This window comes from Pseudomonas yamanorum (assembly GCF_013386765.1).
GTDB classification, from domain to species: domain Bacteria; phylum Pseudomonadota; class Gammaproteobacteria; order Pseudomonadales; family Pseudomonadaceae; genus Aquipseudomonas; species Aquipseudomonas yamanorum_A.
Genome location: NZ_JACARE010000014.1, coordinates 265,870 through 321,526, shown reverse-complemented (window position 1 = coordinate 321,526; position 55,657 = coordinate 265,870). Strand labels below are relative to the sequence as shown.

Genomic DNA, 55,657 nt, shown 5'->3' with positions numbered 1-55,657 from the left:
TGCACCCAGCCGATCCTGCCTTTGATTGCCTCGGACATGGGCGTAGACGTGACCACCGTCGACCTGGTGGCCGGTTCCGCCCTGCTGGGGTTTGCCACCGGCCTCGCCTTGCTGCTGCCGATGGGCGACCGTTTTGACCGGCGCAAACTGGTGCTGGGGCAGATCGCGCTGGCGTTCTGTTTCGCCCTGGCGGCGGCGTTTTCACCGGGCATCTGGGCGCTGATCGCGGCGTCTTTTGGCTTGGGGATTGTGAGTTGTGTGCCGCAGCAATTGGTGCCGTTCGCGGCGGTGATGTCGCAGCCTCATGAGCGTGGGCGCAACGTGGGGACGGTGGTCAGCGGGATCATGGTCGGCATTCTGCTCGGGCGCACGATTGCCGGCGTGGTCGGTGAGGCTTATGGCTGGCGGGCGGTGTACGCGATGGAAGCGGCCTTCATGATCCCGGTATGGATCGCCGCCGCCAGGTTGCTGCCACGGGGCGTGCCGAGCACCAACCTGTCCTACCCTCGCCTGCTGGCGTCGCTGTGGCCGCTGATGCGCGACAACAGCCCGATCCGCCAGTCGATGATGGTGCAGGCGTTGTTGTGGGCTTGCTTCAATGCGTTCTGGGTGAATCTGGCGGCGTTGCTGGCTCATGGGCCGTGGCAGCTGGGCAGCGCGTGGGCCGGCGGTTTCGGGATTATCGGTGCAGCGGGTGCGCTGGCGGCGTCCCTCGGGGGGCGGGCTTCCGACCGGTTGGGTTCACGCAAGGTGATTGGGGCGAGTATCGGGATTGTGACCTTGGCGTTCCTGCTGCTGGCGGGAGCGGAAAGCTCGATAATTCTGCTGGTGCTTGGGGTGATCGTGCTGGATATCGGCGTGCAGTCGGGGTTGGTATCCAACCAGACCCGGGCGTTTGCGGTGGACCCGAAAGCCCAGGGCCGCATCAACAGTTTGTACATGACGGCGACGTTTTTTGGCGGTGCGGTGGGGGCCACGGTCAGCGGCTGGTTGATGGCGCGGTTGGGCTGGATGGGGATTGTCGAGTTCGGGGTGATGCTGGGGGTAATTGCGGGGGTGATCCATTGGATCAGTACCGCAGGCCAGGCCGAATATCAAAAACAGTAGAGATCCTGTGGGAGCCGGGCTTGCCCGCGATAGCGGTGTGTCAGCAACCATTTCATAACCTGATACACCGCTATCGCAGGCAAGCCAGCTCCTACAGTTGATTGCATTTCACGCTCATGAAAAAGGCGACCCGAAGGTCGCCTTTTCTTATTGCGCGTATTGCTTGCTCAACCCCGGCGGTACGCCATGGACGTCGGTCTCTTCCCAAGGCCCGTTCGGGCTGATGGAGCGGCTCCAGCCGTTACTCCAACGGTAGTAGGTGCGCTGGCGGTAAAACGTATCGGCCTGTTCGTCCAGCACGTACACCTGCATCTTCCCGTCCCAGTGGCTGGCCGCACCCGGTGGCGGTGCGAAGGTTGGCGAAGAGCTCGGCACCGGCTTCGACGGTTTGATCACTGGCCCGGAAGGTTGGGTGCTCGGCTGAGTCGACGGCCCGGTGGGCGGGATGGTCGGCCCGGTAGGCGACGGTGGCCGATGGACCGCACAAGCACTCAGCCCCAGTACCAGGCTGAGCAGGGTGATACGCGCAATGGCGGTCATGGGCATTTCCTCGAATTAGTGGTCCGGACTGTCGATGGTCAGCTGCTGCAGCGCAGTGGTGCTGCTGGCCAAGGGTTGGCTGCGGCCGATCCACTCGCCAGCTGTTGGAACACCTGCCCGGGATATGCGCGCAACCAGTTGGACTTCGGGAAAGTTGGACAGTTTCAACTGCGGCATCATCGCGTCGCTGTCGCCCAGTTCGACGGTGATCGGCAGGTCGGCCACGGTCACGCGCTTGGCGGCCAGCGGTGCCGGCGGGCCTTTGACGGCGCGGGCGAAGATGAACACGCTGTCGGTCGGCAAGGCTTTGGCCTTCACGTTCGGGGCCAGGTCCACACGTACTTGCATCTGCTTGTGTGCCTTCACCGGCGCCACGCTGCCGCCGCTCTCTTTGAGCTTCTCGGCGGCGCGGTCGATCCCGCCTTGCAGCGCGGCCCGGGAGTTGTCGTCCGGTGGCAGTTGCGCCAGCAGGCGCTTCCAGTAGTCGATCGCTTCCTGGTAACGCTGGCCTTCAAAAGCGGCGATGCCCAGCAGGCCGAGGCTGGTGACTTCTTTCGGGTCGAGTTTCAGCGCTTCGTCGGTCAGGGCCTGGACCTTGGGCGACCATTGCTTGTTGTCGGCAAAGTACTGGGCCTGGGCCCACTGCCCGAGCAACTCCGGCTGGCGACCGGCCAGGGCCACGGTGCGCTCGAAGACTTTGGCCGCATCGGCCGAGCGGTCCTGGGCCATGTAGGCGCGACCGAGGAAGTACAGCCCTTCCGGCGAGTCCGGCTGGGCCGCAGCGGCGCGCTCCAGGCGGCGGGTCATGTCTTCCATGGACACCGGCGGCTGGGAGAATTCGCGGGTCAGTTCGACCTTGTCGCTGGCGCCATAGTGCAGGTACAGCGCCACGCCCAGCACCGGCACCAGAAAGGCCGCGAGCAACGGCAACGGTTTGCCGAGGCGCGATTCCCGGGGCTTTTCCACACCCTCGGTGTCGGCCAGCAACTCACGCGCCGCTTCAGCGCGACCGCTGTCCAGTTGGGCCGCATCCAGCACGCCTTCGGACTGCTGGGTTTGCAGTTCGGCCACGCGTTCTTGATACAGCGCCACGTTCAGCGCGGTGCGATCTTCTTCACGCTGGGCACGGCGGCCGCGTAACACCGGGATCAGCAGGAAACTCAAGGCAATCAGAAGCAGCAGACCCGCTGCGAGCCAGAAATCAATCATCAGTTTTTTTGTCCAGCAGTTGGTCGAGGCGTTGACGCTCATCGACAGAAAGCGAGTCCGAGCCATCGGCCGGGGCGACACGACGACGGCGCACGATCACCGCCATTACCACTAAGCCTGCGAGCAACAGCCCGGCGGGGCCGAACCACAGCAGCGCGGTCTTGCCGGTGAGCGCCGGCTTGTAGCGCACGAAGTCACCGTAGCGGTCGACCATGAAGTCGATGATCTGCTGATTGTCCTTGCCCTCGCCGAGCATGCGGAAAATCTCTTTGCGCAGGTCGGCAGCAATCGGCGCGTTGGAGTCGGCGATGTCCTGGTTCTGGCACTTGGGGCAGCGCAGTTCCTTGGTCAGCTCGCGAAAACGCTCGCGGTCACCGTCCTTGGCAAATTCGTAGGTGTCGATGGCGGCGTGGGCCACGCCGACCATGCTCAAGCCCAATACAGCGGCGGCTAACCAACGCTTCATGGCTTGGCCTCGTCCACCAGCGCCTGGTACTTGGCGGCCAGTTGCTCGCGCCACACCACTTCGTCGATCACGCCCACGTACTTGTCGCGGATCACACCCTTGGCGTCGATGAAGAAGGTTTCCGGGGCGCCATACACGCCGAGGTTCAGGCCAAGGTTGCCGTCTTCGTCACGGATATCCAGCTGGTAGGGGTTGTGGAATTCTGCCAGCCACTTCAAGGCGGCAGCGTTGTCGTCCTTGTAGTTGATGCCGTAGATCACCACGCCCTGCTCCGCCAGCTTGTTCAGCACCGGGTGCTCGACGCGGCAGGAAATGCACCAGGTGCCCCACACGTTGACCAACGCCGGTTTGCCCTGCAAATCCGCTTGAGTCAGGGTCTTGTCACCCTGAACGGTCGGCAGCGAGAACGCCGGGAACTGTTTGCCGATCATCGCCGACGGCAACTCGGCCGGGTCCAGGTACAGCCCGCGATACAGGAACACTGCCACCACCAGGAACGCCGCCAGCGGCAACACCATCAACCAACGCTTCATACTGGCGCTCCTTGCAGGCCGAGGGCTTCACGCACCCGGCTCTTGACCTTGACCCGGTAACGCCGGTCCGTCGCGGCCAGCAAACCACCGAAGCCGGTCAGCAGGCCGCCGAACCAGATCCAGCGCACAAACGGTTTGACGTGGACCCGCACGGCCCAGGCGCCATCGCCCAGCGGTTCACCCAGGGCGACGTAGAGGTCGCGGGTGAAACCGGCGTCGATCCCGGCTTCGGTCATCATCGAGCTTTGCACGGTGTACAGGCGTTTTTCCGGGTGCAGCACCGCGATCTCCTTGCCATTGCGCACCACGCGTACGGTGCCTTTGTCGGAGGTAAAGTTCGGCCCTTCGAAGTGCTTGGCGCCTTCGAAAATGAAGTGGTAACCGGCCAGGTCCATGGACTCGCCGGGGGCCAGGCGCAGGTCGCGCTCAGCGCTGTTCTGGCTGGATAACACCACGCCGAGGGCACACACGGCGATGCCGATATGCGCGACCTGCATGCCCCAGTAACTGCGGGTCATGGTCGGCAGGCCCTTGATCAGGCCTTTGTGGCGGGTCTTGTCGATCAGGTCGCGTACGCCGGCCAGCAATACCCAGGCGGCGAGCATGAAGGTGGCGAGCACGGCCCAGTTGAAGTCGCCGTAGGCAATCCCGGCGATCACCGCCAGCGCGGCGCTGCCCAGCAGTACCGGGGTGAGCATGCCCACCAGCCACTTCACCGGGGTGTCTTTCCAGCGCACCAGCACACCGACCGCCATCACCACCATCAACAACGCCATCAACGGGATGAACAGTGCGTTGAAGTACGGCGGGCCGACGGACAGTTTGGCGCCGCTCAGGGCATCCAGCACCAGCGGGTACAGGGTGCCGAGCAGGATCATCGAAGCCGCCACCACCAGCACCAGGTTATTGCCCAGCAGCAGGGTTTCCCGGGACCAGAGGTTGAAGCCCACATGGCTCTTGACCACGGGGGCGCGCAACGCAAACAACGTCAGCGAGCCGCCGACCACAAACAGCAGGAAGATCAGGATGAACACGCCGCGCTCCGGGTCGGAGGCAAACGCATGCACCGAGGTCAGCACGCCGGAACGCACCAGGAAGGTACCCAGCAGGCTCAGGGAAAACGCAGCGATGGCCAGCAACACGGTCCAGCTCTTGAACACGCCACGTTTTTCCGTGACCGCCAGCGAGTGAATCAGCGCCGTGCCCACCAGCCAGGGCATGAAGGAGGCGTTTTCCACCGGGTCCCAGAACCACCAGCCGCCCCAGCCGAGTTCGTAGTAGGCCCACCACGAGCCCAAGGTGATGCCGATACCGAGGAACGCCCAGGCGACGATGGTCCATGGCCGCGACCAGCGCGCCCAGGCAGCATCAAGACGCCCGCCGAGCAAGGCGGCGATGGCAAACGCGAAGGCTACCGAGAAACCGACGTACCCCATATAGAGCATCGGCGGGTGCACGATCAGGCCGATGTCTTGCAGCAGCGGGTTGAGGTCGTGGCCGTCTACCGGGATCTGCGGCAGGATACGGGTGAACGGGTTGGAGGTCATGATCAAAAACAGCAGGAAGCCGATGCTGATCATGCCCATCACCGCCAGCACCCGGGCCAGCATCACCTGCGGCAACTGGCGGGAGAAGATCGATACGGCAAAGGTCCAGCCGCCGAGGATCAATGCCCACAGCAGCAACGAACCTTCGTGGGCGCCCCACACGGCGCTGAACTTGTAGTACCAGGGCAAGGCGCTGTTGGAGTTGTTGGCGACATAGGCGACAGAAAAGTCGTCAGTCATGAAGGCGTAGGTCAGGCAACCGAAGGCGAACACCAGAAACGCGAACTGGCCCCACGCGGCCGGCTGGGCCAGGCTCATCCACAGGCGATCACCGCGCCAGGCGCCCAGCAACGGGACCACGGCCTGGACGATGGCAAAGCACAGGGCGAGGATCATCGCCAACTGGCCCAACTCGGGAATAAACAATGCGGACGTCATGACTTAGCCCTCCTTGGCGGGGGTCGGGGCGGATTGGCCGCTGTCTTTGAGGGCCTTGGTGACTTCCGGCGGCATGTATTTTTCATCGTGCTTGGCCAGCACTTCGTCGGCCACCACCACGCCGTCGGCGTTGAGCTTGCCGAGGGCGACGATGCCCTGCCCTTCGCGGAACAGGTCCGGAAGGATGCCGCGGTAGGTGATGGTCACGGATTTGTTGAAGTCGGTGACGATGAATTTCACGTCCAGGGAATCCCCGGAACGTTGCAGCGAGCCCTTCTCGACCATGCCACCGGCACGGATTCGTGTATCCAGCGGGGCTTCGCCGTTGGCGATCTGGGTCGGGGTGTAGAACAGGTTGATGTTCTCCCGCAGGGCGCTCAGGGCCAGGGTCACGGCAATGCCGACACCGGCCATGATGGCCAGGATGATCAACAGACGCTTTCTACGCAGCGGATTCACTTTTCGGTCTCCCGGCGCAAACGACGCGCCTCTTGTTGCAGGTAACGCTTGCGGGCCAGGATCGGCGCGGCGACGTTGAGGGCCAGCACCGCCAGGCAAATGCCATAGGCCGTCCAGACGTACAGGGCGTGATGGCCCATGGCGAGAAAATCACTGAAAGAGTTGAAGCTCATCCACGGGCTCCCAGGCTGTTTTGCACTTCGGCCTTGACCCAACTGGTGCGGGCTTCACGCTTGAGCACTTCGAGGCGCATGCGCATCAGCAGCACCGCGCCGAAGAAGCAGTAGAACCCCAGCACCATCAGCAGCAGAGGCGCCCACATTTCCACGGGCATGGCCGGCTTTTCGGTGAGGGTGAAGGTGGCGCCCTGGTGCAAGGTGTTCCACCACTCCACCGAGTATTTGATGATCGGGATGTTGATCACCCCGACAATCGCCAGCACCGCGCAGGCCTTGGCGGCGCTGTCGCGGTTGCTGATGGCGTTGCCCAGGGCAATCAGGCCGAAATACAGGAACAGCAGGATCAGCATCGAGGTGAGGCGCGCGTCCCACACCCACCACGAACCCCAGGTCGGCTTGCCCCAGATCGCGCCGGTGACCAGCGCCACGGCGGTCATCCAGGCACCGATGGGCGCGGCGCATTGCAGGGCCACGTCCGCCAGTTTCATCTTCCACACCAGGCCGACGATGCCGCACACCGCCAGCATCACGTAGCAGGACTGGGCCAGCATCGCCGCAGGAACGTGGATATAGATGATGCGAAAGCTGTTGCCTTGCTGATAGTCGGGCGGTGCGAAGGCCAGGCCCCAGACGAGGCCGATGCCGATCAGCAATACAGCGGCGATGCTCAACCACGGCAGCAGTTTGCCACTGATGCCGTAAAACCATTTGGGCGAGCCGAGCTTGTGAAACCAGGTCCAGTTCATGCTGTTTCCATCACGGTTGCTTCTCGTCATTGCGAGGAGCTTAGGGTCTTTACTGACTAAGACAACGCTTGGTCAGACCTCATTATTCGCCGACGCTGATCTTCAGGCCAGCCGCTATAGCAAAGGGTGTCAGGGTTACCGCCAGGGCGGCCAGGCTGCCAAGCCACAGGAGGTAACCGGTCGCCGGCATGCCCTGGAGCGCGGCTTGCAACGCGCCGCTGCCCAGGATCAACACCGGGATATACAAAGGCAAAATCAGCAACGCCAGCAACAGGCCGCCGCGCTTCAAACCAACCGTCAGCGCCGCACCCACGGCGCCCAGTAGACTGAGAACCGGCGTGCCAAGCAACAAGGAAAGGAGCAACACCGGCAGGCACTCGGTGGGCAACCCCAGCATCATCGCCAGCAGCGGCGCGAGCAATACCAGCGCCAGGCCGGAAAACGCCCAGTGTGCCAGTACCTTGGCCAATACCAGAAGTGGCAGGGGGTGCGACGAAAGGACCCACTGTTCGAGGGAACCGTCTTCAAAATCACTGCGAAACAGCCCGTCCAGCGAGAGCAGGACCGACAAAAGCGCCGCCACCCAGACCAGTCCCGGAGACAAGGTTTGCAACAGTTTAGTCTCGGGACCGACCGCCAACGGGAACAGCGCGATCACAATTGCAAAGAACACCAGCGGGTTGGCCAGTTCGGCCGGGCGGCGACAGAGTAACCGTGCTTCGCGGGCCACCAACAGGGCAAATACGCTCATACCGACCACCGGCCCAGATCAAGGTCGCGGTAACCGGCGGGCATGCGCGCCAGCGTGTGGTGGGTGGTGAGGACGACCATGCCGCCCTGCTCGCAATGCGCCGCCAGGTGTTCTTCCAGCTGGGCGACGCCTTGTTTGTCGAGGGCGGTGAAGGGTTCGTCGAGAATCCACAGCGGCGGGCCGTCCAGATACAACCGGGCCAGGGCCACGCGGCGCTGCTGGCCGGCGGACAGGGTGTGGCAGGGAACGTCTTCGAAACCTTTCAGGCCGACGGCGGCCAGGGCCTGCCAGATGGCGTCGCGGCTCGCGGGGTGATGCAGGGCGCTGAGCCAGCTGAGGTTTTCTTCGGCGGTGAGCACATCCTTGATCCCGGCGGCATGGCCGATCCAGATCAGGTTGCGCGCCAGTTCCGTGCGCTGCTCGTGCAGCGGTTTGCCGTTGAGCCGCACTTCGCCCGCCGTCGGCTGCATCAGGCCGGCCAGCAGGCGCAACAGGCTGGTCTTGCCGCTGCCGTTGGGGCCGCTGACCTGCACCATGTCGCCGCCCGCCAGACGCAGTTCGAGGTGTTCGAACAGCATCCGCAGGTCACGTTCACAGGCGAGCGCTACGGCTTCTAGAAGAGGGCTGGTCAAGAGATCGCGGGCCTTTACGGTTCAAGTCGGCGGTGGAACGGCCGTTAAAGAGGTGCACATTAACTGCTTTGGCGACCGATTTTAGAGAGCTGGATCAAATAGTTGTGATGTTTATACCGCTCTCTTTGAAGACGGGCGGCATTATACATGTGATGCCCTACTCTAAAGAGGGCAATTTCCCTTGAGACGACGCGCACGATGACCGGTGAGATCAATCTTCCGACCCTTCCCCCGACGCTGCCGGCCGGCCCCGCGCCCGCGCCGCCGGCGGGTGAACTGCTGAAACTGCTGGAGCCGCAGATCGGCCTGATTGACCCCGGGAAAACCGTGAACGCCGAAGTGCTGGCGCTTAAACAAGGTGGCGATGCGTTTCAGTTACTGCTCAAGCTGACCCTGGAAGGTGGCCGGCAAACCCTGGTGCAGGCCAGCAGCAGCCAGCCGCTGCCCCTGGGCACCCAGGTGGAGGTCAGCCAGACGCCGTCGGGCAATTTGTCCATCAGCCTGCAGCAGGCGCTGAGCTCCAGCGTTGCCGCACTGACGCGTATCGACACCAACCAATTGCCGGTGGGCACCCTGCTGCAAGGCAAGGTGCTGACCACCCAGGCGCTGCCCCAGGGCGCCAACCAGCCGCTGGTGTATCGCTCGCTGGTGTCGGTGCTCAACAGCGTCCTCAGCGGCGCGACCCTGACCGTCGAAAGCCCGCAGCCGCTGCGCATCGGCAGCCTGCTCAGCGCGGTGGTGCAAAGTGCGCAAACCTTGAGTTTTGTGCCGCTGAGCGGTCTCAAGGACCAACTGGCCGTGGCCCAGCAACTCTCCACCCAGCAAAGCCGCCAGGGCTCGCTGGACGTGGTGTTCACCGCCCTGCAAAGCCTGCCGGCGACCAGCAGCGACAGCACCTCGGTCGACCTGCGCGCCGCCGCCGCGCGTTTGCTGGCGGCCCTGCCCGACCTGGCCCAGGTGAGCAATCCCAAGGTACTGGCGCAAATCGTCCAGAACAGCGGGACCTTTCTCGAAGCCAAGTTACTGGCAGGACAAAACCCGCAGATACCGCCTCTGGACATGAAAGGCGCCCTGCTGCGCCTCGTCGCCGACCTGATGCCTGCCCTGCCCGCCAGCACCAACCTCAATGCGGTCCTGGCGGCCAACACCCTGGCGCAGATGCTCCCCAGCTTCGTGCGCAGCCCGTTGGGCACCCTCGGCCAGGTCGGCGCCCGCCAAGCCCCCGCAGGCTTCCCCCTGCCGGATCGGTTGATGCAACGCCTGGAAGGCGAGAGCGACCTGGAAAACCTGCTGCGCCTCGCCGCCGGGGCCATTTCCCGCCTGCAAAGCCATCAGCTGTCGAGCCTGGAACAAACCGGCACCACGGCCGACGGCAAGCTCCTGACCACCTGGCAGCTGGAAATCCCCATGCGTACCCTGCAAGACATCGTGCCATTGCAGGTCAAGTTCCAGCGTGAAGAACCGGCCCCCGACAAGGAGCAGCCGGAACGCAAGGACAGCAAGGACCCCAAGCAGATGCTCTGGCGCGTGGAAATGGCCCTCGACATGGAGCCACTGGGCCCGTTGCAGGTCCAGGCCCAACTGAGCCAGGGCAAACTGTCGAGCCAGCTGTGGGCCACCCGGCCCTACACCGCCAGCCTGATCGAAAGCCACCTGGGCAGCCTGCGGGAGCGCCTGGTGTCGTCGGGGCTCAACGTCGGCGACCTGGACTGCCACCTCGGCACGCCGCCACGGGGCCCGAAAACCGGGCTGGAACAACGTTGGGTGGATGAAACCGCATGAAAAACCCCAACCCGCCGCGCCAGGCCATTGCCCTCAAATACGATGGGCAACAAGCACCAACCCTCACCGCCAAGGGCGACGACGCCCTGGCGGAAGCCATCCTCAAGCTGGCCCGGGAAAATGAAGTACCGATTTATGAAAATGCCGAGCTGGTCAAATTACTGGCACGCATGGAATTGGGCGACAGCATCCCGGAAGAGTTGTACCGCACCATCGCCGAGATCATTGCGTTTGCCTGGACATTGAAGGGCAAGTTCCCGGTGGGATATGACCCGGATGCAGGGCCGGTGGAGCGGGATGTGACGGAACGCGGTGACGATTACTGAGCGAGCACCGGACTAATTTCCGCGGCGACATAGCCTGATGGGCTGCCGGGACTCCCCCCAGTAGGTAAAAATGAAACCCGCATTCCTATGAAAGGATCCGTTTTGGAAGGGTTGAGTACCGGATTCAAAAAATCGCGATAGGTGAAGTACAAGTGCCTACCTGAATAGCCTACATATCCGATAAAGCGATTAACTGGGATCCAATCGGTGTCAGGCACAAGATGTTCTATATTGCCAAACTGGCGATCAACATTAATCTCCATCACAAATCCCCTTTGTATATAACAGTGAATGAATAACTCAGCCTCTTACCCTCGCTACATGGGTCACCCTCATTAAACGCCCGTCGATAGTAAAAAAAAACTGTCAACTATTACAGTATTAGCCACCGTTAAAGCAACTCATACTAAGGGGTTATAGAACTGTATATGACGGACAGAGGTTACGATTACCAAACCGTAACAACGGTGCATTAACCTGTCGCCGACCCTTGACCCCGGAGCGCGGTAGTTGAAACGGACTTCAATCCTGATAGCCCTGAACCTTTGTGTGTTTCCCCTGACGGCAACAGCCAGCGACGAGGCTGCTGACTACCTCGCAGCCTGTCGCGAAGGCAGGAAGCTGTCCCTGGATGCACCACCCTCCTACAAGGCCGCCTATTGCCTCGGCATCACCATAGGTGTGTTCGACACCTTAAAATACATGGACGAATTCACCCCCCGAAACCGCCACCTCTGCATGCCGGAACGTCTGGAGCCGGGGAGCCTGGTCGATATCGTTCTGGCATACAGTGAGAAGTACCCTGCGGCAGGGCGATTTGGTACGGCTCGACTGGTGAGGGGCGCAATTGCCGAGCGCTATCCCTGCTTGAAAAAAGACAAGGACACCCTCTAGCAAACGCTACAGGGGGCGATGTATAGCAATTATATCTTTCAAGGTATAGATTATCCCGAACCCGATAGTTCAGGATAAACCCATGAGCCCTACCCGCCCGATTCTCAGTCGAAAGCTACTCGCCGAAGCCCTCGCCCGCGATTTGGCAGGCGAGTCATTTGCCGATTACAGCTCCGGCATGTTCCTAGCGGCCCCGCGCCGTACCGGCAAGAGTACTTTCCTGCGCAACGACCTCATCCCCGAATGCCGGGCGCGAGGCTGGCTGCCGGTGTACGTGGACCTTTGGATGAACCGCGAAATCGACCCCGCCGAACTGATTTCCGGCGCCATCGGCAAAGCCCTGGGCGAGTTCGAAAGCGCGGTGAGCAAAGCGGCCAAGAAAGCCGGTATCGAAAAGATCAGCTTGCTGCGCACCTTGAGCTGGGATTTCACCAAACCTCAACTGCCCGCCGGCACCACGCTCGCCCATGCCCTGGACGTGCTGCACCAAATCTCGGGGCAAATGATCGTGCTGATCGTGGACGAGGCCCAGCATGCCCTCAACAGCGAAAATGGCGTGAACGCCATGTTCGCGCTCAAGGCGGCACGGGACCATCTCAACGGCGGCAGCACGGCAGACGGCCTGCGACTGGTCTTCACCGGGTCCAGCCGGGACAAGCTGGCCAACCTGGTACTCAAGAGCAAACAACCGTTCTTCGGCGCCCATATCACGCCGTTTCCGCTGCTGAGCCGGGATTTTGTCGAGTTCGTGACGGACCTGTGGAACCAGCGCCTGGCCGCGACCAACCAGTTCAACCTTGAGGACATGGACTACGCATTCCAGCTCGTCGGCCGACGCCCGGAAATGCTCAACAAACTGTTGACCGAAGTCAGCGTGGGCCTTGGCGAAGCCAGCAACCTGGGCGAATTGCTGAGGACCGGGGCACTCAATCACCAGGCCGGAATCTGGAGCGACTACGAGAGCGCCTACAACGACCTGTCACCCTTGCAACAAGCAGTGCTGGAAGTGATGGGTGAACGAACCCTGGGCAAGCAAGCGTTCTCGCCTTTTGCGGAAAAAACCTTCCAGGATATAAACAGCAAATTGGAACTGGCCCAGGCTGAGCCGAACGCCAGCACGCCAAACGTTCAGAAAGCCCTGGAAGTGTTGCGGGAGAAGGAGTTGGTCTGGAAAGCCAACCGTGGCGAATACGCCCTGGAGGACTCGACCATGGCCGAATGGCTGAGCAACCGGCATCAGCTATAAGCTGCAAGCAACCCCGCTTGCAGCCCGTAACCTTCAGTTGCTCTTGTGCAACTTGCTCATCAACTGCGCCTCGGCCTGGGTCAACCCGCAGGACTGGGTCAGCTCATCTACCGTGGCGCCCATGCCCACCAGCTTCGCCGCCTGGGCGAACGACAGGCTCGACGGGTCGCGCTGCTCCAGTGCCGACAGTTTGTCCGGCAACGGCGCAAGCACCGCACGCAGCTCGTGCACTTCATCGCCCACACGCACAGCGCTCTGCTGGAAGTTGTCGACCCGCTTGGCCAGCTCCAGGATCCGCCGGTCGCGCACAGCGTCGCGCTCGACCTGTCGAGAGGCCAATTCCCGTTGCTGGCGCACATAGCGCAGCAGGAAGCCCAGGGTCCCGGCCCATAGGATGGCCAGGACGATCACCGCTACCTCAAGGAACAATCAGATATTCTCCAGATCCTGCCACTCTTCTTCACTCATCATCTTGTCCAGCTCAACCAGAATCAGCAGTTCGCCGTTCTTGTTGCAGACACCCTGGATGAACTTGGCCGATTCTTCGTTACCGACGTTCGGCGCGGTCTCGACCTCAGATTGGCGCAAGTAAACCACTTCCGCCACGCTGTCGACCATGATCCCGACCACTTGCTTGTCGGCTTCGATGATCACGATGCGGGTGTTGTCGTTGACTTCGGTCGGCACCAGGCCAAAACGCTGGCGGGTGTCGATCACGGTCACCACGTTGCCGCGCAGGTTGATGATGCCCAGCACGTAGCTTGGGGCACCCGGAACCGGGGCGATTTCGGTGTAGCGCAGGACTTCCTGCACGCGCATCACGTTGATGCCGTAGGACTCGTTATCCAGCTTGAAGGTGACCCATTGCAGGATTGGATCATCCACCAGACCTTGTGCGGACACTGACTTGTTCATACTCCAGACCCCTTCAAATACCGTTGGTTACGGTGTGTGTTCTTGGGCAGCGCCTGGGCGCTGCGCTTGTTATCAAGTGCGTTTGTTAAGCGGCATATCCTTCACCGCGCCACTGGCAATCAGCTCCGCCAGTTCGGCGACATCCAGCAGCGCGCACATGTGTTCGATCACAGTGCCCGCCAGCCATGGTCGCTGCCCGCGGTGGCTGCGCCATTTGATTTCGTTGGGGTCCAGGCGCAACGAGCGGCTGACTTGATGCACCGCCAGCCCCCATTCGTAGCCCTGGACCGAAATAACGTATTGCAGGCCCTGGCGGAAATCATCCCGGTAGCGGTCGGGCATCACCCAACGCGCAGTGTCCAGTACCTTCAGGTTGCCCTGCTGGCTCGGCAGGATCCCGAGGAACCATTTCGGCTGGCCGAACAACGGCGTCAACTCCTGGCCTTCCAGGGAGTAGATCGACCCCAGGCACACCAGCGGCACCGCCAGGGTCAGCCCGGCGACGTCGAACAGCAAACATTCGAACGGCTCGGCGGCCCACGCCGGGCGACCATCGCCCTGCACCGGCGGCGGGGTGATGCTCGGCGGCAGGTGAACCTCAACCACCGGCTCCACCACCACGGGCGCAATCACCGCCACAGCCTCAACAGGCACGGGCACGGGTACGGCAACCGGGACCGCTACGGGCACCACCAACGCATCACGGGCCTGTTCTTCCAGGACCGCCAATTGAAACTCGTCCAGAACCGCCGGCTCAGGCTCGATGACTTCATCGAGGATCAGGATCGGTTCCGGCATTTCCTCGGTGGCGTCCTGGAGCAAGGCGTCCAGATAGGACTCCAGCGCCAGTTGCGGCCGGGTCTTGAAATCAACGGGACGGTTCATCTGTATGCCCACGCGCAAGCCCCATCAACCCTGTACTCAGAGGTTATCGGCCTGTGGGTGTCCGGACTTGAATCGGGAGCCGGTTTTGCCAGGAAAACCGCGGCGTCTGCATCGCTGGCAAGCCAGGCTCCTACAGGGATGTTTAGGGTCATCACGCCACCTGCGCCACAAGTTGTTGGGACAACAGGTGCTTGAGCAACGCCCGATACGCCAGCACACCACGGCTCTTGCCATCGAATTGCGACGGCGTAAGCCCGGCCCGGCTCGCATCCCGCAGGCGCGTGTCCACCGGGATATAGCCTTGCCAGATGGTGTCCGGATAGGCATCACGCAATACGCGCAAGGTGCCGAGGGAGGCCTGGGTGCGGCGGTCAAACAGGGTCGGCACGATGCTGAACGGCAGCGCCTGTTTGCGCGAGCGGTTGATCATTGCCAGGGTGCTGACCATGCGCTCCAGGCCCTTGACGGCCAGGTGCTCGGTCTGCACCGGGATCACCAGCTGTTGGCTGGCGGCCAGGGCGTTGACCATCAGCACGCCCAGCAACGGCGGGCTGTCGATGATGGCGTAGTCGAAGTCCTGCCACAGCTGCGCCAGGGTCTTGGCGATTACCAGCCCCAGGCCGCTCTGCCCCGGCGACTGGCGCTCAAGGGTGGCCAGGGCGGTGCTGGACGGCAACAACGAGATTTTTTCATTGCTGGTAGGCAGCAACAGTTGGCCCGGCAAGTCGGTCGGCACGCTGCCCTTGTGCAGGAACAGGTCGTAGCAACTGTGCTCCAGGGCATCCGGGTCGTAGCCGAAATAGCTGGTCATGGAGCCGTGGGGGTCCAGGTCGACCACGACCACACGCTTGCCGGCCTCGGCCAGCAAGCCGGCCAAGGCGATGGACGTGGTGGTTTTACCGACACCACCCTTTTGATTGGCAACTGCCCAGACTCTCATTCGGATTGTTCCTCCCGGCAGGCACAGGCTCGACCGAGAAATTGCATGGGGTTATAGAGCCGGTGACGGAGAATTGACGGCACTCCCGCGAACCGGCGCCTTTACGGGCGCTGGTGCAGTTTGTGTGCCAGCCCGCTTCAAGGCGGCATCCGGTGTTGCATTGGCAGTGCCGGTACCGGTCAGGCTGCGGCGCACATCCAGGTTGCGCGACACCACCAGCACCACCCGACGGTTGCGCGCACGGCCTTCAGCGGTAGCGTTATTGGCCACCGGCTGGAACTCGCCGTAGCCCACCGACGCCAGGCGTCCGGGGTTCACGCCCTGCATCGCGAGCATGCGCACAATGCTCGCCGCGCGGGCCGAAGACAGCTCCCAGTTGGTCGGGTATTGCGCGGTGCTGATGGGCAGGTTATCGGTGAAGCCTTCCACGTGGACCGGGTTTTCAAACGGTTTGAGGATCGCCGCCACCTTGTCGATGATGGTGAATGCCTGGTCGCTGGGCATCGCATCGGCGCTGGCGAACAGCAGGCTGGAATTCAGCTCGATTTCCACCCACAACTCGTTGCCACGTACGGTCATCTGGTTGGAAGCGATCAAATCACCAAAGGCTGCGCTGATGTCATCGGCGATGCTTTTCAGCGGGTCGCTGGTGCCACCGATGCCGGCGGCGGTTTCATCGCTGTCGTTGACCAGCGGCTTGGCCGGGGTCACGGTCTTGGGGCGTTCTTCGCCGATGGGAATCGGCTTGAGCGCGCGGTCGGCGTCGCTGAACACGCCGATCAGCGCCTGGGAAATGACTTTGTACTTGCCTTCGTTGATCGAGGAAATGGAGTACATCACCACAAAAAACGCGAACAGCAGCGTAATGAAATCGGCGTAGGACACCAGCCAGCGTTCATGGTTGACGTGTTCTTCAGGCTCGCGGCGGCGACGGCTCATAGAACCTCCCCGAGTTTTTGGGTATAGGGCTCACCGTGGCGAGCGAGCTTGCTCGCGCTGGGGCGCGAAGCGGCCCCAACAAGCTCACCGCTGCTCTCCTGCCGAAACCGAGTAGCCCGTGTTGGGGCTGCTGCGCAACCCGACGCGAGCAAGCTCGCTCGCCACAAAAAGCCCGTTCGCCAGCGGGAAGCCGTATCGATATCCATCATCAATCCATGAAGCCCTGGAGCTTCAATTCGATGGAGCGCGGGTTTTCACCCTCGGCAATCGAGAGGATGCCTTCGAGCAACATCTCGCGATAACGCGACTGGCGCATGGCGATGGACTTGAGCTTGCTGGCCACCGGCAACAACACCAGGTTGGCACTGGCCACGCCGTAGATGGTGGCGACGAACGCCACGGCAATCCCGCTGCCCAGCTGCGACGGATCGGCCAGGTTGCCCATCACGTGGATCAAGCCCATCACCGCACCGATGATGCCGATGGTCGGCGCGTAGCCGCCCATGCTTTCAAAGACTTTGGCTGCGTTGATGTCGCGGCTTTCCTGGGTGTAGAAATCCACTTCCAGGATGCTGCGGATCGCTTCCGGCTCGGCACCGTCCACCAGCAATTGCAGGCCTTTACGCGCGTAGCTGTCGGGCTCGGCATCGGCCACGCCTTCCAGGCCCAGCAGGCCTTCCTTGCGCGCCGTGAGGCTCCAGTTGACCACGCGGTCGATGCCACCCGGCAGGTCGACCCGTGGCGGGAAGATGATCCAGATGAGGATCTGCATCGCGCGCTTGAACGAGCTCATGGGCGACTGCAGCAACGCCGCGCCCACGGTGCCGCCGATCACGATCAACGCCGCCGGGCCGTTGGCCAGGGCACCCAGGTGGCCGCCTTCGAGGTAGTTGCCGCCGATAATCGCGACAAACGCCATGATGATGCCAATCAGGCTCAAAACATCCATTAGAGGCAGGCCTCCACCAGGTGCTTGCCGATGTCGTCCAGGCTGTAGACGGCGTCGGCCAGGTCGGCCTTGACGATGGCCATCGGCATGCCATAGATCACGCAGCTGGCTTCATCCTGGGCCCAGATTGCGCTGCCGCCCTGCTTGAGCAGGCGCGCGCCTTCACGGCCGTCGGCGCCCATGCCGGTCAACACCACCGCCAGAACTTTGTCGCCGTAGGACTTGGCCGCCGAACCGAAGGTGATATCCACACACGGTTTGTAGTTCAGGCGTTCGTCACCCGGCAGGATTTTGATCGCGCCACGGCCGTCGACCATCATCTGCTTGCCGCCAGGGGCCAGCAGCGCCAGGCCCGGACGCAGGATGTCGCCATCCTCGGCCTCCTTGACGCTGATGCGGCACAGCTTGTCCAGGCGCTCGGCGAAAGCCTTGGTGAACGCAGCCGGCATGTGCTGAATCAACACGATCGGCGCCGGGAAGTTGGCCGGCAGTTGGGTCAACACCCGCTGCAAGGCAACCGGGCCGCCCGTGGACGTACCGATGGCCACCAGCTTGTAGGCTTTGCGCTTGGGTGCCGGCGAATGCGCGGTGGGCGCAGTTGCACGCACAGGAGCCACAGCCGGACGCGCAACCGGCGCAGGTGCCGGGCGCCCAAAGGTGCTCGGGGCTGACGGTGGTGGCGTAACGGGCGCTGGCGCCGGCGCACTGAACAGGCTGCGACGGTTGCTGCGGGAGATGCTGTGCACCTTCTCGCAGAGCATCTGCTTGACCTTCTCGGGGTTGCGCGAGATGTCTTCGAAATTCTTCGGCAGGAAGTCCACCGCGCCAGCGTCCAGCGCATCCAGGGTGACCCGGGCGCCTTCGTGGGTGAGCGAGGAGAACATCAACACCGGAGTCGGGCAGCGCTGCATGATGTGCCGCACCGCCGTGATGCCGTCCATCATCGGCATCTCGTAGTCCATGGTGATCACGTCCGGCTTGAGGGCCAGGGCCTGATCGATCGCCTCTTTGCCGTTGGTGGCCGTGCCGACCACCTGGATATTGGAATCCGATGAAAGAATTTCCGAGACGCGGCGGCGGAAGAAACCTGAATCGTCCACCACCAGGACCTTGACTACCATAAACACTCCGTTAGGCCGGGCGAGGGACAACCGCCCTGCCCGGGCCGAATCAAATACGCCGTGCGGCGTAACGCTTGAGCATGCTCGGAACATCGAGAATCAGCGCGATCCGACCGTCACCGGTAATGGTCGCACCCGACATGCCCGGGGTTCCCTGCAGCATTTTGCCCAAAGGCTTGATGACCACTTCTTCCTGGCCCACCAGTTGATCGACCACAAAGCCGATACGCTGGGTGCCCACGGAAAGAATCACCACATGGCCTTCGCGCTGCTCTTCATGCTTGGCCGAAGCCACCAGCCAACGCTTGAGGTAGAACAGTGGCAACGCCTTGTCGCGCACGATCACCACTTCCTGGCCGTCCACCACGTTGGTGCGCGACAGGTCGAGGTGGAAGATTTCGTTGACGTTGACCAGCGGGAAGGCAAAGGCCTGGTTGCCCAGCATCACCATCAGGGTCGGCATGATCGCCAGGGTCAACGGCACCTTGATGACGATCTTCGAGCCCTGGCCCTTGGTGGAGTAGATGTTGATCGAGCCGTTGAGCTGGCTGATCTTGGTCTTCACCACGTCCATGCCCACGCCACGGCCCGACACGTCGGAAATCTCGGTCTTGGTGGAGAAGCCCGGGGCGAAGATCAGGTTGTAGCACTCGGTGTCGGTGAGGCGGTCGGCGGCGTCCTTGTCCATCACGCCACGCTTGACCGCGATGTTGCGCAGTACCGCCGGGTCCATGCCTTTGCCGTCATCGGTGATCGACAGCAGGATATGGTCGCCTTCCTGTTCGGCCGCCAGGATCACTTTGCCCTGGCGACTCTTGCCCGAGGCTTCGCGTTCTTCAGGCGTTTCGACGCCGTGGTCGACGGCGTTGCGCACCAAGTGGACCAGCGGGTCGGCCAGGGCCTCGACAAGGTTTTTGTCGAGGTCGGTTTCTTCACCCACCAGTTCCAGGTTGATTTCTTTCTTGAGCTGGCGTGCCAGGTCGCGAACCAGGCGCGGGAAGCGGCCGAAGACTTTCTTGATCGGCTGCATCCGGGTCTTCATCACCGCGGTCTGCAGGTCGGCAGTGACCACGTCGAGGTTCGACACGGCCTTCTGCATGGCCTCGTCGGCGCTGTTCAGGCCCAGGCGCACCAGGCGGTTACGCACCAGCACCAGTTCGCCGACCATGTTCATGATGTCGTCCAGGCGTGCGGTATCAACCCGCACGGTGGTTTCGGCTTCACTGGCCGGTTGCTTGTCGGGAGCCGGGGCAGCGGCGGCACGCGCAGGAGCGGGAGCCGGGGCAGGTTTGGCAGCCACCGGCGCAGCAGCGGCCTTGGCGGCCACCGGAGCCGGCGTTGCCACCGCAGCGGCTGCACTGGCGGCCGGTGCAGCAGCGCCGGCGACTTCGGTGAACTTGCCCTTGCCGTGCAGCTCATCCAGCAAGGCTTCGAATTCGTGATCGGAGATCAGTCCATCGGCGGACGGTGCGGCGGCAACGGCAGCGGCAACCGGTGCGGCAGCGGTTGCAGTCGCGGCAACTTCCGGCAGCGCATCGGCGGCAAACGAGCCTTTGCCGTGCAACTGGTCCAGCAGCGCTTCAAATTCGTCGTCGGTGATTTCATTGCTGGCAGGCGCCGCGGCTTCCGTCGGCGCTGGCGCAGCGGCCACCGCGTCGGGGGCAAACTGGCCCTTGCCGTGCAACTGGTCGAGCAACGACTCGAACTCGGCGTCGGTAATGTCTTCAGTGGTCGGCACCATCGCCGGCGCACTGGCTGCGGGCGCTTCGGCTTCGGCCTTGACGGCGTTCAGCGAGTCCAGCAGTTGTTCAAATTCGCTGTCGGTCACGTCGCCCGCAGGCTCGGCGACCGGTTCAGCCACCGCTTCCACCACCGGCGCGTTGGCCGCAGGTTCCGCCAGGCGCGCCAGGGCGGCCAGCAGTTCCGGCGTGGCCGCAGTGATGGGTGCACGTTCGCGCACTTCACTGAACATGCCGTTGACCGCATCCAGCGCTTCCAGAATCACGTCCATCAGTTCCGAGTCGACGTGCCGCTCACCCTTGCGCAGGATGTCGAACACGTTCTCGGCGATGTGACAGCACTCCACCAGCTCGTGGAGCTGGAGGAAGCCGGCGCCCCCTTTTACAGTGTGAAAACCGCGAAAAATTGCATTGAGCAGGTTCGCATCATCCGGTCGGCTTTCCAGCTCGACCAGTTGTTCGGACAGTTGCTCTAAAATTTCGCCGGCCTCTACAAGGAAATCCTGAAGGATTTCTTCATCGGCGCCGAAGCTCATGGGTGTGCTCCTTAGAAGCCTAAACTGGACAGCAAATCGTCTACGTCGTCTTGCCCGGATACAACGTCTTCACGTTTATCGGCATGAATCTGCGGACCTTCACCCTTGGCGAGGTGTTTTTGTGGATCTTTTTCAGAAAGGATCGCTTCGCGGTCATGTTCGATGCCGGCAAACCGGTCAACCTGACCCGCCATCAACACCAGTTTGAGCAGGTTGCTTTCCACTTCGGTGACCAATTGGGTCACGCGCTTGATCACCTGACCGGTGAGGTCCTGGTAATCCTGGGCCAGCAGAATGTCATTGAGGTTGCTGGAAACCGTGCGGTTTTCCTGCTCGCTGCGGGACAAAAAGCCCTCGACCCGACGCGCCAGTTCACGAAACTCTTCAGCGCCCACTTCCCGACGCATGAACCGGCCCCAATCGTTGCTCAGGGCCTTGGCTTCACTGGCCATGCCGTTGACCAGAGGCGTGGCGTTTTCCACCAGGTCCATGGTGCGGTTGGCCGCCGCCTCAGTCAGCCTGACCACATAGGACAGGCGTTCGGTGGCATCAGTGATCTGCGAGATTTCTTCGGCCTGGGGCATGTGCGGGTCAATCTGGAAATTGACGATCGCACTGTGCAACTCACGGGTGAGCTTGCCCACTTCCTGGTACAGGCCGCGGTCACGGGTCTGGTTGAGCTCATGGATTAACTGCACCGCATCACCGAACTGGCCTTTTTCAAGGCTTTCGACGAGTTGATGAGCATGTTTTTTCAGGGTCGACTCGAAGTCGGCCTGCGATGATTCTTTATGCTCCATAGCTCCCCCGTGGCAGCATCAATGACCGATGCGTTCGAAGATTTTTTCGATCTTCTCTTTCAAGGCCAGTGCAGTGAATGGCTTGACCACGTAGCCGTTGACCCCGGCCTGGGCGGCTTCGATGATCTGTTCACGCTTGGCTTCAGCGGTCACCATCAGCACAGGCAGGCTGCGCAGTTTTTCATCAGCGCGCACGTGGCGCAGCAGATCGATACCGGTCATGCCCGGCATGTTCCAGTCCGTTACCAGAAAGTCGATGCTCCCGCTGTTGAGGATCGGAATCGCCGTAATGCCGTCATCCGCCTCGACCGTGTTAGTGAACCCAAGGTCACGCAACAGGTTTTTTATGATCCGCCGCATCGTTGAGAAGTCATCAACGATGAGGATTTTCATGTTCTTGTCCAATTCGACCTCCAAGCAGTCTTAAACGCGCCCAGCACCTGGGCGCGCCATATCAATCAACAGGCGTTACACAAAAAGGACTACCGGGGGCGCACCACGGGCCAAGCCCGTCCGGGCGCAAGGCCTGGACGGTATCGTTCGCAGTGTCCCCACACTGCCTGTCAGCGCGCTCGCCACTCTCCCAAACGCCCCCGCAAGCGGGCTGCGCACTGGCTGTGTAACTGGCTGACCCGCGATTCGCTGACTCCCAGGACCTCACCGATTTCCTTGAGGTTCAGCTCTTCGTCGTAGTACAGCGCCAACACCAGTCGCTCACGCTCCGGCAAATTGGCAATCGCGTCCGCCAGCGCAGTCTGGAAGCGTTCATCTTCCAGATCGCGTGACGGTTCGAGATGGGCACTCGCGCCGTCCTCGTGCAGCCCTTCATGTTCGCCGTCCTGTAAAAGGTCGTCGAAACTGAACAGGCGGCTGCCCAAGGTATCGTTCAAAATCCCGTAGTAATCGTCGAGACTCAATTGGAGTTCGGCCGCAACTTCGTGATCTTTAGCGTCGCGACCGGTTTTTGCTTCAATTGAGCGAATTGCGTCACTCACCATCCGCGTATTGCGGTGCACGGAACGCGGCGCCCAATCACCTTTACGCACTTCATCGAGCATGGCCCCACGGATACGGATACCCGCGTATGTCTCGAAACTTGCGCCCTTGCTCGCGTCGTACTTGGTCGACACTTCGAGCAAGCCGATCATCCCGGCCTGGATCAAGTCCTCGACCTGGACGCTGGCTGGCAGGCGTGCCAGCAAGTGATAGGCAATGCGCTTGACCAGAGGCGCGTAGCGCTCGATCAACTCGACCTGACTGTCACGTGCCGACTTCTTGTAAAGGTTGTAGCCGCTGGCTGTCATAGCACCGGTCCTGCGCTCGTCTGATGCACCAAACGCTCGACGAAAAACTCCAGATGCCCCCGGGGATTGGCGGGCAACGGCCAGGTATCGACCTTCTGGGCAATAGCCTTGAACGCCAATGCGCACTTCGAACGCGGGAACGCTTCATAGACCGCACGCTGCTTTTGCACGGCCTTGCGTACGCACTCGTCGTAGGGAACTGCGCCGACGTATTGTAAGGCGACATCGAGGAAGCGATCCGTGACCTTGGTCAACTTGGCAAACAGATTGCGCCCCTCTTGCGGGCTTTGGGCCATGTTGGCCAGTACGCGGAAGCGGTTCATGCCGTAGTCACGGTTGAGCAGTTTGATCAGGGCGTAGGCGTCGGTGATCGAGGTCGGTTCATCGCACACCACCAGCAGCACTTCCTGGGCTGCGCGCACGAAGCTGACCACGGACTCGCCGATCCCGGCGGCGGTGTCGATCACCAGCACGTCGAGGTTGTCGCCAATGTCGCTGAACGCCTGAATCAGGCCGGCGTGTTGCGCCGGGCTCAGGTGCACCATGCTCTGGGTGCCGCTGGCAGCCGGCACGATACGAATCCCGCCGGGGCCCTGCAACAGCACGTCGCGCAGCTCACAGCGGCCTTCGATCACATCGGCCAGGGTATGTTTGGGCGTCAGTCCCAGCAGAACGTCGACGTTCGCCAGACCCAGGTCAGCATCCAGCAGCATGACCCGACGGCCAAGCTCTGCCAGGGCCAGGGACAAATTCACTGACACGTTAGTTTTCCCGACGCCACCTTTGCCGCCGGTCACCGCGATCACCTGTACGGGATGCATGCTGCCCATTTTATTTCTTTACCTTGTCTTGCTTAGACGCAGGCTACATAAGTTGGCCGCGGGAACTGCTGGCAGACCATCGATGTAGATACTTTGCACTGTGTTCATGTTGACCTCAGCCAACTCGTTTGTTCGGGCTGTGGTAGAGGTCAGCGAACATGTCGGCCATCGCTTCCTCACTGGGTTCTTCCTGCATTTGCACGCTGACAGCCCGGCTGACCAACTGATGACGGCGCGGCAGATGCAAATCATCCGGGATCCGCGGCCCGTCGGTCAGGTAGGCGACCGGTAATTCATGGCTGATAGCCAAGCTCAATACTTCACCCAGGCTCGCCGTTTCATCCAGTTTAGTCAGGATGCAGCCCGCCAGCCCGCAGCGCTTGTAGCTGTGGTACGCGGCGGTCAATACCTGCTTCTGGCTGGTGGTGGCAAGTACCAAATAGTTTCTGGATTTGATCCCGCGCCCGGCGAGGCTTTCCAGCTGCATGCGCAGGGCCGGGTCGCTGGCTTGCAGGCCGGCGGTGTCGATCAGTACCACGCGCTTGCGCAGCAGCGGGTCGAGGGCATTGGCCAAGGACTGGCCCGGGTCGACATGGGTCACCGGCACATTGAGGATACGGCCCAGGGTCTTGAGCTGCTCCTGGGCGCCGATGCGGTAGCTGTCCATGCTCACCAGGGCGATATTCTGCGCGCCGTACTTGAGCACATAACGCGCCGCCAGCTTGGCCAGGGTGGTGGTCTTGCCCATGCCGGCAGGGCCGACCATGGCAATCACGCCGCCTTCTTCCAGGGGTTCGATTTCCGGGGTCACGATCATCCGCGCCAGGTGAGCCAGGAGCATGCGCCAGGCCTGCTTGGGGTCTTCAATCTGGGTGGTCAGTTGCAGCAGGTCGCGGGACAACGGGCCGGACAGGCCGATGCGTTGCAGGCGACGCCACAGGTTGGCCTGTTGCGGCTGGCTGCCCTGCAACTGGTTCCAGGCCAGGGAGCCCAACTGCACTTCCAGCAATTCACGCAGGCCGTTGAGCTCAAAACGCATCGAGTCGAACACACGCTGGTCCACCGTCGGCGCCGGGGCGGGCGCAGCAGGACGCGGCGGTTCAACGAAGGTCGGCTCTACCAGAGGCTCGGACGCCGTCAGCGGCAGGCCGGCAAACAGCTGGCGATTGGTGGTGGCATCGCTGTCGCCACGCATGCTCAGTTCAGCCTGGGCCGAGACAATGCGCGAAGCGGTCTTGCGCAGCTCGTCTTCCAGTTCCATGTTCGGCACACGCGGCGCCAGGGCCGAGGGCTTGTAATCCAGGGCAGCCGTCAGCTCGACGCCGCCGGCAATACGACGGTTACCGATAATCGCAGCGTCGGCGCCCAATTCATCACGTACCAGTTTCATGGCCTGACGCATATCGGCGGCGAAAAAACGCTTCACTTGCATATCCCACTACCTCAGCCGTTGGGCCCTACTGTCGCGACGATAGTCACTTGCTTATTGTCAGGAATTTCCTGGTAAGCCAATACATGCAAATTCGGAATAGCCAGGCGTCCAAACCGCGACAACATCGCCCGCACCGGCCCTGCTACCAGCAGGATCACCGGATGACCTTCCATTTCCTGGCGTTGGGCGGCGTCAATCAGTGAACGCTGCAGCTTCTCGGCCATGCTTGGCTCCAGCAACACGCCTTCATCAGCGCCCTGCCCTGCCTTCTGAATACTATTGAGCAATATTTGTTCCAACCTTGGTTCCAAGGTGATCACAGGCAGCTCGGAGTCAAGCCCTACAATGCTTTGGACGATTGCACGCGACAATCCGACGCGCACCGCGGCCACCAGCGCGGCAGTATCTTGACTCTTGGCGGCATTGTTGGCGATAGCCTCGGCAATGCTGCGAATATCCCGCACCGGCACCTGCTCGGCCAGCAGCGCCTGCAGCACCTTGAGCAGTTGCGAGGTGGACAACACCCCCGGTACCAGCTCTTCGGCCAGCTTTGGCGAGGCCTTGGCCAGCAATTGCAAGAGTTGCTGGACTTCTTCGTGGCCGATCAACTCGTGAGAGTGCTTGTACAGAATCTGGTTGAGGTGGGTGGCAACCACGGTGCTGGCGTCTACCACGGTGTAGCCCAGCGACTGCGCCTGGCTGCGCTGGCTGATTTCGATCCATACCGCGTCCAGGCCAAAAGCCGGATCTTTGGCGGTAATCCCGTTGAGGCTGCCGAATACCTGGCCAGGGTTGATCGCCAGTTCGCGGTCCGGGTAGATCTCGGCTTCGGCCAGGATCACCCCCATCAGGGTCAGGCGGTAGGCGCTCGGGGCCAAATCCAGGTTGTCGCGGATGTGCACGGTGGGCATCAGGAAGCCCAGGTCCTGGGACAGCTTCTTGCGCACGCCCTTGATCCGCGCCAGCAATTGACCGCCCTGGTTGCGATCCACCAGGGGAATCAGGCGGTAGCCGACTTCCAGGCCGATCATGTCGATCGGGGTCACGTCGTCCCAGCCCAACTCCTTGGTTTCCTGGGCCCGGGCCGGCGATGGCAGCAGTTCCTGCTGGCGCGCCACTTCCTGCTGGGCAATCACTTTGATGTTGTTTTGTTTTTTCCAGAACAGGTAGGCACCACCGGCGGCCATGGCGGCCATGCTCAGGAACGACACATGGGGCATGCCCGGCACGATACCCATGATCGCCATGATGCCCGCCGCCACGGCCAGCGCCTTGGGCGAGGCAAACATCTGCCGGCTGATCTGCTTGCCCATGTCTTCGGAGCCCGAAGCACGGGTCACCATGATCGCCGCAGCTGTAGATAACAACAGTGATGGCAATTGCGCCACTAAACCGTCACCGATGGTCAGCAGGGCGTAAACCTTGCCCGCATCGCCGAAGGTCATGCCGTGCTGGAAAATACCGACCGCCATGCCGCCGATCAGGTTGATAAACAGAATCAGCAGGCCGGCGATGGCGTCACCGCGCACGAATTTGCTGGCACCGTCCATGGAACCGTAGAACTCGGCTTCCTGGGCGACTTCAAGACGGCGGGTCTTGGCTTGGTTCTGGTCGATCAAGCCGGCGTTGAGGTCGGCGTCGATGGCCATCTGTTTGCCGGGCATCGCGTCGAGGGTGAAACGCGCGCTCACCTCGGAAATCCGCCCGGCGCCCTTGGTCACCACCACGAAGTTGATGATCATCAAGATGGCGAAAACTACGATACCGACCACGTAGTTACCGCCGATCACCACCTCACCGAAGGCCTGGATCACCTTGCCCGCGGCGGCGTGGCCATCCTGGCCGTGGAGCATCACCACCCGGGTGGAGGCCACGTTAAGCGCCAGCCGCAACAGGGTGGCAATCAGCAGAATCGTCGGGAACACCGCGAAATCCAGCGGTCGCAGGGCGTATACGCACACCAGCAGCACCACTACGGACAGGGCGATGTTGAAGGTGAAGAACACGTCCAGGAGGAACGGCGGCATCGGCAACATCATCATTGCCAGCATCACCAGCAACAACAACGGCACACCCAGATTGCCTCGCGAGAGGTCAGTCAGGGTGCCACGGGCCGTGCTGAGCATTTGAGAGCGATCCACCGGTATTCCTCGTGTCCTTGAAGCAAACTTTTGACGCCGGGAGGCGTCCTGGAGGCGCTATTGCAAGAAGCCTTCCAACTTTTGCTTGAGGAGGCAGATCGGTCCCACGGACAGCAAAGAGCTACCGCCATACACCCATCACCTGTGGCGAGGGAGCTTGCTCCCGTTGGGCTGCGCAGCAGCCCCAGAACGGCTTACGCGTTTTGCCTGAATAACCGCGATAGCTTTATTGGGGGCGCTTCGCACCCCAGCGGGAGCAAGCTCCCTCGCCACACACGCTCGTTCGCGGGTGATGGCGAAACGTCCGACAGGTACGCAGCGGGCGGGCGTCGAGCGTCCTCGTCTGCGACTTAAACGTTGCCAGATGCAATTGCGGGAGCGCTCAGGAGATTTTTGTTGCCTGGGCGGACGCCATCGCGGGCAAGCCCGACTCCCACAGTTGAGCGAGTTGGCTGGGAGAACGCGGTCAACAGGTGGGAGCCGGGCTTGCCCGCGATGAGGCCGGGGGCGGCGCTACAAAATCAGGAATCCCGACGCAAATCCGGCGGAATCGGCAGATCCTTGAGCGGATCCGGCCGCTTGCCCTTGCCCGCGCGGTACTGGCGGATCTGGTACACGTACGCCAACACCTGCGCCACCGCCAGATACAACCCGGCCGGAATTTCCTGGTCCAGGTCGGTGGAGTAGAAGATCGACCGCGCCAACTCCGGCGATTCCAGCAGCAAAATGTCATTGGCCACGGCAATCTCACGGATTTTCAACGCCGTGAAGTCGCTGCCCTTGGCCAGCAACATCGGCGCCCCACCCTTCTCCGGGTCGTATTTGAGCGCCACGGCGTAGTGGGTCGGGTTGGTAATGACCACGTCGGCGTCGGGCACCGACGCCATCATCTTGCGCTGGGACATCTCGCGCTGCAGTTGGCGAATCCGCTGTTTGACCTCGGGCCGGCCCTCCTGGTCCTTGTGCTCGTCGCGCACTTCCTGCTTGGTCATCAGCAGTTTCTTGTGGCTCTCCCATAGCTGGATCGGCGCATCAACCGCAGCAATGATGATCAGCCCGCAGGCCATCCACAGCGAGCTCCAGCCCACCACTTGCACGCTGTGGATGATCGCCAGCTCGATTGGCTCGTGGGCGATGCGCAGCAGGTCGTCGATGTCGGATGACAACACGGTCAACGCCACAAACAGAATAAGAATGAACTTGGCCAACGCCTTGAGCAGCTCCACCAAGGCCTTTGTGGAAAACATCCGTTTGAGCCCGGGGCCCGGGTTCATGCGGCTGAACTTGGGCGCCATGCTGCCGGCGGCAAACAGCCAGCCGCCAAGGGAGATCGGGCCGATCAAGGCCGCCAGCAGCAAGGTGATCAGGATCGGCTGTACCGCCAGGATCGCAATCTTGCCCGAATGCAGCAGGTACAAGCCCATGGCACCCGGGCTCAGCAGCACGTCACGGGGCAGGGAAAAATTCAGGCGCATCAACTCCATCAGGTCCAGGGCCAAACCACCGCCATAGATCAGCAGGCCACCGGAGCCTGCGAGCATGATCGCCAGGGTGTTGAGCTCTTTAGAGCGAGCAATCTCGCCCTTTTCCCGGGAGTCCTTTTTTCGTTTCTCCGTGGGGTCTTCTGTTTTGTCCTGGCCACTCTCGCTCTCGGCCATGGCTTACCGCGCCCGCGCCAAGTCACGTAAAAACTGCAAGGCGTCGGTGGCCAGCGGCTGATACTGATTGAGAATGTCAGCCATGCCGACCCAGAAAATCCCCATGCCCAGCACCAGGGTCAACGGGAAACCGATGGAGAAGATGTTCAACTGCGGCGCCGCCCGGGTCATCACGCCGAACGCGATGTTGACCACCAGCAGCGCGGTGATCGCCGGCAATACCAGCAACAACGAGGCACCCAGCACCCAGCTCATGCGCCCCACCAGTTCCCAGAAATGATTGACCACCAGGGCGTTGCCCACCGGCAAGGTGGTGAAGCTTTCGGTCATCACCTCAAACACCACCAGGTGGCCATTCATGGCCAGGAACAGCAAGGTCACCAGCATCGTCAGGAACTGCCCGATCACCGCCACCGACACGCCGTTGGTGGGGTCGACCATGGACGCGAAGCCCATGCCCATCTGGATCGAGATGATTTGCCCGGCGATCACGAAGGCCTGGAAGAACAGCGTCAGGGAGAAGCCCAGCAAGGCGCCGATAATGATTTGCTCGGCGATCAGCATCAGTGCGCTGAGGTCCAGGGCATTCACCGGCGGCATCGGCGGCAAGCCCGGGACGATGACCACGGTGATCGCCACCGCGAAGTACAGCCGAATGCGCCGCGGTACCAGGGTGGTACCGAACACCGGCATAGTCATCAGCACGGCCGTGACTCGGAACAGCGGCAGGATGAACGACGCCACCCAGGTGCTGATCTGGGTGTCGGTCAACGCCAGCATTGAATTCACGGGGTCAGCCGATCAACTGCGGAATACTGCCGTACAACTGCAGGATGTATTCCATGAAGGTTTGCACCAGCCACGGACCGGCGACGATCAGGGTGATCAGCATCACCAGCAGGCGCGGCAGGAAGCTCAAGGTCTGTTCGTTGATCTGGGTCGCGGCCTGGAACATCGCCACCAGCAGGCCCACCAACAGACTGGGCACCACCAGCACGGCAACCATCATGGTGGTCAGCCACAGGGCTTCGCGAAACAGGTCGACCGCTACTTCTGGCGTCATGCGCTAAACCCCACCGAAACTGCCGGCCAGGGTGCCGATAATCAGCGCCCACCCGTCCACCAACACGAACAACATGATCTTGAACGGCAACGAAATGATCAACGGCGAGAGCATCATCATACCCATGGCCATCAGCACACTCGCCACGACGAGGTCGATGATCAGGAACGGGATGAAGATCATGAAGCCGATCTGGAACGCGGTCTTCAGCTCCGAGGTCACGAACGCCGGCACCAGGATGGTCAACGGCGCCATGTCGGGGCTGGCGATGTCGGTACGCTTGGACAGCCGCACGAACAACTCAAGGTCGCTGGAACGGGTCTGCGACAGCATGAAATCCTTGATCGGGCCTTGCGCCTTGTCGATCGCATCCTGGGCGGTCATTTTCTCCGCCAGGTACGGTTGCAGGGCTTGCTGGTTCACCTTGTCGAACACCGGCGCCATGATGAACAGCGTCAGGAACAGCGCCATGCCGGTGAGGATCTGGTTCGACGGCGTCTGTTGCAGGCCGAGGGCCTGACGCAGGATCGAGAACACGATGATGATGCGCGTGAAGCTGGTCATCAGCATCACGAACGCGGGGATGAAGCTCAGCGCGGTCATGATCAGCAGGATCTGCAGGCTGACCGAATACTCCTGCGCGCCCGCCGCATTGGTACCCAGGGTGATCGCCGGGATCGACAACGGGTCCGCCGCGTACGCCAGCGGCGCCGCGAGCAACAGCATGAGCGTCAATAAAACGCGCATTACTTCTTATCCTTCTGATCCTTGCCCAGCAACTCCATGAGGCGTTGGGCGAATTCCGGCGTGGCCGCTTGAGTCTGGGCCACTTCCACAGGCGTCTTGAGCACGTGCAACGGGGTGATGCGGCCGGGGGTGATGCCCAGCAGAATCTGCTCGTCGCCCACTTGCACCAGCACCAGCCGGTCCCGCGGGCCAAGGGCACGCGAACCTACCAGCTCGATGACCTGGGCATTTCCCGGGCCGATGCGCTGTACGCGGCGCAACACCCAGGCGAGCACGAAGATCAGCCCCACCACCAGCAACAAACCCAGCACCAGCTGGGTCAGTTGCCCGCCCACGCCACTGCCCAGCGCCGGCGCGGCCGCCTGGGCGACCGGCTCTGCTGCCATTACGCTCAAGGGCAGCGTCGATAACAAACCTACCAATGAGCGCTTCATATCAGCGCAACTTCTTGATGCGTTCGCTCGGGCTGATCACGTCGGTCAGGCGAATGCCGAACTTCTCGTTGACCACCACCACTTCGCCATGGGCGATCAGCGTGCCGTTGACCAGCACGTCCAGCGGTTCGCCGGCCAGGCGGTCGAGCTCGATCACCGAACCCTGGTTGAGTTGCAGCAGGTTGCGGATGTTGATTTCGGTACTGCCGACTTCCATGGAGATCGACACCGGGATGTCGAGGATCACGTCCAGGTTCGGACCATCCAGGGTCACCGGCTCGTTGTTCTTCGGCACGCTGCCGAACTCTTCCATGGGAATGCGATTACCGACCGGGGCGGTGGCCGCATCGGCCGCCAGCAGCGCGTCGATATCGTCCTGGCCGACATCGCCGGTTTCTTCCAGGGCAGCCGCCCACTCGTCAGCCAGGGCCTGGTCTTCGGCGGAAGTGTTTTCGTGTTCAGTAGCCATTACATGTCCTCGGCGGAGCAGAAATTAGTGTGGATCAGCGACGGTTGATCGGTTCAATCACTTGCAACGCCAGGTTGCCTTTGTGAGAGCCGAGCTTGACCTTGAAAGACGGCACGCCGTTGGCGCGCATGATCAGTTCTTCCGGCAGTTCGACGGGAATCACGTCCCCCGGCTGCATGTGCAAAATATCCCGCAAACGCAGCTGGCGACGGGCCACGGTGGCGCTCAGAGGCACATCGACGTCCAGCAGGTCTTCGCGCAGGGCCTTGACCCAGCGTTCGTCCTGGTCGTCGAGGTCGGACTGGAAGCCCGCATCGAGCATTTCGCGCACCGGCTCGATCATTGAGTACGGCATGGTCACGTGCAGGTCGCCGCCACCGCCATCGAGTTCGATGTGGAAGGTGGAGACCACAATGGCTTCGCTGGGGCCGACGATGTTGGCCATGGCCGGGTTCACTTCCGAGTTGATGTACTCGAAATTGACTTCCATGATCGCCTGCCAGGCTTCCTTCAAGTCAATGAAGGCCTGCTCCAGCACCATGCGCACCACGCGCAATTCGGTGGGGGTGAATTCACGGCCTTCGATCTTGGCGTGACGGCCGTCACCGCCGAAGAAGTTGTCCACCAGCTTGAACACCAGCTTGGCGTCGAGGATGAACAGCGCCGTACCGCGCAGCGGCTTGATCTTCACCAGGTTGAGGCTGGTGGGCACGTACAGCGAGTGCACGTACTCGCCGAACTTCATCACCTGCACGCCGCCCACCGCTACGTCCGCCGAGCGGCGCAGCATGTTGAACATGCTGATGCGGGTGTAACGGGCGAACCGTTCGTTGATCATTTCCAGGGTCGGCATGCGTCCACGGACGATGCGATCCTGGCTGGTCAGGTCGTAGCTTTTGACGCTGCCGGGCTCGGCAGCCATTTCGGTCTGTACCAGACCATCGTCGACGCCATGGAGCAGCGCATCGATTTCATCCTGGGACAGCAGGTCCTGCACGGCCATGTCGTGATCCTACTGCAATACGAAATTAGTGAAGAGCACCTGCTCGATCACAGGTTTGCCGACTTCCTTCTGGGCCACTTCCTGCACGCTGGCAGTGACCTTCTGGCGCAGCATTTCCTGGCCCACCGGGGTGGCGAGGGTGTCGAAGGGCTGGGCGGAGAACAGCATCACCAGGTTGTTGCGGATCACTGGCATGTGCACCTTGAGGGCATCCAGGTCTGCCTGGTTACGCGCCAGCAGGGTAATGCTCACCTGCAGGTAGCGTTGACGGCCGTTCTGATTGAAGTTGGCGACAAACGCCGGAAGCATCGGCTCGAAGATTGCCGGTTGCTTGACGTTGGGGTTGATCTCGGCAGTCGCTGCCGGTTTGCTTGAGGCACTGTGCATGAAGTACCAGGTAGCCCCCACGGACACGCCGATCGCCAGGAACAGGCCCAGTACGATCAGCAGGATAAGCTTGAGCTTGCCCTTGCCTGCGGGTGCTTTTGCTGCGTCGTCGCTCTTCGCCATGCCAATAATCCGTCACTATTCGGGGATTCATAGTTCTGGGGAAAGGCAAGAGCAAGTGTTATGCCAGAGTTGTCACGAAGACTGACGAAACAGGGACGACCCCTGTGGCGAGGGAGCTTGCTCCCGCTGGGCTGCGAAGCAGCCCCAAATCAGAGAGCAAGGTTTAAACAGGTGTGCGGCGGCGAAAAGCCTGGGAGGGCTTCGCCCTCCAACGGGAGCAAGCTCCCTCGCCACAGGATGTTTGCCAACCTCAGGTCAGGCGTAATAGTCCACCGCGCTGGAGCCGACCACGGACTGCACAACCGGCGCCGCAACTTCAGCCACTTCACCGATACCGCCGCCATCAGCCCCATCACCCCGCCCGCCATTGCCACTGACGCCGCGTGCCTGGTTCTGCTGTTGCTGGTCCTGGCCCTGCTGACCCTGCCAGCCACGGGACTGGTCGGATACGTTGACGTCGACCTGGCCCATGCCCTGCTGGGCAAACATCTCCCGCAGGCGGCCCGACTGGCTTTCCAGGGCTTCACGCACCACCGCGTGGCCGCTCATGAAGGTGACCTGGGCCTGTTGGTCGGCGGACATCTTCACGCTGATGTCCAGGCGGCCCAGTTCAGCAGGCTGCAACTGGATTTCGGCCGACTTGAGGTTGGCGCTGGACAGGTACATGACGCGGTTCACCACTTCGTCGGTCCAGCCGCTCTGGTGCATCGCCAGGGGCGCATTGGCCACCGGCGGCAGGGCATTCGCGGTTTTCGGCGTGGCGGCCTGGGTCAGCGCGGCGAGGCGGTTGGCGAAGTCATCGACACGGGTGTCGCTGCTGGCGCTCTTCAAGTCCTTGAGGCCGCCGTCGATCAGGCTGCCGAAGGCTTTGTCGCCGCCCTGGTCGGTGCTGTCCTTGGACGCTTGCTGATCGACCATATTGGCCAGGCCAGTGGCAAAGTTTTGCGCGAGGGTGGGCTGATCGTCGGTCGAGGCCTGCACCGGGGCATTTTTTGCGGTGCTCTGACTGCTGGCGGAAACGTGTCCGCCCTGCTCCATGGCCAGGCGCACGGCGGGCATCGCGTCCAGCGGGTCGGCTTCGGGGTCGAAGGCGGGCTTGGCGTCGTCGGTCGCGGCAACCGGTGGGGCCACGACAGGCTGGGACTTGTCGTCTTTCGTCGCGGTTGCGGCCGGGGCCGGGGTTTCGACGGGCGCCGGCGTTACAGGGACCGGAACCGGGACAACCGCGGCCATCAGCGCCGGGTCGACGGCAGGGTCGGCCGGGGGTTGCTGGGCCAGGGCTGGGTCGTCTGCCGGGGCTGCGTCGTCGGTCTTGGCGGTGGTGTCCGGGGTGTCGGACTTGGCCGGCGGGGTGGAAGGCAAAGTCTTGCCGTTATCGGCAACCGATGGGGTGCCGGCGGCAGGCTTATCATTGGTGGCGACGGGCTTGGCGCTGTTGTCCGCCGGCTTGTCGCGGGTCGACCTGGTGGTGTTGTCGGCAGGTTTTGGCGCCGGCGCGGAAGCCTGGTTGGCGAACACCTGAGCGAAGCCCGGGGCCTTGTCCCGCGGGTCCGCAGCCGCTACCAGTGGATTGGCAGCGGGCGCTTGAGGCTTGGCCGCAGGGGCCGCCTGAAGGAGCGAGTTCGGGGTGATTGCCATATATAGAGTCTCCGCCGCACAGGGGTCGAGGGTGCGGTTACTGGAGGTAGAGCAAGAGTTGGGCCAGGTTTTGGTTTTGGGATGTATATCCGTTATTTCGTTGTTGCTGATATGGGTTCCGCGCTTACACCGGCCTGCCGGCAGGCTTGAGTGTTAAAAGCAAGATCCAGAGCGAAAGCAGAGCTGCTTTTCTGTGGGAGCTGGCTTGCCTGCGATGCAGACAACTCGGTACATCAGATACACCGAGGTGATGCCATCGCAGGCAAGCCAGCTCCCACAGTTGACCGTGCCAGTTAAAAAAACTGTTACCTATGTGCGTGGGGTGAGTCATACCGGGCAGAGCGTTTTGGTTACTTTTGACTGGGCCGGCATTCCGGCTTTTCAAAAGTGACCCGCTGTAAGAGCGAAACCATAAGTAGCCGTTACCTAAATAACGGATATACCCACCAACAGCGTCAGAGCCCAAACCGCTCCCGCTCATGCTCATACAACGGCCTGACCAGCGCGAATTCAAGGTCAATTTCATCCACCAACTGCCCCAAATCCGCAACCACAGGCTTGGCCGACTTATCTTCAAGCAACTGACAAAGCTCAGCCAACCGCACAGCCCCAAGGTTACCGCTGCTGCCTTTAAAGCTATGCGCAATCCGCCCCAGGGCCTTGGCATCATCCCGAGCCCTGCGCAGCGCCTCTACCCGCTTTTGCGAGTCATCGAGAAAGGTATCGAGCAACTTCGGATACTCGCCCTCCATGACCTCCTGCAAGCCGGTCAGCACATCGGGGTCCAGATGAATCTCTGCCACTTGTTCGCTCCTTGATCAAGAATCGGCGGATTATGCCAGAGCCTTCCATGAAAACTCCACGCACACACACCGCCCGCCGTCGGACCAGCCTACATCGCTGCTCAACTGGCGCACCAGGCTCAACCCCCTACCAGACAGACGGTCGACATCCAGCGGCCTGGCCAGCACCTTATCCACATCAAACCCCGCCCCACTGTCCTCGATTCGCAGCGTCAGGCAACCGCCCTCCCCGGTCGGCACCACATTCAGGTGCACCCGCACATACCCGCTGTTCAACTGCGCCAACCGCTGATTGCGCTCGCGGTAATAGGCGGCAAATCCCTGGGCATCGCGCTTGAGCCGCGAATCCAGCCCCAACACGCCATGCTCCAGGGCATTGGAATACAACTCCGCCATCACGCTATACAACGCACCGCTTTGCTCCCGCAGCCCATGAATCTCCAACAACAGTTGCAGTAAATAGGGCAAAGGGTTGTAGGACTTAAGCGTCTCAGCCCGAAATTCAAAGCTGACCGACCAATCCAGCGGAGACGACTGGCCGCTGTCGGAATACACCACCGACGGCGAACGCAAAACCTCCCCCGCCTGCAGGCTGATCTCCACCATGCTGATGTCATCGCGCACCTCGCCGCGAAAACCAGCCAGGGCCTGTTCGATCTCTTCAAACAACCGATCCGGCTCGCGGTTGGCGGCAAACACCTGCTGCAAACGCTCGGCGCCAAACAACTGCTCATGGGCGTCGGCCGTATCCAGCACGCCATCCGACAGCAAGAACACCCGGTCGCCCAACGCCATCGGCCAGACTTCCGTGCGGTCATCGAACGCCTCGGCCGCCAGCACACCCAATGGCAAATGCCGCGACACCAGCGGCGTGCGCTTGCCCGTGGTGACTTCATGCACGTAGCCCTCGGGCATCCCCCCGTTCCACACTTCCACCGCCCGTCGCTGGGCACTGAGGCACAGCAAGGTGGCGCAACAGAACATGTCCACCGGCAGGATGCGCTTGAGCTTGGCGTTCATCTCCCGCAGCGTCTGCGCCAGGCCGTAGCCCTTGGCGGTCATGCCGTAGAACACTTCCGCCAGCGGCATGGCGCCGACCGCCGCCGGCAAACCGTGGCCGGTAAAATCCCCCAGCAGCACATGCATATCCCCCGACGGCGTGTAGGCGGCCAGCAGCAGATCGCCGTTGAACAGCGCATAGGGTGATTGCACGTAGCGAATATTCGGCGCGGCATTGATGCAGCCGGAGTGGGCCACCTTGTCGAACACCGCCTTGGCCACCCGCTGTTCCTGCAGCAGGTAATCATGATGCCGGGCGATCAGGTCGCGTTGCTGCAACACCGTGGCCTGCAAGCGGCGCAGGCGGTCCATGGCGTTGATCTTCGCCGCCAGGATCACCTGGCTATAAGGCTTTGCCAGGAAGTCGTCGCCGCCGGCATCCAGGCACTGGGCCAGGGCTTCGCTCTCGCGCAGGGAAGTGAGAAAGATGATCGGCACCAGCGCCTCCCCCGCCAGTTGCTTGATTTGCCGGGCCGCCTCGAAGCCGTCCATCACCGGCATCAGCGCGTCCATCAGCACCAACTGCGGCCGCTCGCGGATGAACACCGCCACCGCCTCTTCACCGTTGCTGGCGGTGATCACCTGGTGGCCCTGGCGGCGCACGATGGTCGACAGCAACAGCAGGTCGGCGGCGCTGTCTTCGGCGATCAATACCGTCAGCGCCTCAAGGACCGGGGCCAGGACGCTCAAGTGAGGTCGAACAGTTTGTCGAAGTTGGAAATGGCGAGGATCTTGCGCACATCGGAGTTGCTGTTGATCACCTGCACTTCGGCATTGTCGCCACCGGCATGGTCACGCAACAGCAGGAGCATGCCCAGGGCCGAGCTGTCCATGTAGGTGGTTTCCTTCAAGTCCACCACGTAGATCTCGGGCACCTTGTAGAACCGCTCGTAGGCATCACGAAAGGCCTGGTGGCTACCGAAATCAAATCGCCCCCTGACGGTGATCGTCAACTTCGTCCCGTCCAGGGACACTTCTGATTCGACTGACATACGACTGCTTCCTTGTCATTGGCAATGTGCAACAAGGTTTAGCAGGTGATGGGGCAGTGGGCAAATCCATGTAGGAGCGGCGGCGTGGTTAATAGGGGTTTTGGCGAGGAAGACGCTGGGACAGCTCATCGAGCAACTTCTGCTCGCGCTTGTCTTCCAGCGCCCGGGCTTCGTCGATGTAGCGCTGCACCAGTTTGCGCAGGCCCTCGACCCGGGCATAGGCCTGTTGCCAGCTGTCGCGGGCCTTGTCGACGTTGGCCTGGTGCCAGGCCAGGCTCTGGCGCTGCTGGCCCACAGCGGTCTCAAGCTGGTTGAGAAAGCCCTGGTAACCCATCAGCCATTGACCGGAGACGCCCTTGCTGCCGCGCTCGATCCACTGCTGCTGATACTCGCCGCGAAAGCGCTCCAGGTCACCCAGCTTGCTTTCCGCCAGGCGAACCTGGCCCTGGAAGTAACCCAGGCGCTGGACGGCGGTCTTTTCGGCTTTTTCGGCCATGTCCACCACCGGGGCAAGGCGTGCGGCGCGGGTGTTGGCCATGGCTTATCCGCCCGGCGCCGGCGCGAAGATGGTGCCCAGGTGCGCCTCGCTTTCACCCATGCTGATCTTGTCGTTGAGGCCCTGGCGCAGGTAGGTCACCAGCTGCGGTTGCAAGGCGATCGCAAGATCAGTCTCGCGATCACCACCGGCTACGTAGGCGCCCACGCTGATCAGGTCGCGGCTCTGTTGATAGCGCGACCACAGCTGCTTGAACTGCTGCGCGCGCATCATGTGCTCAGGGGTGACCACCGACGGCATCACCCGGCTGATGGAGGCTTCGATGTCGATGGCCGGGTAGTGTCCTTCCTCGGCCAAGCGCCGGGACAGCACGATGTGCCCGTCGAGTACGCCCCGCGCCGAGTCGGCAATCGGGTCTTGCTGGTCATCGCCTTCCGACAGCACGGTGTAGAACGCGGTGATCGACCCCCCACCGGCCTCGGCATTACCGGCGCGTTCCACCAGCTTGGGCAGCTTGGCGAACACCGACGGCGGATAGCCCTTGGTGGCCGGCGGCTCGCCGATGGCCAGGGCGATTTCCCGCTGGGCCTGGGCGAAACGGGTCAGGGAGTCCATCAGCAACAGGACGTTCTTGCCCTTGTCGCGAAAATATTCGGCGATGCGTGTGCAGTACATCGCGGCACGCAGGCGCATCAGTGGCGCGTCATCCGCCGGTGAGGCGACCACGACAGAACGCTTGAGGCCTTCTTCGCCCAGGCTGTGCTCGATGAATTCCTTCACCTCGCGACCCCGCTCGCCGATCAGCCCTACCACGATGATGTCGGCCTCGGTAAAGCGCGTCATCATGCCCAGCAACACTGACTTACCCACGCCGGTACCGGCGAACAGGCCCAGCCGCTGGCCACGGCCCACCGTCAATAAACCGTTGATGCTGCGAATGCCCACGTCCAGCGGCACGCTGATAGGGTTGCGCTTGAGCGGGTTGATGGTCGGGCCGTCCATGGGCACCCAGTCTTCGGCCTTCATCCCGCCCTTGCCGTCGAGGGCGCGACCGGCGCCATCCAGCACGCGGCCGAGCATGCTCATGCCCATGGGCAGGCGGCCGGTGTCGGCCAGTGGCACCACACGGGCACCGGGGGCAATCCCGGCAACACTGCCGACGGGCATCAGGAATACTTTGCTGCCGGAGAAGCCCATCACTTCGGCTTCGACCTGCACCGGGTGGTAGCTGTCGTCGTTGATCACCATGCAGCGGCTGCCCATGGCGGCGCGCAGGCCTTCGGCTTCCAGGGTCAGGCCGACCATGCGCAGCAGGCGGCCCTCCAGGATCGGCTGGCCCGGCAACTCGGTGACGTCGGCATAGCCACCCAGGCGCTTGGCGAAACTGGTGCGGTCAAGGCGCATCCGGGCTGTCCAGCTGGATGCTCAAGTCCGGCTCTGCGGGGTGCAGCGCCTGTTCGTGCAACTGGTCAAACAGCTTGGCCATGATCTGGCTGATGCGCGTCTCAATGGTCGCATCGATGCGGCTGTGTTCGGTCTCCACTCGACAACCACCGGGCAGCAGCGCGGCGTCCTCGACGATGCGCCAGGTTTCTTCATGGCGCTCGCGCAAGGCTTTGACCTGTTCGAAATCCTGGGGGTTGATGTACAGCCGCACATTGCCGACGCCCAGGGGCAGCAGCTTGAGGGCTTCGCGCATCACGCTTTCGATTTGCGTGGAGTCCAGGGCCAGTTCGCGCTGAATCACCTGACGGCTGATGTGCTGCACCAGCCCGACCATGGCTTTTTCGATCTGGGAATCCTGCTCGGCAATCGGGTTGAACAGGCTGCCCATCAGAATCTCCAGGTTGGCAAGCTTGGCGCCAAGCGCCACCTCGGCTTCCTGGCGGACCTTGAGGGTGGTGCTGCGAAAACCGTCTTTCTCGCCGGTGGAAAAGCCTTCGTTGTAGGCTTCCTGGCGAATGCTTTCCAGCTCTTCCAGGGTCAGTGGCTGGACTTCTTCCAGCGGCACCTCTTCCATCTCGGCCGGGGGCTCTTCTACCGGCTCGGGCTCAGGCTCCGGGCGATGCGGGTCGAAACTGGGCAGCGACCAGACGTCGAACCCTCCGACGTCCCGTGCGCGAATCAGATCGCTGGGCGTCTCATCTTTGTTCGACATGCGCGGCGCCTTAAATCATTTCTTCGCCGCCCTTTCCGCCGAGAACGATTTCTCCGGCTTCGGCCATACGGCGGGCAATGGTGAGGATTTCTTTCTGCGCGGTTTCCACGTCGCTGACGCGCACCGGGCCCTTGGCCTCGAGGTCGTCGCGCAGCAGTTCGGAAGCCCGCTTGGACATGTTCTTGAAGATCTTTTCCTTGACGCCTTCATCGGAGCCTTTGAGGGCCAGCACCAGCACGTCGGAGGAGACCTCGCGCAGCAACGCCTGGATGCCACGGTCGTCGACATCGGAGAGGTTGTTGAACACGAACATCAGGTCTTCGATCTGCACCGACAGGCTGTCGTCGATCTCGCGGATCGAGTCCATCAACTGGCCTTCTACCGAGCTGTCGAGGAAGTTCATGATGTCGGCCGCACGCTTGATGCCGCCCAACGTGGTACGCGAAGCGTTGGAATTGCCCGAGAACTGCTTCTCGAGAATCGTGTTCAGTTCTTTCAAGGCCGCCGGCTGCACAGTGTTCAACGACGAGACGCGCAGGATGATGTCCAGGCGCACCTTGTGGTCGAAATGGCCAAGCACTTCACCGGCCTGGTCGGGGTCGAGATACGCCACCACGATCGCCTGGATCTGCGGGTGTTCGTAGCGGATCACGTCGGCCACGGCCCGCGGTTCCATCCATTTGAGGCTGTCGAGGCCGCTGGTGTTGCCACCCAGCAGGATGCGGTCGATCAGGCCGTTGGCCTTGTCTTCGCCCAGGGCCGAGGTGAGCATCTTGCGAATGTAGCTGTCGGAGCCGACGCCCAGGCTGGTCTGGTCGCCGACGATCTCGACGAACTCGCTCATCACCTGCTCGACCTGCTCGCGGTGCACATTGCGCATCTGCGCCATGGCCACGCCTACCCGCTGAACCTCTTTGGGGCCCATGTGGCGCAGCACTTGGGCTGCATCGGTTTCCCCAAGGGACAGCAACAGCACGGCGGCTTTGTCGACCCGGGAGAGTTTGGCTACGGCGACTCGAGCATCACTCATCTGCGTTAATCCACTCTTTCACGACCTGGGCCACACGACCCGGGTCTTCGGCCACCAGGCTCTTGATTGCGTTCAACTGAGCGTCATAACCCTCGCTCGGGCTCGGCAACAGAATGCTTTGCGGGCCACCTAGGCTCACGCGGTCGTTGGCCAGTTCGCCATCGAGACCGCCCATGCCACCCAACTCGACGTCGCCACCGGCCAGGGCCAGCTGTTTTTTGCCATGGCCGGTGATGTTGTTGAGTACCGGACGCAGCACGCCGAACACCAGCACCAGGATAAACAGCACACCCAGCACTTGCTTGACGATGTCCCAGAACCACGGCTGAGTATAGAACGCTGCCTCGGCGATGACTTCGCCACGCTCGGCGGAGAACGGCATGTTGATCACGCTGACGCTGTCGCCACGGCTGGCATCGAAGCCCACCGCGTCCTGTACCAGGCGAGTGAAGCGCGCCAATTCATCGGCGCTCCACGGTGCACGGGTGACGGCGCCGTCAGCGGCGTTGACCTTGACCTGGTCATCCACCACCACCGACACCGACAGGCGATTGATCCGGCCCTGCTGCTGTTTGGTGTGGCTGATGGAACGGTCAAGTTCGAAGTTCTTGGTGGATTGTTGACGCTTGTCGGCCGGGTACGGCGCCAGCATCGGCTGGCCGGTGGCCGGGTCCATGATCTGCTGGCCGTTGGCGTCCAGCAGCGGCTGGCCAGGTTGCACTGCGCCTGCGGTAGCGGCAGCGCCACCGGTGGTTTGCGGGGCGGTAGCCGGGGTTGGCGGCTGGTTGCTCAGGGCACCCGGCACGCCTTGCGGGCCATTGCTGGCGGTGCGTTGTTCGGTGGTCGACTGCTCGCTGCGCAGGGCCGGCTGGTCCGGGTTGAACTGCTCGGAGGTCGATTCGACCGCGCTGAAATCCACGTCGGCCGACACTTCAGCCTTGTAGCGATCATTACCCAACACCGGTTGCAGGATGTTGTGCACGCGCTGGGTCAGCATGCTTTCCATGCGACGGCTGTAGTCGAACTGCTTGCCGGCCATGGTCAGCGAGGAGTTCTCCGCCATGTCGGACAGCAGGTTGCCCTTCTGGTCGACCACGGTGATTTGCGACTTGCTCAATTCGGGAACGCTGGTGGCCACCAGGTTGATGATCGCCAATACCTGGCCAGGCTCCAGGGAGCGGCCTGCAAACAGTTCCACCAATACCGACGCGCTGGGCTTGCGCTCGTCGCGCACAAACACCGAGCTTTTCGGAATCGCCAGGTGCACGCGGGCGCCCTTGACGTTGTTCAACGCGGAAATAGTGCGCGCCAGTTCGCCTTCCAGGCCGCGACGGTAGCGGGTGGCTTCCATGAACTGGCTGGTGCCCAGGCCCTGATCCTTGTCGAGGATCTCAAAGCCGATATTGGCGTCGGACGGGGTGACACCGGCTGCCGCCAGTTTCATCCGCGCCCGAGCCACGTCATCAGCCTTGACCAACAGGGCGCCGGAATTCGGTTCGACGGTGTAGGCAATATCTGCTGCCGCCAGGGTTTCCATGATCTGCTTGGAATCCATGCCCGCCAGGCTACCGTACAACGGGCGGTAATCCGGTTGCTGGGACCACAGCACCACGGCAAAACCAATCGCCACGCTGGCAGCCAGGCCGACCATCAGGCCCACCTGACGCAGCATGGTCATCTCGGAGAGGTTTTCCAGGAACGACAGGCCAAACAGCGGCGGCTTGCCGTCTGCCTTGGCGGGTGCGTTATCCACGACTGCTTCTGCCATGACTCAAATCGTCCTTAAACCGGCATCTGCATGATGTCTTGATAGGCTTGAACCAGCTTGTTGCGCACCTGGGTCAAGGCCTGGAATGAAACGCTGGCTTTTTGCGAGGCGACCATCACGTCGGTGAGGTCCACGCCGCTTTTGCCAATCTCGAAGGCGGTCGCCAACTGATTGGAAGCCTGCTGGGTATCGCTGACCTTGTTGATGGCCTGGCCGAGCATGTCGGCAAAGCTGCTCTGGCCCAATTCCGGTACGGCTTGCGCGGCGGATTTCGGTTGAGACATGGCATCCATTTGCATGGACCGCATATCCAACATCAACCGATTGAATTCAACACCTTGGCTCATGAACGTTCTCTCCGACGACCCGCAATTTTTTGACACTACGCAACGGTTACTGGGGTGGTAGCAACAAGGGTGCCAGCTCCGTGGCAATTCGTAAGAAAAGGCGACTAACCCTGTCGGCTTCGAGAATTCTCAAGTGGCGTAGAGGTAGGCTTCCACGTCCATCCCGGCATCGCGCATCTGCGCCAGCTTGTAGCGCAAGGTGCGCGGGCTGATGCCCAGGCGCTCGGCGGCCTCTTTGCGGCGGCCGCGCTCGGAGCGCAGGGTGTCGATGATCATCTGGAATTCGCGGCGGCGCAGGTCGTCGCCCAAGGCACCGGCGGACTCGGCAGGCACGGCCTCAACGTGCGGCGCGGTCGCCAGCGTGGGGAGCGGCGCGCCGCCTGTGCCCATGGCCAGGCAGAAATCCTGAGGCTGGATCAAACCGCCCTGCTGCAAAATCAACGCCCGCTGGATCGCATTGTCCAGTTCCCGCACATTGCCGGGCCATGGGTAGCTGACCAGGCAGGCCTGGGCGTCGGCCGAGAGGCGCGCCTGGGCATGCTTCATTTTATTGACGTGCTTGCTCAGCAGGCGCTCGGCCAGCGGGATGATGTCGGCCGGGCGCTCGCGCAACGGGCGCCAGGCCAGCGGGAACACCGAGAGCCGGTAGAACAGATCCTCACGGAAGCGCCCCGCCGCCACTTCGCCCGCCAGGTCGCGGTTGGTGGTGGCAACCACGCGGATGTCCAGCTGGATCGGCTTGCGCGCGCCCACCCGCTCCACTTCGCGCTCCTGCAATACCCGAAGCAATTTGGCTTGCAGGCCCAGGGGCATTTCGGAAATTTCGTCCAGCAGGATGGTGCCGCCGTCCGCCTGTTCGAACTTGCCGGCCTGGGCCGCGATGGCGCCGGTGAACGAGCCCTTTTCATGGCCGAACAAAGTGGCTTCGAGCATGTTGTCGGGGATGGCCGCGCAGTTGATCGCAATGAACGGCTGGCTGGCACGGTGGGATTGCTGGTGAATGTAGCGCGCCAGCACTTCCTTGCCGGTGCCGGATTCGCCGGAGATCAACACCGTGGAATCGCTGCGGGCGACACGGGCCGCCAGCTCCAACAGTTGCGCACTGGCCGGTTCGAAGGCGATCGGGCCTTCGCCGTCGGCAACGCCCAGGGTGCCCAGGGCATGCCGGGTAACCAGTTCGATCAAGGCTTTGGGCTCGAAGGGTTTGACCAGATAATCCGCGGCGCCCTGGCGCATCGCGTCGACGGCACGCTCTACGGCGCCGTGGGCGGTCATCAACAGCACCGGCAATTGCGGCTGGCGTGCACGCAACAGGCCGAGCAACTGGTGGCCGTCCATGCCCGGCATGTTCACGTCACTGACCACCAGGCTGAAGGACTCCTGCTCTACCGCGTCCAAGGCCTCTTCGGCAGAACCGACCGCCCGGTAGTCATGGCCCGCCAGCAACAGCGTGTCAGCCAATGCTTCACGCAGGGCGCGATCGTCTTCAACCAATAGAACCTTGATAGCCATGACCTTTTACTCCGCGCCGACAGCGCATGAAAACAGCGGCAGCGTGATCATCGCGCACGTGCCGCGACCCAACCGGGAACGCAGCTGCAATTCTCCCTGATGTGCACGGGCGACGGCCTTGACCACGGTCAGGCCCAGGCCGGTACCGTTGGTTTTGGTGGTGAAAAAAGGCTCGCCCAGGCGTTGCAGCACCACCGGATCAATCCCGCTACCGCTGTCGCTGATACCCAGGCGCAGGGTGTCGCCGCGGTTATACAGGTGCACTTTGAGCCGCGCCCCGGGGCCACTGGCTTGGGTCGCGTTTTCGATCAGGTTGAGCAGCGCGCCCACCAGGGTGTCGCGGTTGCACAGCAACTCGCCTTGATGGCTGTCGCACTGCCAACGGACTGACGCTTCCTGGATGTGGGTGGCGGCAGCAGCTTGCAGCGATTGCATCAACGCGGCCGGGGTGACGCGGTCGGTCAGCGGCAATTCGCCACGGGCAAACACCAGCATGTCGCGAACCTGGTGCTCCAGTTCATGCAGGCGCTCCTTGAGGCGACCGGCAAAACGCTGGTGAGTGGCGACCGGCAATTGCTCATCAGTCAAATGACTGGCGTAAATCAGCGCGGCGGACAACGGCGTACGAATCTGATGCGCCAGAGAAGCAACCATCCGCCCCAGCGATGACAAGCGCTCATGGCGTGCCAGTTGGTCTTGCAGGTGACGGGTTTCGGTCAGGTCGTTGAGCAGCACCAACTGGCCGGGCTCGGCATCCAGGGAGCGGGTGGCGATGGACAGGCGGCGCCCGTCCTTGAGGGAGATTTCGTGGCCGTCGTCTTCTCGCGGCGCGAAGCAGCGGGTGATGACCTCACGCCACAACTCGCCTTCCAGCGGCAGGCCCAGCATGTCGCAGGCTGCCGGGTTGGCTTCGCGCACGCGGCCCTGGTCGTCGATGACGATCACGCCACCGGGCAACAGGTCGAGGAGGTTTTGCAGACGGTTGGCCAGGCGCTCTTTTTCGGCCAGTTCTTCCATGCGCTGGGCGCTGACCACCGCCAACTCGCCTTTAAGCTCGGACACCCGCGCTTCCAACAGGCTGTAGGAGTCAGTCAACTGGCTGGACATCTGGTTGAACAGGGAAAACGCCTGTTCAAGTCCAAGGCGGCTGATCTGTTCCACGGAGGGGGCAGGCCCCTGAGTGTCGGGGACCGAAGATAGTTGGGCGGCGTGGGGCATCATGCTCTCTCGCTTGGCTGACCGTCAGTTAAACGGAACGTTGCGAGTGCTGTAGCAATACCCGTGCCGAAAAAAAACCGCTGAAAATTCAGCGGCTTGAAAAACAGGCGTCAATCATCCGCCTGTTCATCACCTTCTTTTCGGCTCATGCCGTACTTGCGCATCTTTTCCACCAGGGTGGTACGGCGGATGCGCAGGCGTTCGGCGGCACGGGCGACGATGCCATTGGCGTCGTCGAGCGCCTGCTGGATCAGGCCTTGCTCGAGACTGCCGAGGTAGTCCTTCAAGTCCAGGCCTTCCGGCGGCAGCATGGCGGTTGAACCGAAGTCCGGCGTATGGCCGTTGATGGCCACGCGCTCTTCCAGGTCGCTGCGCAGGCTGTCCACCAACTGCTCGTCTTCGTCGTCGACGTAGCGGAATTTCTTCGGCAGCTCGACCACGCCAATCACCCCGTACGGGTGCATGATCGCCATGCGCTCCACCAGGTTGGCCAGCTCACGGACGTTGCCCGGCCAGCCGTGGCGGCACAGGGACATGATCGCCGCCGAGTTGAAACGGATCGAGCCGCGCTTTTCGTGCTCCATGCGCGAGATCAGTTCGTTCATCAGCAGCGGGATGTCTTCGACGCGCTCGCGCAGGGGCGCCATTTCGATCGGGAATACATTGAGGCGGTAGTACAGGTCTTCGCGGAAGCTGCCGACCTCGATCATGCTTTCGAGGTTTTTGTGGGTGGCAGCAATGATGCGCACGTCAACGCTTTGGGTCTTGTTGCTGCCCACACGCTCGAAGGTACGCTCCTGCAGGACTCGCAGCAGCTTGACCTGCATCGGCAGTGGCATGTCGCCGATTTCGTCGAGGAACAGGGTGCCGCCGTTGGCCAGCTCAAAACGCCCGGCACGGCTGGTGATCGCACCGGTAAAGGCGCCCTTCTCGTGGCCGAACAGTTCGCTTTCCAAAAGCTCTGCCGGGATCGCCCCGCAGTTGACCGGCACAAAGGGCCCGTCGCGACGCTTGGAATGGTAATGCAGGTTGCGCGCGACCACTTCCTTGCCGGTACCGGACTCGCCGAGGATCAGCACGCTGGCGTCGGTGTCGGCCACTTGCTGCATCATCTGGCGCACGTGCTGGATCGCACGGCTGGTGCCGACGAGGCTGCGGAACAGGTTGGGTTCGCGGTGACGGCCGCGCTCGCGGGCCTGATCGTACATCTCGCGGTAGACCTGGGCACGGTGCAGGGAGTCGAGCAATTTGCTGTAGCTGGGGGGCATTTCGAGGGTGGAAAGAACACGGCGGCGCTGATCTTCCGGAAGGTCCACGGAAGAAATATCGCCCATCAGCAACACCGGAAGGAACTCATCCCAGGTTGACAGTGTCTTTAACAAGCCCAGCAATGCGCCAGGAGCGTTTACCGTCCCGATCAGCACACAAATGACTTCACGGCTCGACGACAAAGAGCTGACCGCCTGCTGCCAGTCATGGCTGCCGCAGGGTAGATTTTCTTCGCCAAGAAAATTCAGGATCACCGCAAGATCGCGGCGCCGAACGCTATCGTCATCGATCAGCAGAATTTTGGTTTCACGCCACATGCAATAGCAACTTCCCTAGTAAAACTTAATGCCCTCGAGTTGGGGCAATCTAGATTGCTGTAGGCATTTTCTGCGCTACGGCTTTCTGACGTCTGAAAATAGCACTAGTTAAGTCAAAAAATCGTGCACAGTCAAATTTATGACGCGCTTTGTTCGGATTAACTGAGCCTTCAGCCGAACATATGGTAAACCTTTGACGCGTGTTTAGCTCGATTGAACTGCGACATCTCTTCGAAAATAGCCTGACGCTCCCCTGTCGTCGCTTCAAGCAACTGCTGATACACCGAAAGCAGGTCTTCCAGCTTTGCCCGAATCGCCGCCTCATCCGCCGAATCCTCGTTAAGCGCAGCATCGATCAACGCGCGGCAGCCCAAATCCAGTTCGCCGATTGCACTCCAGTTGCGTTCAGCCAACGCCTCGGACAGCGCTTCACGGGTCTCGTCGATTTTTTGCAATGCTTGACTCATGACATCGTCCTCAGGCCTGTCGGCCTACTGCACCTCGGTGGCAATACCATCCCAGCCTTCCTTGAGCGTAATCAAAAGACCTGCGACCTCATCGATCATAGCAGCGTCGTTCTGACGGTTGGCTTCCAGCAGGCGCATGCTCATGAAGGCATACAGGTTATCCAACTGCTGCAGCGCGATCGGGTCCGGTGTCTTCTCGGGGTTAAGACCGTCACGCAACCCGACGAGGATGTCCACCGCCTTGCCCAGCATCAGCCCCTTCTGCGCGATATCACCGCGAGCCATCGCACCCTTGGCCTGCGCCATACGATCCAGCGCGCCTTCCATCAGCAACTGCACCAGGCGGTGCGGGCTGGCTTCGGAGATCTGGGCGTGGGTGTTGACCTTCTGGTATTGGCGAAGGGCTCTCATGGGATTCATGTTTCTACCTCGTGACAGGCGACAACTAAAAAGGGTGGGTGCTGATTATTATGTCGACGGCGTTACACAAAACTTTAGCCCGCCTGGCGCTGTGACACAGCGCCTTGGGCGGGCTTTATCCGCGCCCCCGTCAGGTGGTCTTCGGATTGTTCAGCGAGTTGAGCGTGGTCATTACGCTGTCGCCTTGAGCCTTGAGCTGGGCAACCAGGGAGTCCATCGCGTTGTACTTAACCGTCAGGGAGGCCGTCAGGGCATCAGAGCGCGTGTTCAGGGCGGTCTGTTGGTCGGTCAAGTCCCTGAGGTTGTCCTGCAGGGTCGTGGACTTTTGGGCGAACACCCCGGTCTTGCTCAGCGCAAAGTTGGCGGTGGCATTCGTCAGGCTTGCCAACAGCCCTGTGGGGCCAGTGAAGATGCTGTTGATGTCAGAGCCGTTAGTGAGGGCCGCCTTGTCAAACGCCACATCACTGACGCTCAGCGCGCCTGTTGTCTGGTCCGTCGTCACACCAAATTGCGCGAGTGACTTGAACGCACCGCTACCCGTCACCGAGTTCATCACGTTGCGGATCGACGACATCATGGTGCGTACCGAGCTATCCCCTGTCAGCGCACCTGGCGTGACGGACCCGTCGGCGTTGGTGGTGACCTGAGTCTCGGCATTCACAGCCTTGACCAACGCTGTGTAAGTGTCCGTGAAACCCTTGACTGCCGACTTCAGGGTGGCGGCGTTAGCAGACACTTTAATAGTCGAAGCGGGATCAGTCCCCGAAACCCCCGTCAAGGTGATGCTCACACCACTGATTGCGTCGGGCAGGGTATTGCTCGTGGATTCTTGAGGACTGCCGTCCAGGTTATATATGGCGTTCTGCGGTGCCGAGCCCACAACCGTCGCGCCCGTATCCAGGCCCGAAGAGCCCTTGAAGGTGATGTCGCTACCTACACCGGTGGTCGAGGACGTGACCACCAATCGGGAACCATTGGAGTCAGTCAGGATGTTGGCACTCAAACCCACATTACCGTACTGCGAGTTGAGCGAGTCACGCACCTGCTGCAGGGTCCCGCCCGGCGGCACGCTGACGCTGTAATTCTTGCCGGACTGGGAGACCGTAAACACCGTCGCCGAAGCCCCGGAATTGACAACGGCCGTCGGCCCGCCAGAAATCACCGCCGAGGAGACCTTTGACGCCGTGGCCAATTGGGTAACACCCAGCGTAAAGTTGCCGGCGGCGGCGCCAGGCCCCAGCGTGACCGTCGCGAGCTTGTCGTTCGAAAGCGTCGAACTCAAGCCGCTGAAGTTGACGGTCTTTGTCATGTTGTCCAGCGCGCCCCGGAACGCATCCAGGGCCGCCTGGATTTTCCCGATCGAGGTCAGTTGCGCAGTGGACGTTTTTGTCTGGCTATCGATCTGCGCTTGCTTGGGTGCGGTTTGCGCCCCCACCAACGACTTCACAAGACCTTGCACATCGATACCCGTACCCGGGCCGTTGACCGTTAAACCTGCTACGACTGTCATCGTCTTTCTCCTGATCCGGGGCTGATGCTTTATTGACGAACAACGCTTTAGGCAGTTTTCGCAACAAAGTTCATGCCAGTTTAGACCTTGGCGTCAAACAGCAAGCTGCTGGCGTCATGAAGGCTCTGGGCGAGTTTCAGTGCCAATTCCGAAGGAATCTGGCGAATGACCTCACCGCTTTCGGTGGCGATGACCTTGACCACCACCTGGTGGGTGGAGTCATCAATGGAAAAATCCAGTTTGCGCTGGGCAGCCTGGATGAATTCGTTTATGTCCTTGACCGCTTTTTTCAGGTCGGTGTGGCTCGATGACTGCTTGGCATCTGCCGCGCCGGCAACGGCGTCCACCTTGGGTTTCTGCGAGTCGGCACTGACGGGAGCAGGTGCATTCTGTGGCGCCGCCGCAGGGTAAGACAGGTTCAGCTTGACGCTCATGTCCATGACCATTCCCCTCATCACGGAAAAGACAAAAGGGCACGTAAACGCGCCCTTCCGTCAGTTACCAAGCGCCGTTATTACTGAAGCAGCTTCAGTACAGCGGATGGCAGTTGGTTCGCCTGGGACAGGATCGCAGTGGAAGCCTGTTGCAGGGTTTGTTGCTTGGTCAGCTGAGCAGTTTCAGCAGCGAAGTCAACGTCCTGGATCACGCCACGAGCAGCGGTGGAGTTGTCCGAGATGCTCTGCAGGTTGGCGATGGTGTTGTCGAAACGGTTTTGTACAGCACCGAGGTCAGCACGCTGGGAGTCGATGGTGGACAGTGCTTGGGTAAGCACGTCTACCGCGCTCTGTGCGTTGTCAGCAGTGGTCACGTCGGTATTGCTGACGACGACTTGCGCCGAGTTGACAGCGGTAGCAGCTGCAGCACCGAACACACCGGTAACGCCGCCGCCAGCCAGCGAGTAGCTGGAGCTGGAGTTCAACGAAACTTGGCCGGTAGCGGTCAGGTTGGTTGCGGCCAGGTTGGTCACGGTAGCATTGAACTTACCGTCGCCGCCTTTAGTGGCAATGCCGATAGTTTGGGCACCGGTGTCAGCATTGGCGAAGGTGAAGTTCTCACCCGAGTCGGATTTGATCGACAGGGCGCCGGTCGACTGGTTGAAGTTAACGCTGATACCCAGTTTGGCAGCGTTGGAGTTCAGTTGACCCGCCAGGTCGGCAGCGCTGGTGATACCCACGAACGAAACAGTAGAGGCAGTAGGACCGCTGCCGACTGTAAGGTCGAACTTACCGCTAGGAGTGGCCGTAGGAAAGCCAGCAGCAGGAAGCGTGAACTGAAGCTCAGTGCTAGCAGTGGCCGCCAGACCGCCTACTGCGCCATTAAGCTGGGCAGCAATTTGCTTGGCCGACGCGCCTTGAGCGATGGTCAGAGCGTTCGACACCTGACCACCACCGGTCACAGTGATAGTGCCGCCCGCAACACCGTTAAGGCTTGGCGTCTGAGCGTTGGACAGCAGTTGCTGCGAACCGATGTTACTGGCCGCTACGTTACCCAGACTCATGTTGATGGTCTGGTTGGCGTTCGCGCCTACTTGGAAAGCGGTAGTACCGAAAGAACCGTCCAGCAGGTTACGGCCACCGAAGGTAGTAGTCGATGCGATACGGGTCAATTCCGAACTCAGAGCAGCGTACTGAGCCTGGTTCGACTTACGGTCGTCAGCGCTGAGGGAGCCGTTAGCGGACGACAGAGCCAGGGAACGCATGGTCTGCAGGATGTTGGTGGATTGCTGCATCGCGCCTTCAGCAGTTTGCGCGATGGAGTTACCGTCACCGGCGTTCTTGATAGCAACGCCCAGGCCGTTGATTTGGCTGGTCAGACGACCAGCGATTTGCAGGCCGGCCGCATCGTCTTTGGCGCTGTTGATACGCAGGCCGGAGGACAGGCGCTGCATGGAAGTTTGCAGGGCGCTGGAAGCCTTGTTCAGGTTGTTCTGAACGGTCAACGAAGCAAGGTTGGTGTTTACTGTTAATGCCATGACGAAATCCTCGTGGGTGGTGTACTGCGGCTTCCGGCCCTGGCAACCGCCGGGTGTGGCCTAGAGAACCTTCGTAATAGTTATCGTCGTGAAAGCAGGTTGCTTGAGGACTTTTTTGATTTTTTTTACTGGCGCCGTGCCACCCCTTGTAATTCAAGCATTTACAGTAGGCCAAACCTGAGCAATTGCTGGCTTTTCTGGCGCCAAATAAAAAACGCCCATGATCTTTCGACCATGGGCGTTTTTTTGTGCAGCGCCTTTAAGGCATCAAGGGCGGTGCAGAATCGCCGAACCCCAGGACAGGCCAACACCAAAACCACTGATAGCGACGCGCTTCCAGGTGGAATCCAGCATGTGCTTTTCCAGCAACAGCGGAATGCTCGACGACACCGTGTTACCGGTCTCGACCATGTCCTTGATGAACTTGTCCACCGGTGCATCTTCAAAACGCCGGGCCACGGCATCGACAATCGCCGCACTGCCCTGGTGAATGCAGAAGGCGTCGATCTCGTCGGCCTTCAGATCCGATTCGTTAAGCAGCTCATGCAAATGCGCAGGCACCTTGAGCAGCGCAAAGTTGAACACCTGGCGGCCGTTCATGAAGAACACGCCATCGCTGACCTTCAAGTGCGGCGCACCGGAACCGTCAGTGCCGAACTTGGACTTGCCCAACTGCCACGGCGCGTCTTCACCCATCCAGGTGGCGGTCGCGGCGTCGCCGAACAGCATGGTGGTGTTGCGATCTTCCGGGTCGACGATCTTGGAGTACGGGTCAGCGGTGACCAACAGTCCGTTTTTCAGGCCGGTGGCTTCCATGAAGCCCTTCATCGCGTAGATACCGTAGACGTAGCCGGAGCAACCCAGGGAAATGTCAAAGGCCGCCACGTGCGTCGGCAGGCCCAGTTTGTCCTGGACGATGGCCGCGGTGTGAGGCAAACCCTCTTCGTCGCCGTTCTGGGTGACGACGATCAGCGCGTCGATGGATTCGCGCTTCAAATCGGGGTTGTTGGCAAACAAGGCGTTGACCGCCTCGACGCACAGGTCGGAGGTCTCCTGCGCAGCATCCTTGCGCGGCAGAAACGCCGACCCGATCTTGCCAATGATGAATTCTTCATCCTTGGCGAATTTGGCACCCTGGGCGTAGTTATCAATCCCGTCTGCCGGCACGTAACTGGCGATGCTTTTTATGCCAATCATTGTGGCTTCCCAATACTAAATAGCTGGAGAACACCCCGCGAACTGCCTCGGGGGGCGCTGACAATAAAGGGGATAACCCCGCAAAATCTCGCCGAAAGCCACCGCGCAACGACCTGGCGACGACTTATCCTTTTCACACGATACAGTGAAGATGCGCTTTATGACTCACAGGTCACTCAATTTTCTGCGCTTTGTGCGAAACACGGGGACATACAAGCCCCAAAAACAACAACGGCCCACCCCGTTTCCAGGGTGAGCCGCAGGTTTGCAGACGCGGGCATCACATTTTGTTGAACAGGCTCAACTGAGAGATTTTCACAAAGGCCAACTGCGAGGCCTGCAACATGGTCTGCTGCAGCTGCAGGTTGATCGCAGCCTGCCCCATGTCGACGTTGCCCAGCGAGCTCATGGTGTTGGTGTTGGCAGTCCCCAGGCTGGTGTTTTCATCCGTCTGCAGGTCCAGGGCGTTCTGGCGGGCACCAATGGAACCGCGCACCTGGTCAATCTGCGAACTGGCATTGTTCAGGTTGCCGATGGTTTTGGCCACGACGTCCTTGAGGTTGTTCTGCGCAACCAGGTTGCCGTCCGCCGGGGTTTCCAGGGCTTTACGCAACTGGCTCAGGGTGTCCAGCGCGTTTTCGTTCTTGTTGCTGACAGCGCTGACCGCAAACTGGTCGCCCGCCCCTGGCGCACCGCTGATATCAAAGGTGACGCCCGCCGCGTTGATCGAGGTGGCACCGGCAGCCATGGTCCCGGTCGCGATGGTCTTGCTGTTTGGAGTGTAGGGCTGCGCATACACCTCATACGTGGTGCCGCTGGTGAATTTGATCACCGCACCGGTGTTGGGGAACGTGCTGGCATAAGCCGCCTGGTCCGTCACCTGGCCACCGGTCACTTGTGCCGTCGACGCGTTGCCTGGCGAACGCGAAGCACTGAACGTATCCGGCTTGGATTGCAGGGTAAACGCCTTGCCCGCCACCAGCGCATCGGAGGCAGCGCCTGGCGCCACATCCGCACCGAGGGTCAAGCTGATATCGAACTTGACGCCGCGCAGGTTGACGCTGGAGGAGCCTTCTTTCGTTGCGTCGAAGGTGCCGTTGCCAGGGATCTCGGAGGTAATGTCGTTACCGTCTTTGTCGGTCACGGAATACTGTGTGCTGCTGCTGAAGGTCAGCTTGTAGGGCTGGCCGTCGGTAAAACTCTTGGTGTAGGTGACGCCGGAGGTCACCGTGCCCGCCGATACCGCAACCGTGCCGTCATTGACCGCAGGCGGCAACAACGTGGCCTGGGTACGGCCGGTGTTGGTCGAGCTTTCCATCAGCGCCTTGCCGGTATCACCGGCCGACATCGACAAATTGTCCGAGATCTGCAGGCTCAGCGGCGTCTCGTCACCCTGATACGTGTAGGTGCCGTCGTTATTGCGGATGTAAGGCGGCGTGTCGGTTTTCGACCCGGAAAACATGTAGTTGCCGTTGGCATCCTTGGAGTTGAGCAAGCCCAACACCTGATCCTCAAGCGACCCCACCTCGCTGGCGATCGATTTACGATCGGCATCGCTGAGGGATTGGTTAGCCGCACGCAGTGCCAGTTCATTACCGCGCTGCAAGGCGGTGTTGATGCTCTTCAGCACCGTCTCCTCGTTGTTCATCGAGTTCTGCAGGCTGTTGATGTTGCCGCTGAACTGACCGAGCATGTCTTTCTGCTGCTGCAATTGCAGCAAGCGTGCGGCGGCGACCGGATCATCCGAGGCGGTTTGCACCCGGATACCGCTGCTCGCCTGATCCTGGGCTTTCACCACACCGGAATAGTTAGTCTGATACTTGCTGGCGCTGGTGTCGAAATACTGCTGTGTGGAAATACGCATCGTCCCAGACTCCTTTAAAGGGCATTAATCAGTGTGCTGAAAGTTTCTTGCGCAGCCTTGATGATCTGCGACGACGCGGTGTAGTACTGCTGGAACTTGATCATGTCGCCCGCCTCTTCATCCAGGTTGACCTGGGAAACCGAGTTGCTGGCGGCCTTGTTCGCCGCCAACAGCGCGCCGGTGGCGGTGGTGTCGGTAGCGGCCTGACTGGCTTTGGAACCCACTTGCGACACGAGACGGGCGTTGGCGCTGACCAGGCTCACCCCGGTGGTGCCGTCGCCGACGCCCACCGTGGCCTTGGTTTGCAAGTTCAGCAATTGCTGAGCGTTGCGGTTGTCGGAGGTGCCCGAAGCGTTGAA

At 61.5% G+C, this 55,657-nt stretch carries 58 protein-coding genes (2 of these 58 running past the window's edge); 5 read left to right on the top strand and 53 right to left on the bottom strand.

The window, feature by feature from the left end; genetic code table 11:
- On the top strand, positions 1-1,107 hold the 3' portion of the coding sequence (locus HX875_RS10000) for an MFS transporter (RefSeq protein ID WP_218171903.1). The gene continues 126 nt to the left of window position 1, outside the view; the window shows 1,107 of its 1,233 coding nt (coding positions 127-1,233); its start codon lies beyond the left edge, outside the window; it ends in the stop codon at positions 1,105-1,107.
- Positions 1,108-1,254: 147 nt separating this feature from the next.
- Here HX875_RS10000 and HX875_RS09995 read toward each other — a convergent pair whose 3' ends face one another.
- From HX875_RS09995 to ccmA, 10 genes are all read right to left on the bottom strand, one after another.
- A complete protein-coding gene (locus HX875_RS09995; RefSeq protein WP_177043057.1) occupies positions 1,255-1,647 on the bottom strand; it encodes a hypothetical protein in 393 nt (130 codons plus the stop codon).
- Between the two features lie 15 nt (positions 1,648-1,662).
- Positions 1,663-2,856: a c-type cytochrome biogenesis protein CcmI gene (gene ccmI, locus HX875_RS09990; protein WP_177043056.1), complete on the bottom strand. Its 1,194-nt coding sequence runs from the start codon at positions 2,854-2,856 to the stop codon at positions 1,663-1,665.
- The gene (locus HX875_RS09985) at positions 2,849-3,322 is read right to left on the bottom strand and encodes a cytochrome c-type biogenesis protein (RefSeq protein ID WP_177043055.1); all 474 of its coding nucleotides are present in this window, start codon (positions 3,320-3,322) and stop codon (positions 2,849-2,851) included. The genes ccmI and HX875_RS09985 overlap by 8 nt, the downstream gene beginning before the upstream one ends.
- The gene (locus HX875_RS09980) at positions 3,319-3,855 is read right to left on the bottom strand and encodes a DsbE family thiol:disulfide interchange protein (RefSeq protein ID WP_177043054.1); all 537 of its coding nucleotides are present in this window, start codon (positions 3,853-3,855) and stop codon (positions 3,319-3,321) included. The genes HX875_RS09985 and HX875_RS09980 overlap by 4 nt, the downstream gene beginning before the upstream one ends.
- The gene (locus tag HX875_RS09975) at positions 3,852-5,840 is read right to left on the bottom strand and encodes a heme lyase CcmF/NrfE family subunit (RefSeq protein WP_177043053.1); all 1,989 of its coding nucleotides are present in this window, start codon (positions 5,838-5,840) and stop codon (positions 3,852-3,854) included. Before HX875_RS09975 ends, HX875_RS09980 begins: the two co-directional genes overlap by 4 nt.
- Before the next feature lie 3 nt (positions 5,841-5,843).
- Positions 5,844-6,299, bottom strand: coding sequence for a cytochrome c maturation protein CcmE (ccmE, locus tag HX875_RS09970; RefSeq protein WP_008434786.1), 456 nt, complete (start codon positions 6,297-6,299; stop codon positions 5,844-5,846).
- Positions 6,296-6,472: a heme exporter protein CcmD gene (gene ccmD / locus HX875_RS09965; RefSeq protein WP_008434788.1), complete on the bottom strand. Its 177-nt coding sequence runs from the start codon at positions 6,470-6,472 to the stop codon at positions 6,296-6,298. The genes ccmE and ccmD overlap by 4 nt, the downstream gene beginning before the upstream one ends.
- Entirely contained in the window at positions 6,469-7,224 is a 756-nt protein-coding gene (locus HX875_RS09960; RefSeq protein ID WP_008434790.1) for a heme ABC transporter permease, read from the bottom strand. Before HX875_RS09960 ends, ccmD begins: the two co-directional genes overlap by 4 nt.
- 82 nt (positions 7,225-7,306) lie before the next feature.
- Complete coding sequence (gene ccmB / locus HX875_RS09955; RefSeq protein ID WP_003210635.1) at positions 7,307-7,975, bottom strand: heme exporter protein CcmB; 669 nt, start codon at positions 7,973-7,975, stop codon at positions 7,307-7,309.
- On the bottom strand, positions 7,972-8,607 hold the full coding sequence (gene ccmA, locus HX875_RS09950; RefSeq protein WP_177043052.1) for a cytochrome c biogenesis heme-transporting ATPase CcmA: 636 nt from the start codon (positions 8,605-8,607) through the stop codon (positions 7,972-7,974). The genes ccmB and ccmA overlap by 4 nt, the downstream gene beginning before the upstream one ends.
- A 198-nt stretch (positions 8,608-8,805) precedes the next feature.
- Between ccmA and fliK the strand changes: the two genes are divergently transcribed.
- The 4 genes from fliK to HX875_RS09930 all read left to right on the top strand — a co-directional run bounded on the left by fliK (position 8,806) and on the right by HX875_RS09930 (position 12,855).
- Positions 8,806-10,389 (top strand): flagellar hook-length control protein FliK, encoded by a 1,584-nt coding sequence (gene fliK / locus HX875_RS09945; RefSeq protein ID WP_177043051.1) that lies wholly within the window; start codon positions 8,806-8,808, stop codon positions 10,387-10,389.
- A complete protein-coding gene (locus HX875_RS09940) occupies positions 10,386-10,715 on the top strand; it encodes an EscU/YscU/HrcU family type III secretion system export apparatus switch protein (protein ID WP_168232867.1) in 330 nt (109 codons plus the stop codon). The genes fliK and HX875_RS09940 overlap by 4 nt, the downstream gene beginning before the upstream one ends.
- Positions 10,716-11,225: 510 nt before the next feature.
- Entirely contained in the window at positions 11,226-11,609 is a 384-nt protein-coding gene (locus tag HX875_RS09935) for a Rap1a/Tai family immunity protein (protein ID WP_177043050.1), read from the top strand.
- An 82-nt stretch (positions 11,610-11,691) separates the two neighbouring features.
- On the top strand, positions 11,692-12,855 hold the full coding sequence (locus tag HX875_RS09930; protein ID WP_177043049.1) for a hypothetical protein: 1,164 nt from the start codon (positions 11,692-11,694) through the stop codon (positions 12,853-12,855).
- Positions 12,856-12,888: 33 nt separating this feature from the next.
- On the opposite strand, the gene HX875_RS09925 is transcribed toward HX875_RS09930, so the two are convergent.
- From HX875_RS09925 to flgK, 43 genes are all read right to left on the bottom strand, one after another.
- Positions 12,889-13,284, bottom strand: coding sequence for a DUF2802 domain-containing protein (locus HX875_RS09925; RefSeq protein WP_177043048.1), 396 nt, complete (start codon positions 13,282-13,284; stop codon positions 12,889-12,891).
- Complete coding sequence (locus HX875_RS09920) at positions 13,285-13,770, bottom strand: chemotaxis protein CheW (protein ID WP_003210641.1); 486 nt, start codon at positions 13,768-13,770, stop codon at positions 13,285-13,287.
- Between the two features lie 72 nt (positions 13,771-13,842).
- Positions 13,843-14,655: a CheW domain-containing protein gene (locus HX875_RS09915; RefSeq protein WP_177043047.1), complete on the bottom strand. Its 813-nt coding sequence runs from the start codon at positions 14,653-14,655 to the stop codon at positions 13,843-13,845.
- Between the two features lie 151 nt (positions 14,656-14,806).
- Entirely contained in the window at positions 14,807-15,595 is a 789-nt protein-coding gene (locus tag HX875_RS09910) for a ParA family protein (RefSeq protein ID WP_093207498.1), read from the bottom strand.
- A gap of 51 nt (positions 15,596-15,646) precedes the next feature.
- Positions 15,647-16,534 (bottom strand): flagellar motor protein MotD, encoded by an 888-nt coding sequence (gene motD / locus HX875_RS09905; protein ID WP_177043046.1) that lies wholly within the window; start codon positions 16,532-16,534, stop codon positions 15,647-15,649.
- A gap of 208 nt (positions 16,535-16,742) precedes the next feature.
- On the bottom strand, positions 16,743-17,483 hold the full coding sequence (locus HX875_RS09900) for a flagellar motor protein (RefSeq protein WP_010166125.1): 741 nt from the start codon (positions 17,481-17,483) through the stop codon (positions 16,743-16,745).
- Positions 17,483-18,604: a protein-glutamate methylesterase/protein-glutamine glutaminase gene (locus tag HX875_RS09895; protein ID WP_177043045.1), complete on the bottom strand. Its 1,122-nt coding sequence runs from the start codon at positions 18,602-18,604 to the stop codon at positions 17,483-17,485. The genes HX875_RS09900 and HX875_RS09895 overlap by 1 nt, the downstream gene beginning before the upstream one ends.
- A 49-nt stretch (positions 18,605-18,653) precedes the next feature.
- Complete coding sequence (locus HX875_RS09890; protein WP_177043044.1) at positions 18,654-20,879, bottom strand: chemotaxis protein CheA; 2,226 nt, start codon at positions 20,877-20,879, stop codon at positions 18,654-18,656.
- 11 nt (positions 20,880-20,890) lie between these two features.
- The gene (locus tag HX875_RS09885) at positions 20,891-21,679 is read right to left on the bottom strand and encodes a protein phosphatase CheZ (RefSeq protein WP_177043043.1); all 789 of its coding nucleotides are present in this window, start codon (positions 21,677-21,679) and stop codon (positions 20,891-20,893) included.
- Positions 21,680-21,697: 18 nt separating this feature from the next.
- A complete protein-coding gene (locus HX875_RS09880) occupies positions 21,698-22,072 on the bottom strand; it encodes a chemotaxis response regulator CheY (RefSeq protein WP_005790040.1) in 375 nt (124 codons plus the stop codon).
- A 170-nt stretch (positions 22,073-22,242) separates the two neighbouring features.
- The gene (fliA, locus tag HX875_RS09875) at positions 22,243-22,983 is read right to left on the bottom strand and encodes an RNA polymerase sigma factor FliA (protein ID WP_010166121.1); all 741 of its coding nucleotides are present in this window, start codon (positions 22,981-22,983) and stop codon (positions 22,243-22,245) included.
- On the bottom strand, positions 22,980-23,813 hold the full coding sequence (gene fleN / locus HX875_RS09870) for a flagellar synthesis regulator FleN (protein ID WP_003192912.1): 834 nt from the start codon (positions 23,811-23,813) through the stop codon (positions 22,980-22,982). Before fleN ends, fliA begins: the two co-directional genes overlap by 4 nt.
- A gap of 106 nt (positions 23,814-23,919) precedes the next feature.
- Positions 23,920-25,236, bottom strand: a complete 1,317-nt coding sequence (gene flhF, locus HX875_RS09865; RefSeq protein WP_177043042.1) for a flagellar biosynthesis protein FlhF — start codon at positions 25,234-25,236, stop codon at positions 23,920-23,922.
- An 11-nt stretch (positions 25,237-25,247) separates the two neighbouring features.
- Positions 25,248-27,362 carry a flagellar biosynthesis protein FlhA gene (flhA, locus tag HX875_RS09860; protein WP_218170939.1) on the bottom strand — a complete coding sequence of 705 codons (2,115 nt, stop codon included), beginning with the start codon at positions 27,360-27,362 and terminating at the stop codon, positions 25,248-25,250.
- A 536-nt stretch (positions 27,363-27,898) separates the two neighbouring features.
- Positions 27,899-29,035: a flagellar biosynthesis protein FlhB gene (gene flhB / locus HX875_RS09855; protein WP_177043040.1), complete on the bottom strand. Its 1,137-nt coding sequence runs from the start codon at positions 29,033-29,035 to the stop codon at positions 27,899-27,901.
- A gap of 3 nt (positions 29,036-29,038) precedes the next feature.
- A complete protein-coding gene (fliR, locus tag HX875_RS09850) occupies positions 29,039-29,815 on the bottom strand; it encodes a flagellar biosynthetic protein FliR (protein ID WP_177043112.1) in 777 nt (258 codons plus the stop codon).
- A 13-nt stretch (positions 29,816-29,828) separates the two neighbouring features.
- Positions 29,829-30,098: a flagellar biosynthesis protein FliQ gene (fliQ, locus tag HX875_RS09845; RefSeq protein WP_003214552.1), complete on the bottom strand. Its 270-nt coding sequence runs from the start codon at positions 30,096-30,098 to the stop codon at positions 29,829-29,831.
- A gap of 3 nt (positions 30,099-30,101) precedes the next feature.
- The gene (gene fliP / locus HX875_RS09840) at positions 30,102-30,845 is read right to left on the bottom strand and encodes a flagellar type III secretion system pore protein FliP (RefSeq protein ID WP_003214554.1); all 744 of its coding nucleotides are present in this window, start codon (positions 30,843-30,845) and stop codon (positions 30,102-30,104) included.
- A complete protein-coding gene (gene fliO / locus HX875_RS09835; RefSeq protein WP_177043039.1) occupies positions 30,845-31,279 on the bottom strand; it encodes a flagellar biosynthetic protein FliO in 435 nt (144 codons plus the stop codon). Before fliO ends, fliP begins: the two co-directional genes overlap by 1 nt.
- Before the next feature lies 1 nt (position 31,280).
- Positions 31,281-31,748 carry a flagellar motor switch protein FliN gene (fliN, locus tag HX875_RS09830; protein ID WP_010166093.1) on the bottom strand — a complete coding sequence of 156 codons (468 nt, stop codon included), beginning with the start codon at positions 31,746-31,748 and terminating at the stop codon, positions 31,281-31,283.
- A 34-nt stretch (positions 31,749-31,782) separates the two neighbouring features.
- On the bottom strand, positions 31,783-32,751 hold the full coding sequence (fliM, locus tag HX875_RS09825; protein WP_010166091.1) for a flagellar motor switch protein FliM: 969 nt from the start codon (positions 32,749-32,751) through the stop codon (positions 31,783-31,785).
- A gap of 9 nt (positions 32,752-32,760) precedes the next feature.
- A complete protein-coding gene (fliL, locus tag HX875_RS09820) occupies positions 32,761-33,261 on the bottom strand; it encodes a flagellar basal body-associated protein FliL (RefSeq protein ID WP_177043038.1) in 501 nt (166 codons plus the stop codon).
- Positions 33,262-33,516: 255 nt separating this feature from the next.
- Positions 33,517-34,899, bottom strand: a complete 1,383-nt coding sequence (locus HX875_RS09815) for a flagellar hook-length control protein FliK (protein ID WP_177043037.1) — start codon at positions 34,897-34,899, stop codon at positions 33,517-33,519.
- 455 nt (positions 34,900-35,354) lie between these two features.
- A complete protein-coding gene (locus HX875_RS09810; protein ID WP_177043036.1) occupies positions 35,355-35,702 on the bottom strand; it encodes an Hpt domain-containing protein in 348 nt (115 codons plus the stop codon).
- Between the two features lie 30 nt (positions 35,703-35,732).
- The gene (locus HX875_RS09805) at positions 35,733-37,451 is read right to left on the bottom strand and encodes a fused response regulator/phosphatase (protein ID WP_177043035.1); all 1,719 of its coding nucleotides are present in this window, start codon (positions 37,449-37,451) and stop codon (positions 35,733-35,735) included.
- Positions 37,448-37,753: an STAS domain-containing protein gene (locus tag HX875_RS09800; protein WP_177043034.1), complete on the bottom strand. Its 306-nt coding sequence runs from the start codon at positions 37,751-37,753 to the stop codon at positions 37,448-37,450. The genes HX875_RS09805 and HX875_RS09800 overlap by 4 nt, the downstream gene beginning before the upstream one ends.
- 88 nt (positions 37,754-37,841) lie before the next feature.
- A complete protein-coding gene (gene fliJ / locus HX875_RS09795; protein ID WP_008434833.1) occupies positions 37,842-38,291 on the bottom strand; it encodes a flagellar export protein FliJ in 450 nt (149 codons plus the stop codon).
- A 3-nt stretch (positions 38,292-38,294) separates the two neighbouring features.
- The gene (gene fliI / locus HX875_RS09790) at positions 38,295-39,653 is read right to left on the bottom strand and encodes a flagellar protein export ATPase FliI (RefSeq protein ID WP_177043033.1); all 1,359 of its coding nucleotides are present in this window, start codon (positions 39,651-39,653) and stop codon (positions 38,295-38,297) included.
- Entirely contained in the window at positions 39,643-40,407 is a 765-nt protein-coding gene (gene fliH / locus HX875_RS09785; protein ID WP_177043032.1) for a flagellar assembly protein FliH, read from the bottom strand. Before fliH ends, fliI begins: the two co-directional genes overlap by 11 nt.
- A 10-nt stretch (positions 40,408-40,417) precedes the next feature.
- Positions 40,418-41,437, bottom strand: coding sequence for a flagellar motor switch protein FliG (gene fliG, locus HX875_RS09780; protein WP_177043031.1), 1,020 nt, complete (start codon positions 41,435-41,437; stop codon positions 40,418-40,420).
- Positions 41,430-43,205, bottom strand: coding sequence for a flagellar basal-body MS-ring/collar protein FliF (gene fliF / locus HX875_RS09775; RefSeq protein ID WP_010166051.1), 1,776 nt, complete (start codon positions 43,203-43,205; stop codon positions 41,430-41,432). Before fliF ends, fliG begins: the two co-directional genes overlap by 8 nt.
- Positions 43,206-43,219: 14 nt before the next feature.
- Positions 43,220-43,552 (bottom strand): flagellar hook-basal body complex protein FliE, encoded by a 333-nt coding sequence (gene fliE / locus HX875_RS09770; protein WP_010166049.1) that lies wholly within the window; start codon positions 43,550-43,552, stop codon positions 43,220-43,222.
- 129 nt (positions 43,553-43,681) lie between these two features.
- Positions 43,682-45,064 (bottom strand): sigma-54-dependent transcriptional regulator, encoded by a 1,383-nt coding sequence (locus tag HX875_RS09765; RefSeq protein ID WP_177043030.1) that lies wholly within the window; start codon positions 45,062-45,064, stop codon positions 43,682-43,684.
- 6 nt (positions 45,065-45,070) lie between these two features.
- Entirely contained in the window at positions 45,071-46,282 is a 1,212-nt protein-coding gene (locus HX875_RS09760) for a sensor histidine kinase (protein ID WP_218171911.1), read from the bottom strand.
- 110 nt (positions 46,283-46,392) lie between these two features.
- Positions 46,393-47,868: a sigma-54 dependent transcriptional regulator gene (locus HX875_RS09755; RefSeq protein WP_177043028.1), complete on the bottom strand. Its 1,476-nt coding sequence runs from the start codon at positions 47,866-47,868 to the stop codon at positions 46,393-46,395.
- A 170-nt stretch (positions 47,869-48,038) separates the two neighbouring features.
- Positions 48,039-48,335 (bottom strand): hypothetical protein, encoded by a 297-nt coding sequence (locus HX875_RS09750; RefSeq protein WP_010166041.1) that lies wholly within the window; start codon positions 48,333-48,335, stop codon positions 48,039-48,041.
- Between the two features lie 24 nt (positions 48,336-48,359).
- On the bottom strand, positions 48,360-48,755 hold the full coding sequence (gene fliS, locus HX875_RS09745) for a flagellar export chaperone FliS (protein ID WP_010166039.1): 396 nt from the start codon (positions 48,753-48,755) through the stop codon (positions 48,360-48,362).
- A 130-nt stretch (positions 48,756-48,885) separates the two neighbouring features.
- Positions 48,886-50,265 (bottom strand): flagellar filament capping protein FliD, encoded by a 1,380-nt coding sequence (gene fliD, locus HX875_RS09740; protein ID WP_177043027.1) that lies wholly within the window; start codon positions 50,263-50,265, stop codon positions 48,886-48,888.
- 80 nt (positions 50,266-50,345) lie between these two features.
- A complete protein-coding gene (locus HX875_RS09735) occupies positions 50,346-50,705 on the bottom strand; it encodes a flagellar protein FlaG (RefSeq protein ID WP_177043026.1) in 360 nt (119 codons plus the stop codon).
- A gap of 74 nt (positions 50,706-50,779) precedes the next feature.
- A complete protein-coding gene (locus HX875_RS09730) occupies positions 50,780-52,237 on the bottom strand; it encodes a flagellin N-terminal helical domain-containing protein (protein WP_177043025.1) in 1,458 nt (485 codons plus the stop codon).
- Between the two features lie 267 nt (positions 52,238-52,504).
- The gene (locus tag HX875_RS09725; RefSeq protein WP_003214601.1) at positions 52,505-53,434 is read right to left on the bottom strand and encodes a ketoacyl-ACP synthase III; all 930 of its coding nucleotides are present in this window, start codon (positions 53,432-53,434) and stop codon (positions 52,505-52,507) included.
- 280 nt (positions 53,435-53,714) lie between these two features.
- The gene (locus HX875_RS09720) at positions 53,715-55,298 is read right to left on the bottom strand and encodes a flagellar hook-associated protein 3 (RefSeq protein WP_177043024.1); all 1,584 of its coding nucleotides are present in this window, start codon (positions 55,296-55,298) and stop codon (positions 53,715-53,717) included.
- Positions 55,299-55,312: 14 nt separating this feature from the next.
- A protein-coding gene (gene flgK, locus HX875_RS09715; RefSeq protein WP_177043023.1) for a flagellar hook-associated protein FlgK crosses the window boundary here: on the bottom strand, positions 55,313-55,657 show its final stretch. Its footprint extends 1,692 nt past the window's final position; 345 of the gene's 2,037 nt are visible here — the last part of the coding sequence; the start codon falls outside the window, past its right edge; it ends in the stop codon at positions 55,313-55,315.

What these genes read in the sequence shown, in the direction of transcription:
- fliP (WP_003214554.1), bottom strand. Translation starts at nt 30,845, where the DNA reads ATGCGCGTTTTATTGACGCTCATGCTGTTGCTCGCGGCGCCGCTGGCG.
- fliS (WP_010166039.1), bottom strand. Translation starts at nt 48,755, where the DNA reads ATGAATCCCATGAGAGCCCTTCGCCAATACCAGAAGGTCAACACCCAC.
- fliN (WP_010166093.1), bottom strand. Translation starts at nt 31,748, where the DNA reads ATGGCTACTGAACACGAAAACACTTCCGCCGAAGACCAGGCCCTGGCT.
- HX875_RS09765 (WP_177043030.1), bottom strand. Translation starts at nt 45,064, where the DNA reads ATGGCTATCAAGGTTCTATTGGTTGAAGACGATCGCGCCCTGCGTGAA.
- HX875_RS09995 (WP_177043057.1), bottom strand. Translation starts at nt 1,647, where the DNA reads ATGACCGCCATTGCGCGTATCACCCTGCTCAGCCTGGTACTGGGGCTG.
- HX875_RS09750 (WP_010166041.1), bottom strand. Translation starts at nt 48,335, where the DNA reads ATGAGTCAAGCATTGCAAAAAATCGACGAGACCCGTGAAGCGCTGTCC.
- HX875_RS09910 (WP_093207498.1), bottom strand. Translation starts at nt 15,595, where the DNA reads ATGAGAGTCTGGGCAGTTGCCAATCAAAAGGGTGGTGTCGGTAAAACC.
- HX875_RS09725 (WP_003214601.1), bottom strand. Translation starts at nt 53,434, where the DNA reads ATGATTGGCATAAAAAGCATCGCCAGTTACGTGCCGGCAGACGGGATT.
- fliG (WP_177043031.1), bottom strand. Translation starts at nt 41,437, where the DNA reads ATGAGTGATGCTCGAGTCGCCGTAGCCAAACTCTCCCGGGTCGACAAA.
- fliH (WP_177043032.1), bottom strand. Translation starts at nt 40,407, where the DNA reads ATGTCGAACAAAGATGAGACGCCCAGCGATCTGATTCGCGCACGGGAC.
- fliM (WP_010166091.1), bottom strand. Translation starts at nt 32,751, where the DNA reads ATGGCCGTGCAGGACCTGCTGTCCCAGGATGAAATCGATGCGCTGCTC.
- HX875_RS09895 (WP_177043045.1), bottom strand. Translation starts at nt 18,604, where the DNA reads ATGGTAGTCAAGGTCCTGGTGGTGGACGATTCAGGTTTCTTCCGCCGC.
- fliJ (WP_008434833.1), bottom strand. Translation starts at nt 38,291, where the DNA reads ATGGCCAACACCCGCGCCGCACGCCTTGCCCCGGTGGTGGACATGGCC.
- motD (WP_177043046.1), bottom strand. Translation starts at nt 16,534, where the DNA reads ATGAGCCGTCGCCGCCGCGAGCCTGAAGAACACGTCAACCATGAACGC.
- HX875_RS09960 (WP_008434790.1), bottom strand. Translation starts at nt 7,224, where the DNA reads ATGAACTGGACCTGGTTTCACAAGCTCGGCTCGCCCAAATGGTTTTAC.
- HX875_RS09920 (WP_003210641.1), bottom strand. Translation starts at nt 13,770, where the DNA reads ATGAACAAGTCAGTGTCCGCACAAGGTCTGGTGGATGATCCAATCCTG.
- ccmD (WP_008434788.1), bottom strand. Translation starts at nt 6,472, where the DNA reads ATGAGCTTCAACTCTTTCAGTGATTTTCTCGCCATGGGCCATCACGCC.
- fliE (WP_010166049.1), bottom strand. Translation starts at nt 43,552, where the DNA reads ATGAGCCAAGGTGTTGAATTCAATCGGTTGATGTTGGATATGCGGTCC.
- HX875_RS09735 (WP_177043026.1), bottom strand. Translation starts at nt 50,705, where the DNA reads ATGGACATGAGCGTCAAGCTGAACCTGTCTTACCCTGCGGCGGCGCCA.
- HX875_RS09755 (WP_177043028.1), bottom strand. Translation starts at nt 47,868, where the DNA reads ATGTGGCGTGAAACCAAAATTCTGCTGATCGATGACGATAGCGTTCGG.
- fliO (WP_177043039.1), bottom strand. Translation starts at nt 31,279, where the DNA reads ATGAAGCGCTCATTGGTAGGTTTGTTATCGACGCTGCCCTTGAGCGTA.
- HX875_RS09730 (WP_177043025.1), bottom strand. Translation starts at nt 52,237, where the DNA reads ATGGCATTAACAGTAAACACCAACCTTGCTTCGTTGACCGTTCAGAAC.
- HX875_RS09815 (WP_177043037.1), bottom strand. Translation starts at nt 34,899, where the DNA reads ATGGCAATCACCCCGAACTCGCTCCTTCAGGCGGCCCCTGCGGCCAAG.
- flhB (WP_177043040.1), bottom strand. Translation starts at nt 29,035, where the DNA reads ATGGCCGAGAGCGAGAGTGGCCAGGACAAAACAGAAGACCCCACGGAG.
- HX875_RS09720 (WP_177043024.1), bottom strand. Translation starts at nt 55,298, where the DNA reads ATGCGTATTTCCACACAGCAGTATTTCGACACCAGCGCCAGCAAGTAT.
- ccmB (WP_003210635.1), bottom strand. Translation starts at nt 7,975, where the DNA reads ATGAGCGTATTTGCCCTGTTGGTGGCCCGCGAAGCACGGTTACTCTGT.
- HX875_RS09915 (WP_177043047.1), bottom strand. Translation starts at nt 14,655, where the DNA reads ATGAACCGTCCCGTTGATTTCAAGACCCGGCCGCAACTGGCGCTGGAG.
- fliA (WP_010166121.1), bottom strand. Translation starts at nt 22,983, where the DNA reads ATGACAGCCAGCGGCTACAACCTTTACAAGAAGTCGGCACGTGACAGT.
- HX875_RS09900 (WP_010166125.1), bottom strand. Translation starts at nt 17,483, where the DNA reads ATGGATGTTTTGAGCCTGATTGGCATCATCATGGCGTTTGTCGCGATT.
- HX875_RS09890 (WP_177043044.1), bottom strand. Translation starts at nt 20,879, where the DNA reads ATGAGCTTCGGCGCCGATGAAGAAATCCTTCAGGATTTCCTTGTAGAG.
- HX875_RS09975 (WP_177043053.1), bottom strand. Translation starts at nt 5,840, where the DNA reads ATGACGTCCGCATTGTTTATTCCCGAGTTGGGCCAGTTGGCGATGATC.
- HX875_RS09985 (WP_177043055.1), bottom strand. Translation starts at nt 3,322, where the DNA reads ATGAAGCGTTGGTTAGCCGCCGCTGTATTGGGCTTGAGCATGGTCGGC.
- fliF (WP_010166051.1), bottom strand. Translation starts at nt 43,205, where the DNA reads ATGGCAGAAGCAGTCGTGGATAACGCACCCGCCAAGGCAGACGGCAAG.
- fleN (WP_003192912.1), bottom strand. Translation starts at nt 23,813, where the DNA reads ATGGGCAGCATGCATCCCGTACAGGTGATCGCGGTGACCGGCGGCAAA.
- HX875_RS09760 (WP_218171911.1), bottom strand. Translation starts at nt 46,282, where the DNA reads ATGCCCCACGCCGCCCAACTATCTTCGGTCCCCGACACTCAGGGGCCT.
- fliR (WP_177043112.1), bottom strand. Translation starts at nt 29,815, where the DNA reads ATGCTGGCGTTGACCGACACCCAGATCAGCACCTGGGTGGCGTCGTTC.
- fliL (WP_177043038.1), bottom strand. Translation starts at nt 33,261, where the DNA reads ATGGCGAAGAGCGACGACGCAGCAAAAGCACCCGCAGGCAAGGGCAAG.
- flhA (WP_218170939.1), bottom strand. Translation starts at nt 27,362, where the DNA reads ATGCTCAGCACGGCCCGTGGCACCCTGACTGACCTCTCGCGAGGCAAT.
- HX875_RS09980 (WP_177043054.1), bottom strand. Translation starts at nt 3,855, where the DNA reads ATGAAGCGTTGGTTGATGGTGTTGCCGCTGGCGGCGTTCCTGGTGGTG.
- HX875_RS09930 (WP_177043049.1), top strand. Translation starts at nt 11,692, where the DNA reads ATGAGCCCTACCCGCCCGATTCTCAGTCGAAAGCTACTCGCCGAAGCC.
- fliQ (WP_003214552.1), bottom strand. Translation starts at nt 30,098, where the DNA reads ATGACGCCAGAAGTAGCGGTCGACCTGTTTCGCGAAGCCCTGTGGCTG.
- fliK (WP_177043051.1), top strand. Translation starts at nt 8,806, where the DNA reads ATGACCGGTGAGATCAATCTTCCGACCCTTCCCCCGACGCTGCCGGCC.
- fliD (WP_177043027.1), bottom strand. Translation starts at nt 50,265, where the DNA reads ATGACAGTCGTAGCAGGTTTAACGGTCAACGGCCCGGGTACGGGTATC.
- HX875_RS09940 (WP_168232867.1), top strand. Translation starts at nt 10,386, where the DNA reads ATGAAAAACCCCAACCCGCCGCGCCAGGCCATTGCCCTCAAATACGAT.
- HX875_RS09880 (WP_005790040.1), bottom strand. Translation starts at nt 22,072, where the DNA reads ATGAAAATCCTCATCGTTGATGACTTCTCAACGATGCGGCGGATCATA.
- flhF (WP_177043042.1), bottom strand. Translation starts at nt 25,236, where the DNA reads ATGCAAGTGAAGCGTTTTTTCGCCGCCGATATGCGTCAGGCCATGAAA.
- HX875_RS09800 (WP_177043034.1), bottom strand. Translation starts at nt 37,753, where the DNA reads ATGTCAGTCGAATCAGAAGTGTCCCTGGACGGGACGAAGTTGACGATC.
- fliI (WP_177043033.1), bottom strand. Translation starts at nt 39,653, where the DNA reads ATGCGCCTTGACCGCACCAGTTTCGCCAAGCGCCTGGGTGGCTATGCC.
- ccmI (WP_177043056.1), bottom strand. Translation starts at nt 2,856, where the DNA reads ATGATTGATTTCTGGCTCGCAGCGGGTCTGCTGCTTCTGATTGCCTTG.
- HX875_RS09885 (WP_177043043.1), bottom strand. Translation starts at nt 21,679, where the DNA reads ATGGAGCATAAAGAATCATCGCAGGCCGACTTCGAGTCGACCCTGAAA.